General features: G+C 58.4%; 59 protein-coding genes, 1 tRNA gene and 3 pseudogenes (1 of these 63 running past the window's edge). 27 read left to right on the forward strand and 36 right to left on the reverse strand.

Going from position 1 to position 55,385, the window contains the following annotated elements:
- Positions 1–244 precede the first annotated feature (244 nt).
- The 14 genes from fecE to BW43_RS14255 all read right to left on the reverse strand — a co-directional run bounded on the left by fecE (position 245) and on the right by BW43_RS14255 (position 14,689).
- Positions 245–1,036 (reverse strand): Fe(3+) dicitrate ABC transporter ATP-binding protein FecE, encoded by a 792-nt coding sequence (gene fecE, locus BW43_RS14320; RefSeq protein ID WP_032886917.1) that lies wholly within the window; start codon positions 1,034–1,036, stop codon positions 245–247.
- Between the two features lie 4 nt (positions 1,037–1,040).
- On the reverse strand, positions 1,041–2,009 hold the full coding sequence (locus BW43_RS14315) for an iron chelate uptake ABC transporter family permease subunit (RefSeq protein WP_032886918.1): 969 nt from the start codon (positions 2,007–2,009) through the stop codon (positions 1,041–1,043).
- Positions 2,006–2,995: an iron-dicitrate ABC transporter permease FecC gene (gene fecC, locus BW43_RS14310; protein WP_032886919.1), complete on the reverse strand. Its 990-nt coding sequence runs from the start codon at positions 2,993–2,995 to the stop codon at positions 2,006–2,008. Before fecC ends, BW43_RS14315 begins: the two co-directional genes overlap by 4 nt.
- 2 nt (positions 2,996–2,997) lie before the next feature.
- Positions 2,998–3,918, reverse strand: coding sequence for a Fe(3+) dicitrate ABC transporter substrate-binding protein (locus tag BW43_RS14305; protein ID WP_032886920.1), 921 nt, complete (start codon positions 3,916–3,918; stop codon positions 2,998–3,000).
- A gap of 167 nt (positions 3,919–4,085) precedes the next feature.
- Positions 4,086–6,491: a TonB-dependent receptor gene (locus tag BW43_RS14300; protein ID WP_032886922.1), complete on the reverse strand. Its 2,406-nt coding sequence runs from the start codon at positions 6,489–6,491 to the stop codon at positions 4,086–4,088.
- An 81-nt stretch (positions 6,492–6,572) separates the two neighbouring features.
- Positions 6,573–7,055, reverse strand: a complete 483-nt coding sequence (locus BW43_RS14295; protein ID WP_032886925.1) for an Lrp/AsnC family transcriptional regulator — start codon at positions 7,053–7,055, stop codon at positions 6,573–6,575.
- Positions 7,056–7,259: 204 nt separating this feature from the next.
- Positions 7,260–8,870 carry a gamma-glutamyltransferase family protein gene (locus tag BW43_RS14290; protein ID WP_032886928.1) on the reverse strand — a complete coding sequence of 537 codons (1,611 nt, stop codon included), beginning with the start codon at positions 8,868–8,870 and terminating at the stop codon, positions 7,260–7,262.
- Between the two features lie 22 nt (positions 8,871–8,892).
- Entirely contained in the window at positions 8,893–9,672 is a 780-nt protein-coding gene (locus BW43_RS14285; protein ID WP_032886930.1) for an amino acid ABC transporter ATP-binding protein, read from the reverse strand.
- A 2-nt stretch (positions 9,673–9,674) separates the two neighbouring features.
- Positions 9,675–10,451 (reverse strand): amino acid ABC transporter permease, encoded by a 777-nt coding sequence (locus tag BW43_RS14280; protein ID WP_032886933.1) that lies wholly within the window; start codon positions 10,449–10,451, stop codon positions 9,675–9,677.
- Between the two features lie 12 nt (positions 10,452–10,463).
- Entirely contained in the window at positions 10,464–11,270 is an 807-nt protein-coding gene (locus BW43_RS14275) for an ABC transporter substrate-binding protein (RefSeq protein WP_032886935.1), read from the reverse strand.
- A 64-nt stretch (positions 11,271–11,334) separates the two neighbouring features.
- Positions 11,335–12,003 (reverse strand): GntR family transcriptional regulator, encoded by a 669-nt coding sequence (locus BW43_RS14270; protein WP_032886938.1) that lies wholly within the window; start codon positions 12,001–12,003, stop codon positions 11,335–11,337.
- Between the two features lie 227 nt (positions 12,004–12,230).
- A complete protein-coding gene (locus BW43_RS14265; protein WP_032886940.1) occupies positions 12,231–12,671 on the reverse strand; it encodes a hypothetical protein in 441 nt (146 codons plus the stop codon).
- A 57-nt stretch (positions 12,672–12,728) separates the two neighbouring features.
- Complete coding sequence (locus tag BW43_RS14260) at positions 12,729–14,009, reverse strand: ATP-binding protein (protein ID WP_032886942.1); 1,281 nt, start codon at positions 14,007–14,009, stop codon at positions 12,729–12,731.
- Positions 14,006–14,689 (reverse strand): response regulator transcription factor, encoded by a 684-nt coding sequence (locus BW43_RS14255; protein WP_032886945.1) that lies wholly within the window; start codon positions 14,687–14,689, stop codon positions 14,006–14,008. The genes BW43_RS14260 and BW43_RS14255 overlap by 4 nt, the downstream gene beginning before the upstream one ends.
- 166 nt (positions 14,690–14,855) lie before the next feature.
- On the opposite strand from BW43_RS14255, the gene bamA reads away from it, so the two are divergent.
- Both bamA and BW43_RS14245 read left to right on the forward strand, forming a co-directional pair.
- Entirely contained in the window at positions 14,856–17,222 is a 2,367-nt protein-coding gene (bamA, locus tag BW43_RS14250) for an outer membrane protein assembly factor BamA (protein ID WP_032886947.1), read from the forward strand.
- Positions 17,223–17,361: 139 nt separating this feature from the next.
- Positions 17,362–17,688 carry a DUF2388 domain-containing protein gene (locus tag BW43_RS14245; RefSeq protein ID WP_032886948.1) on the forward strand — a complete coding sequence of 109 codons (327 nt, stop codon included), beginning with the start codon at positions 17,362–17,364 and terminating at the stop codon, positions 17,686–17,688.
- A 725-nt stretch (positions 17,689–18,413) separates the two neighbouring features.
- Here BW43_RS14245 and BW43_RS14240 read toward each other — a convergent pair.
- Positions 18,414–19,337, reverse strand: coding sequence for a LysR substrate-binding domain-containing protein (locus tag BW43_RS14240; RefSeq protein WP_032886950.1), 924 nt, complete (start codon positions 19,335–19,337; stop codon positions 18,414–18,416).
- Between the two features lie 506 nt (positions 19,338–19,843).
- On the opposite strand from BW43_RS14240, the gene BW43_RS14235 reads away from it, so the two are divergent.
- The 12 genes and pseudogenes from BW43_RS14235 (at position 19,844) to BW43_RS14185 (ending at position 30,158) form a co-directional block, all read left to right on the forward strand.
- Complete coding sequence (locus BW43_RS14235) at positions 19,844–21,220, forward strand: MFS family transporter (RefSeq protein WP_032886952.1); 1,377 nt, start codon at positions 19,844–19,846, stop codon at positions 21,218–21,220.
- A gap of 199 nt (positions 21,221–21,419) precedes the next feature.
- A pseudogene (locus BW43_RS29275) lies at positions 21,420–21,569 on the forward strand (aspartate transaminase); the annotation flags it as partial.
- A gap of 172 nt (positions 21,570–21,741) precedes the next feature.
- Positions 21,742–22,281: a thiamine pyrophosphate-binding protein gene (locus BW43_RS14230; RefSeq protein WP_003442221.1), complete on the forward strand. Its 540-nt coding sequence runs from the start codon at positions 21,742–21,744 to the stop codon at positions 22,279–22,281.
- Complete coding sequence (locus tag BW43_RS14225) at positions 22,269–22,865, forward strand: thiamine pyrophosphate-dependent enzyme (RefSeq protein WP_032886955.1); 597 nt, start codon at positions 22,269–22,271, stop codon at positions 22,863–22,865. The genes BW43_RS14230 and BW43_RS14225 overlap by 13 nt, the downstream gene beginning before the upstream one ends.
- A 66-nt stretch (positions 22,866–22,931) precedes the next feature.
- Positions 22,932–24,095, forward strand: coding sequence for an acyl-CoA dehydrogenase family protein (locus BW43_RS14220; RefSeq protein WP_032886957.1), 1,164 nt, complete (start codon positions 22,932–22,934; stop codon positions 24,093–24,095).
- 74 nt (positions 24,096–24,169) lie between these two features.
- Complete coding sequence (locus BW43_RS14215) at positions 24,170–25,372, forward strand: CaiB/BaiF CoA-transferase family protein (protein WP_032886960.1); 1,203 nt, start codon at positions 24,170–24,172, stop codon at positions 25,370–25,372.
- 63 nt (positions 25,373–25,435) lie between these two features.
- A complete protein-coding gene (locus BW43_RS14210) occupies positions 25,436–26,185 on the forward strand; it encodes an electron transfer flavoprotein subunit beta/FixA family protein (RefSeq protein ID WP_032886962.1) in 750 nt (249 codons plus the stop codon).
- A 15-nt stretch (positions 26,186–26,200) separates the two neighbouring features.
- A complete protein-coding gene (locus tag BW43_RS14205) occupies positions 26,201–27,130 on the forward strand; it encodes an electron transfer flavoprotein subunit alpha/FixB family protein (RefSeq protein WP_032886964.1) in 930 nt (309 codons plus the stop codon).
- A 25-nt stretch (positions 27,131–27,155) separates the two neighbouring features.
- A complete protein-coding gene (locus BW43_RS14200) occupies positions 27,156–28,001 on the forward strand; it encodes a MaoC family dehydratase N-terminal domain-containing protein (RefSeq protein ID WP_032886965.1) in 846 nt (281 codons plus the stop codon).
- The gene (locus tag BW43_RS14195; RefSeq protein ID WP_032886966.1) at positions 27,998–28,813 is read left to right on the forward strand and encodes a CoA ester lyase; all 816 of its coding nucleotides are present in this window, start codon (positions 27,998–28,000) and stop codon (positions 28,811–28,813) included. The genes BW43_RS14200 and BW43_RS14195 overlap by 4 nt, the downstream gene beginning before the upstream one ends.
- Positions 28,814–28,898: 85 nt before the next feature.
- Positions 28,899–29,183, forward strand: a pseudogene (locus BW43_RS14190) (aldehyde dehydrogenase family protein); the annotation flags it as partial.
- A 60-nt stretch (positions 29,184–29,243) separates the two neighbouring features.
- Positions 29,244–30,158 carry a transporter substrate-binding domain-containing protein gene (locus tag BW43_RS14185; RefSeq protein WP_032886969.1) on the forward strand — a complete coding sequence of 305 codons (915 nt, stop codon included), beginning with the start codon at positions 29,244–29,246 and terminating at the stop codon, positions 30,156–30,158.
- A 110-nt stretch (positions 30,159–30,268) separates the two neighbouring features.
- Here BW43_RS14185 and BW43_RS14180 read toward each other — a convergent pair whose 3' ends face one another.
- Complete coding sequence (locus BW43_RS14180; protein ID WP_032886970.1) at positions 30,269–30,784, reverse strand: hypothetical protein; 516 nt, start codon at positions 30,782–30,784, stop codon at positions 30,269–30,271.
- A gap of 218 nt (positions 30,785–31,002) precedes the next feature.
- On the opposite strand from BW43_RS14180, the gene BW43_RS0127470 reads away from it, so the two are divergent.
- From BW43_RS0127470 to BW43_RS0127475, 3 genes and pseudogenes are all read left to right on the forward strand, one after another.
- A complete protein-coding gene (locus tag BW43_RS0127470) occupies positions 31,003–31,326 on the forward strand; it encodes a hypothetical protein (protein WP_256226361.1) in 324 nt (107 codons plus the stop codon).
- A 110-nt stretch (positions 31,327–31,436) separates the two neighbouring features.
- Positions 31,437–31,613 carry a hypothetical protein gene (locus BW43_RS28950; protein WP_032886971.1) on the forward strand — a complete coding sequence of 59 codons (177 nt, stop codon included), beginning with the start codon at positions 31,437–31,439 and terminating at the stop codon, positions 31,611–31,613.
- Positions 31,588–31,935: pseudogene (locus tag BW43_RS0127475) on the forward strand (integrase); the annotation flags it as partial. The gene BW43_RS28950 and the pseudogene BW43_RS0127475, both read left to right, overlap by 26 nt.
- A 78-nt stretch (positions 31,936–32,013) precedes the next feature.
- Here BW43_RS0127475 and BW43_RS14170 read toward each other — a convergent pair.
- From BW43_RS14170 to thrS, 9 genes are all read right to left on the reverse strand, one after another.
- Positions 32,014–32,090, reverse strand: a tRNA-Pro gene (locus BW43_RS14170).
- 90 nt (positions 32,091–32,180) lie between these two features.
- Positions 32,181–32,537: a MerR family transcriptional regulator gene (locus tag BW43_RS14165; protein ID WP_003219935.1), complete on the reverse strand. Its 357-nt coding sequence runs from the start codon at positions 32,535–32,537 to the stop codon at positions 32,181–32,183.
- The gene (gene ihfA, locus BW43_RS14160) at positions 32,518–32,820 is read right to left on the reverse strand and encodes an integration host factor subunit alpha (protein WP_002553164.1); all 303 of its coding nucleotides are present in this window, start codon (positions 32,818–32,820) and stop codon (positions 32,518–32,520) included. The genes BW43_RS14165 and ihfA overlap by 20 nt, the downstream gene beginning before the upstream one ends.
- A gap of 3 nt (positions 32,821–32,823) precedes the next feature.
- A complete protein-coding gene (gene pheT, locus BW43_RS14155) occupies positions 32,824–35,202 on the reverse strand; it encodes a phenylalanine--tRNA ligase subunit beta (protein WP_032886972.1) in 2,379 nt (792 codons plus the stop codon).
- 26 nt (positions 35,203–35,228) lie between these two features.
- Complete coding sequence (gene pheS, locus BW43_RS14150) at positions 35,229–36,245, reverse strand: phenylalanine--tRNA ligase subunit alpha (protein WP_032886973.1); 1,017 nt, start codon at positions 36,243–36,245, stop codon at positions 35,229–35,231.
- Between the two features lie 109 nt (positions 36,246–36,354).
- A complete protein-coding gene (gene rplT / locus BW43_RS14145) occupies positions 36,355–36,711 on the reverse strand; it encodes a 50S ribosomal protein L20 (RefSeq protein ID WP_003192488.1) in 357 nt (118 codons plus the stop codon).
- Between the two features lie 29 nt (positions 36,712–36,740).
- Positions 36,741–36,935, reverse strand: coding sequence for a 50S ribosomal protein L35 (gene rpmI, locus BW43_RS14140; protein ID WP_002553160.1), 195 nt, complete (start codon positions 36,933–36,935; stop codon positions 36,741–36,743).
- Positions 36,936–36,995: 60 nt separating this feature from the next.
- The gene (gene infC / locus BW43_RS14135; RefSeq protein ID WP_015884933.1) at positions 36,996–37,547 is read right to left on the reverse strand and encodes a translation initiation factor IF-3; all 552 of its coding nucleotides are present in this window, start codon (positions 37,545–37,547) and stop codon (positions 36,996–36,998) included.
- The gene (thrS, locus tag BW43_RS14130) at positions 37,547–39,469 is read right to left on the reverse strand and encodes a threonine--tRNA ligase (protein WP_032886975.1); all 1,923 of its coding nucleotides are present in this window, start codon (positions 39,467–39,469) and stop codon (positions 37,547–37,549) included. Before thrS ends, infC begins: the two co-directional genes overlap by 1 nt.
- Positions 39,470–39,834: 365 nt before the next feature.
- Here thrS and BW43_RS14125 point away from each other — a divergent pair, with 365 nt between their 5' ends.
- Both BW43_RS14125 and BW43_RS14120 read left to right on the forward strand, forming a co-directional pair.
- Positions 39,835–40,149 carry a hypothetical protein gene (locus BW43_RS14125; protein WP_081797709.1) on the forward strand — a complete coding sequence of 105 codons (315 nt, stop codon included), beginning with the start codon at positions 39,835–39,837 and terminating at the stop codon, positions 40,147–40,149.
- Between the two features lie 289 nt (positions 40,150–40,438).
- Positions 40,439–40,651, forward strand: coding sequence for a cold-shock protein (locus tag BW43_RS14120; RefSeq protein ID WP_003234260.1), 213 nt, complete (start codon positions 40,439–40,441; stop codon positions 40,649–40,651).
- A 68-nt stretch (positions 40,652–40,719) separates the two neighbouring features.
- On the opposite strand, the gene BW43_RS14115 is transcribed toward BW43_RS14120, so the two are convergent.
- Entirely contained in the window at positions 40,720–41,040 is a 321-nt protein-coding gene (locus BW43_RS14115; RefSeq protein ID WP_032886976.1) for an I78 family peptidase inhibitor, read from the reverse strand.
- A gap of 143 nt (positions 41,041–41,183) precedes the next feature.
- A complete protein-coding gene (locus BW43_RS14110) occupies positions 41,184–41,489 on the reverse strand; it encodes a hypothetical protein (protein WP_032886977.1) in 306 nt (101 codons plus the stop codon).
- 154 nt (positions 41,490–41,643) lie between these two features.
- On the opposite strand from BW43_RS14110, the gene BW43_RS14105 reads away from it, so the two are divergent.
- Complete coding sequence (locus tag BW43_RS14105) at positions 41,644–41,856, forward strand: hypothetical protein (protein WP_032886978.1); 213 nt, start codon at positions 41,644–41,646, stop codon at positions 41,854–41,856.
- Positions 41,857–41,889: 33 nt separating this feature from the next.
- Here BW43_RS14105 and BW43_RS14100 read toward each other — a convergent pair whose 3' ends face one another.
- From BW43_RS14100 to BW43_RS14070, 7 genes are read right to left on the reverse strand one after another with little or no spacing between them, the layout of a single operon-like run.
- A complete protein-coding gene (locus BW43_RS14100) occupies positions 41,890–42,918 on the reverse strand; it encodes a nucleoside hydrolase (RefSeq protein ID WP_032886980.1) in 1,029 nt (342 codons plus the stop codon).
- A gap of 26 nt (positions 42,919–42,944) precedes the next feature.
- On the reverse strand, positions 42,945–43,349 hold the full coding sequence (gene rbsD / locus BW43_RS14095) for a D-ribose pyranase (protein WP_032886981.1): 405 nt from the start codon (positions 43,347–43,349) through the stop codon (positions 42,945–42,947).
- Complete coding sequence (gene rbsK, locus BW43_RS14090; protein WP_032886982.1) at positions 43,346–44,263, reverse strand: ribokinase; 918 nt, start codon at positions 44,261–44,263, stop codon at positions 43,346–43,348. The genes rbsD and rbsK overlap by 4 nt, the downstream gene beginning before the upstream one ends.
- Before the next feature lie 23 nt (positions 44,264–44,286).
- Positions 44,287–45,309 carry a LacI family DNA-binding transcriptional regulator gene (locus BW43_RS14085; RefSeq protein ID WP_032886984.1) on the reverse strand — a complete coding sequence of 341 codons (1,023 nt, stop codon included), beginning with the start codon at positions 45,307–45,309 and terminating at the stop codon, positions 44,287–44,289.
- 3 nt (positions 45,310–45,312) lie between these two features.
- Positions 45,313–46,290, reverse strand: a complete 978-nt coding sequence (locus BW43_RS14080) for an ABC transporter permease (protein WP_032886985.1) — start codon at positions 46,288–46,290, stop codon at positions 45,313–45,315.
- The gene (locus tag BW43_RS14075) at positions 46,287–47,840 is read right to left on the reverse strand and encodes a sugar ABC transporter ATP-binding protein (protein WP_032886987.1); all 1,554 of its coding nucleotides are present in this window, start codon (positions 47,838–47,840) and stop codon (positions 46,287–46,289) included. Before BW43_RS14075 ends, BW43_RS14080 begins: the two co-directional genes overlap by 4 nt.
- Before the next feature lie 57 nt (positions 47,841–47,897).
- On the reverse strand, positions 47,898–48,857 hold the full coding sequence (locus tag BW43_RS14070) for a sugar ABC transporter substrate-binding protein (protein ID WP_032886989.1): 960 nt from the start codon (positions 48,855–48,857) through the stop codon (positions 47,898–47,900).
- A gap of 553 nt (positions 48,858–49,410) precedes the next feature.
- Between BW43_RS14070 and BW43_RS14065 the strand changes: the two genes are divergently transcribed.
- The 3 genes from BW43_RS14065 to BW43_RS14055 all read left to right on the forward strand — a co-directional run bounded on the left by BW43_RS14065 (position 49,411) and on the right by BW43_RS14055 (position 51,700).
- Entirely contained in the window at positions 49,411–50,499 is a 1,089-nt protein-coding gene (locus BW43_RS14065; RefSeq protein WP_032886990.1) for an asparaginase, read from the forward strand.
- 255 nt (positions 50,500–50,754) lie between these two features.
- A complete protein-coding gene (locus tag BW43_RS14060) occupies positions 50,755–51,006 on the forward strand; it encodes a DUF1654 domain-containing protein (protein ID WP_032886991.1) in 252 nt (83 codons plus the stop codon).
- A 4-nt stretch (positions 51,007–51,010) separates the two neighbouring features.
- A complete protein-coding gene (locus BW43_RS14055; RefSeq protein ID WP_032886992.1) occupies positions 51,011–51,700 on the forward strand; it encodes an endonuclease in 690 nt (229 codons plus the stop codon).
- Between the two features lie 31 nt (positions 51,701–51,731).
- On the opposite strand, the gene BW43_RS14050 is transcribed toward BW43_RS14055, so the two are convergent.
- Entirely contained in the window at positions 51,732–52,097 is a 366-nt protein-coding gene (locus tag BW43_RS14050; RefSeq protein ID WP_081797711.1) for a penicillin-binding protein activator LpoB, read from the reverse strand.
- A gap of 261 nt (positions 52,098–52,358) precedes the next feature.
- On the opposite strand from BW43_RS14050, the gene csrA reads away from it, so the two are divergent.
- Entirely contained in the window at positions 52,359–52,553 is a 195-nt protein-coding gene (csrA, locus tag BW43_RS14045) for a carbon storage regulator CsrA (protein ID WP_003192511.1), read from the forward strand.
- A 207-nt stretch (positions 52,554–52,760) separates the two neighbouring features.
- On the forward strand, positions 52,761–53,012 hold the full coding sequence (locus BW43_RS14040; protein ID WP_032886995.1) for a hypothetical protein: 252 nt from the start codon (positions 52,761–52,763) through the stop codon (positions 53,010–53,012).
- A 46-nt stretch (positions 53,013–53,058) separates the two neighbouring features.
- Here BW43_RS14040 and BW43_RS14035 read toward each other — a convergent pair whose 3' ends face one another.
- Positions 53,059–53,736, reverse strand: a complete 678-nt coding sequence (locus BW43_RS14035) for an HAD family hydrolase (protein WP_032886996.1) — start codon at positions 53,734–53,736, stop codon at positions 53,059–53,061.
- Between the two features lie 257 nt (positions 53,737–53,993).
- On the opposite strand from BW43_RS14035, the gene BW43_RS14030 reads away from it, so the two are divergent.
- Together BW43_RS14030 and BW43_RS14025 are read left to right on the forward strand one after the other, a co-directional pair.
- Positions 53,994–54,665: a heavy metal response regulator transcription factor gene (locus tag BW43_RS14030; protein ID WP_032886997.1), complete on the forward strand. Its 672-nt coding sequence runs from the start codon at positions 53,994–53,996 to the stop codon at positions 54,663–54,665.
- Positions 54,662–55,385: the 5' portion of a heavy metal sensor histidine kinase gene (locus BW43_RS14025; protein WP_032886998.1), read on the forward strand. It continues 677 nt past the right edge of the window; the window shows 724 of its 1,401 coding nt (coding positions 1–724); it begins with the start codon at positions 54,662–54,664; its stop codon lies off the right edge, out of view. Before BW43_RS14030 ends, BW43_RS14025 begins: the two co-directional genes overlap by 4 nt.

Here is a 55,385-nt window from a genome sequence, read left to right on the forward strand (position 1 = left end):
GTGTCAGTCACTTGATGTTTTGACTGTTGCACCGCCATCGGGAGCAAGCCCCCTCCCACAGTTGAGTGGATTCCAGTCCGGCAATGTGTTGATCGTGAATGCGTAAAGATAAAGCTCAGTAACTGCCCCCCTGAAGATCAACATGTGGGAGGGGACTTGCTCCCGATGGCGGTGTGTCAGTCACTTGATATTCCAACTGAAGCACCGCCATCGGGAGCAAGCCCCCTCCCACATTTTTAACGCGTCAGGCTTGAGTGCGGGTGCTTTTTTCCACGACGCACATCGGCGTACCAGAAACCGGCTCATTGATGATCTGCACCTGCACCTCAAACACCTCCCGCATCAACTGCGCACTGATCACCTGGCCCGGCGCGCCATCGGCGACCAGATGACCGCCGTGCATCACCGCCAAATGATCGGCATAGCGGCACGCCTGGTTGATGTCGTGGAGCACGGTGATCACGGTCTTGCCTTCGGCGGCCAGTTCGCACATCAAGTCCATGAGTTCGACCTGATGACTGATGTCGAGATAGGTCGTCGGTTCATCCAGCAATACCACCGGCGCGTTCTGCGCCAGCACCATTGCCAGCCACGCGCGTTGGCGTTGGCCACCGGACAGATCCGCCAGGGCGCGGTCGGCCAGGTTGTCCAGTTCCAGGCGCTGCAGGGCCTGGTTTACCTGGCATTGATCGCTGCCGCTGAGGCGTCCCCACAATGAGTTGTGAGGACTGCGGCCGTAGGCAACCAACTGGCGCACGCTGACGCCTTCCGGCACCGGCAATACCTGGGGCAGAAACGCGATCTGCCGTGCCAGCTGGCGGGCGGACAAGGCGCTGTAAGGCTGGCCGTCGAGCGTCAGTTCACCCTGCGTAGGTTTGAGAATGCGCGCAAAGGCCTTGAGCAACGTGGACTTGCCGCAGCCGTTGGGCCCGATCAGCGCGGTGACTTTTCCCACCGGTGGCGCAAACGAAAGCCCCTGCACGATGCGTGTGCCGCCGTAGCCGATATCAAGCTCGCGGGCCTGGAGAATACTCATGTCATCAACCCTTGAACCGTGCCAGCAACCAAAGAAAATACGGTGCGCCAATCACCGCCGTCAGCACCCCGGCGGGGATTTCGCTGGGCGCGATCAACGTGCGCCCGAGGGTGTCGGCCAGCACCAGCAACAGCGCGCCGACCAGCATCGCCGCCGGCAGCAGGTACTGGTGATGCCCGCCCACCAACCGCCGCGCCATGTGCGGTGCGACCAGACCGATAAACCCAATCGGCCCGATCACGCCTACGCCCAGGCTGGTGAGCAGCACCGCGCACGCCATCGCCAGCCAGCGCGTGCGACTCAATGCGGTCCCCAGGCTGTGGGCCGCTTCATCACCGAGGGCGATCAGGTTCAGCGGTTTGGCCAGGCATAGCCCCAACGGGATCAGCAGCAGGAACGGCAACACCAGCGCCACATGGTGCCAGTTGCGGCTCCACAGGCTGCCGGTGAGCGCGAGCAGCGCGGTGTTGATATCCAGCGGATGGGACAGGATCAGAAACTCGGTGACGCTGGACAAGGTCACCGCAATCGCCACCCCGGACAGCGCGAAGCGCACACCGGAAAAACTCACGCCGGTGTTGTACAACGCCAGCAGCAAAGCGCCGCCGGCACCGCCCAGGCAGGCCACCAACGGCAGCCAGGCAATCGGCAGGTGCGGCCAACTGATGATCGCCACGGTCAGCGCCAACCCCGCGCCTTGGGTCACGCCGAGGATTTCCGGCGAGGCCAGCGGGTTGCGGATCACGCCTTGCACGATCGCACCAGCCAGGCCGAAGGCTGCGCCTGCGAGGATGGCGATCAGGCTGCGCGGCAGGCGGTGGTTCCACACTTCGAAGTCGAGGGCGTCATGGGCCAGCAGGCGATCGAAGACGGTCGCGGGCTTGAGCCACAACGTGCCGGCGCTGAGGCTGACGAAGGTCGCCAGCAGCAACAGGCCGAGCAGCAACCACAGGCGAAAACGTGGGCGGATCATAGGGCGCGCCTGGCAAGAAACAGAAAGAACGGTGCGCCGATCAGCGCAGTGACTACACCGGCCGGGGTTTCCACCGGAAAGGCCACGGCGCGGCTGAGCAGGTCGGCGCCGAGCACGATCACCGCGCCCAACGCCGCACTCAGCGGGATCAGCCAGCGGTAATCATTGCCGAGAAACTGGCGCAGTATATTCGGCGCAATCAAGCCGACAAAACCAATCGGCCCCACCGCGCAGACACTGGCGCCCACCAGCAACAGGCTGGCAATGAACACCTGCAAGCGCAGGCTGGCGATGCCCACGCCCAACGAGCGGGCGGCGTCTTCGCCAAGGTTGATCAGGTTCAGGCGTGGCGCACACCACAGCGCCCACAGGCCACCGATCAAGGTGCACGGCCACAGCAGTTGCACTTGGGCAGCGCCCACATTGGCGAGGGAGCCGGCCAGCCAGTTCAATACGCTTTGCGCCTGAGCCTCCACCAGAATCACCGTGAGCCGGGTCAAGGCAGCGCACAACGCCGCCACCGCCACGCCGGCCAATACCAAGCGACCTTGGGCCGTGGTCGGCGACCAGGCGCCACCGAGGCTGAACACCGTGACCCAGGCCAACGCGCCACCGATGCAGGTCATCAGCAAGGCGCCACCGGCAAACGGCGGTGCAACCAATCCTGTCGAAAACAACGCCAGCCCCAACGCCGCCCCCGCCGTCACGCCAAATAACGACGGCGAGGCCAGGCGGTTACGGGTGATGCCTTGCATCAGTGCCCCGGCAAGGCCCAGGCAAGCACCCACCAGCGCCGCACACACCGCGCGCGGCACCCGCAATTGGGCAACGATATAAGCCATATTGCCGCCGACAGCACCTTGATGAACCAAGCCATTCCAGGCATCTGTCGCAGTCAGGGTGAACGGTGACCAACTGTACAACGACAACCAGAACAGCACGGCGCCGAGCAGCACAATGCCCGCCGCCGCGAGACTACGCGCCATGTTTATTGGCTCAGTACGGCGTTGCCGCCCTTGAGAATCGCCAAGGCGTCTTCGGCGATCTGCTCCGAAGCGAGCACGCCACGGTTGCGCGCCCAGCTGTCGCCATCCACTTCGGCCACGTGCTTGTTACGCACGGCACCGAGCACTTGCCAGAGTGGCTGCTTGCTCCACGTGTCGACGATGCTCGGGCGACGGTAATGGCCGACCAGCAACCAACCGGGGTCCAGGGCCAACAGTTGTTCCAGGCTGACGAATTCGGTGGGGGCGGCATTGGCGCGCACCGAAGGCACTTTCAGGCCGATGGCTTGGAGCACGCTGCCAGCGTACGAATCCGGGCCGTGCACCGAAAAGCTGTCTTCGCGGGCGACACCGAAGAGCACGCTGGCACCGGCGGGAATCTGTTGGGCAATTTTTGTCAGGTTCGCGCGGTTCTGGGCGATGCGCGCTTCCATCTGCGGGCTTTTGCCCAAGGCCTTACCGATCAGCTCGGCGGACTTGAGGCTGCCCTCATAGTCCTCACCGCGCGAAGGCAGCAACAAGGTTGGCGCGATGCTGGCCAAGTCGCTGTACAGCGCTTGATGGCGATTGAGGTCGGCGACGATCAAGTCCGGCTTGAGCCGGGCGATTTCCTCGATACTCGGCTGCGAACGCAGGCCCACTGACGTCCACTGGCCGATGGCCTGGCGCACACGGGGCAAGACGCGGTTGGCGTCGCCATCATCCGCTGCACCGACGGGGGTCACGTCAACGGCAGCAAGGCTATCGAGAAAGGAGAACTCCAGCACCACCACACGCTTGGGCGCATCGGGCAGATGCACAGCGTGCTGGCCGTCGTTGAGATCGATGGGGGCAGCACTTAACAGGCTTGAAGAGAACGCCAGCAGGCAGGCAGCAAGGATGGGGATGGAGCGCAACAGTTGCATGAAGGGACCTCGGCGTTAAAACACCCCGGCTGGACCGGCTGGGGAAAACGGCGGGTACTATTCCATATCAGCGCGGCGTGATCAAAAAACATTCTCATTTGTGGGAGAGGACTTGCCCCTCCCTCATTTGTGGGAGGGGACTTGCCCCTCCCCCATTTGATCGGCGTCTAGAAGTCGACGGTGGCAGAGAGCAGATAGGTGCGCGGTGTCGACAGGGTCAGCCCCGGCTCGCTGTCATCCGACGCACCCGCCGAGCTCCAATAGCGTTTATCGGCGACGTTCTCCACATTTGCCCGCAGGGTGATGTGCTTGTCGTCGACCTTGAACCCATACCGGGCACCCACGTCGATACGGTTCCAGGCGTCGATTTCCTTGACGTTGGACTGGTCCAGGTACTGCGAGCTGGAGTGGATGCCACGGCTGGTCAGGGTCAGGCCTTCGAGCATCGGCACGTCCCACTCGGCGCCAACGTTGACGTTGTACTTGGGCGTGGCCGGCGCGCGGTTGCCGTCGTAGGTGCCGTTGGTGGTGTCCTTGAGTTTGCTGTCGATGTACATCACGCCGCCGAGCAGGCGCACACCCTTGAGCGGCTCGCCGAACACACTCAGTTCCGCACCGGAGTTTTCGCGCTTGCCGTTAGGCCCGAACAGCCTCGACGTGGCGTTGGTCTCGTAGGCCGGTTGCTTGATGCGGAACACGGCGGCCGTCACGCCGAAGGCACCGGCGTCGTACTTGGCGCCCACTTCCACCTGGCGACTGACAAACGGCGGGAAGATCTCGTTTTCGTTGCGCGACGTGGACGGCGCGATCTTGCCTTGGCTCAAGCCTTCCATGTAGTTGGCGTACAGCGACAGTTTGTCGGTGGCCTTGAACAGCAAGCCACCGGATGGCGAGAGTTTTTCTTCGTCGTAGTTGGTTTTGCCTTTGACCCCATCGCTCCAGTCGTCGACTTTCACCCGCTGCCAGCGCGCGCCAAGGGTCAGCAACAAGCGGTCTTCGAAGAAGCCCAGGGTGTCAGACAGGGCCACGCCGCTGAAACGGTTTTCGGTGTAGACCTTCGCATCCTGGCGCGTGGCCGTAGACGGCGTCGGGGTTTGCACAGGGTTGTAGAGATTGCTCGTGCCTTCTGGATAACGCGCGCCACCGTTAGTGAAGTCCATATAGAAGTCGCTGAGTGCCAGGTTGACCTCATGACTCACCGGCCCGGTATGGAACCAGTTGCGTACACCCGCCGTGGCCGTTCGCACGTTTTCATCACGGGTGAAATCCCGGGGCTGCACGCGGAAGTCACCGGCCGCATTGCTCACCGACACCGCATGGCGCAGGAACTCGTGATTACTTTTACGCGCGCCTACACCGCCGTAGAGCATCACCGAATCGCTCAGGTCATATTCGGCATTCACCGTACCGAAGGTGTCCTTGGTGCGGGCCTTGCTCCAGGATTGCGCGTAATTGCGGCGCACATCGTTGGCGCTCGGTACCGGCGCGGCGGCCGCTACCTGCACACGTTCCTGGGGCGCATCGGTATCCCGTTCGGTGCGGCCAATATCGGTGGACAACCGCAGGCGCTCGCCCCGGAAATCCAGGCCCAGCACGGCCATCTCGCGGTCGACACTCTGGTGATCCCATTCGGTGTCGCCGGACTGCTTCACGCCGTTGAAACGCAGGCCGAACTTGTTGTCCTCGCCAAAGCGCCGGCCCACGTCCACCGCCCCACCGGCTTGGCTATCCGAGGCCCAGGTGCCGGTAAACGAGGTGATGTCCTTGTCGGTGGCGCGCTTAGGCACCACGTTGATGCCGCCGCCCACACTGCCGCGCGGCGAGATGCCGTTGATCAGTTGGGTCGGGCCTTTGAAGATGTCGACGCGGTCGGCCATTTCCATGTCGATGGTGTAGGTCGGCAATACGCCATAGAGGCCGTTGTACGACACATCACTGTTGAACAGGCTGAAGCCACGAATGGTGAACTGCTCATAACGCCCACCGGCCGGGTTGGTGGCGCGTACCGAGGGGTCGCTGTTGATCAGGTCGCCGAGGGTGCGCGCCTGCTGATTCTTCACCGCATCGGCTGTGTAGGTGGTCATGCTGAACGGTGTTTCCATGAAGTCCCGCGTGCCCAGCAAACCTTGGGAACCACGGCGCGCCACTTGGCCACCGGCGTAAGTATCGCCGTCGTACAGGCCGGTGGTGCCGAGGATAGAGGTCGGCGCCAGTTCCAGGGTGCTGCCGTCCGGCACCGGCACCAACATGTAGGCCTGCTCGCCCATGGGTTGCAGTTGCAGGCCGGAGCCTTGCAGCAAGCGCGCGAAGCCCTCCTCCACGCCGTATTCGCCGGATAAACCACTGCTGCTGCGCCCGCTGACCAGCGCGGGGTCCACTGACAGGTTGACGCCCGACAACCCGGCAAAACGGGTCAACGCTGCGCTCAGGCTGCCGGCCGGCACCTGATAGCTGCGACGCGCCGCGGCGTCTTCGGCAAAGCTTGTAGGCACAAACAATGGGCTGGCGCTGAGGCTCAGCATCAGGCTCAGTTTGAGCAACGGGCGCAAACGCAAGGGTAGGACTGCGGACATTGGAGGAAGCTCTCGATTTTGTTCACTTGCCTGGAATGACAGGCGAGGTGAAAAAAGGGGACAGGCTTCGAGAGTTATTTTTTAGCCAATGGGCACTTCCAGCCCTACCTTGACGCGATCCAGCGCCACCAATGTCTTGAACCACTTCACGTTGGGGTTCTCGGCGAACAGCCGGGCGGCGAGATCCTGGTATTCCTGCATGCTGGCAACGTTCAGCACCAGCACGAAATCCGCTTCGCCGGTGACGTAATAACACTGCTGCACCTGGGGCACGGAGAAGCTGGCCTTGGTCGTCGACAGCGCGTCGATGCTGGTACGTTCGACGGAAACCTCGGCAATGATGGTGATCGGCTTGCCGGCCTTCACCGGGTCCACCAGGGCCACATTCGCGATGATCACTCCACCCTCTTCCAAGCGCTTGATGCGGCGTTGCACGGCGGCGGTGGAGAGGTTGACCTTCTCGGCGAGAGTACGCAGGGGCAAGGCGTTGTCGCGCTGCACCAAGGCCAGGATGGACCAGTCGAAGCCGTCCAGGTCCAGCGTGTAAGAAGCGGGTTTGGCCATTCGGTGCGTGCTCGACGGGGTGAGAAATTTTATCGAAAACAGCCTCGATTCAGAGACCAATGACGACCAGGGCCTCAATACTATCCCAACTCCTTCAGCATGCAGAAATGGAGCGTCTCATGGGGTTTTTGATTCACCTGTCGCCGGTGTTTCCGGTGATGTCGAAGGGTTCCGTCGCCACGCAGCGGCCGGGCATGCTGCGCCTTACCACACCGCGATATGGGAATCCGCACGTGGTTCGGTGCCGCCACACAACACGCCGCTGACCGGGTCACGCAGGATAATCTGCCCGCGCCCATAATCGGTCAGGTCGCTGTCGGTCTGCACGGTATGACCACGCCGCGCCAGTGCATTGACCAGGCCCCGCGAGGCGCCGTGTTCGATGCCAACCTTCATGTCACCCAGCCATTGCCAGCGCGGCGCATCCAGCGCGGCCTGGGGGTTGAGGCCGAAGTCCACTAGGTTCATCACCATCTGCACATGACCCTGGGGCTGCATATACCCCCCCATCACGCCGAACGGGCCGAGTGCCTCGCCGTCCTGGGTGAGGAAGCCGGGGATGATGGTGTGAAAGGTCTTCTTGCCCGGTGCCAGGTGGTTGGCATGGGCCGGGTCGAGGCTGAATTCCTGCCCACGGTTCTGCAGCGCAATGCCGCTGTCGGGCAACACAACGCCGGAGCCGAAGCCGTGATAGTTGCTCTGGATAAACGAGACCATATTGCCTTCGGCGTCCGCCGTGGCCAGGTACACCGTGCCGCTGGCGTGGGGGTCGCCGGGTTTGGGCGGCTGCGCCTGCTCGCTGATCTGGTCACGGCGGCGGCGGCTGTAGTCGTCGCTGAGCAGGTCGGCCACCGCCACGCGCATGTGCGCGGGATCGGTGATGTAGTGCAGCCCATCGCTGTAGGCAAGTTTCATCGCCTCCAGTTGGCGATGCCAGGTCTGCTGGCTGTCGCGGTGATCGAAGGTGAAGCCTTCAAGAATTTTCAGCGCCATCAACGCCACCAGGCCCTGGCCGCTGGGCGGAATTTCCCAGACATCCACGCCGCGGTAGTTGATATGGATCGGCTCCACCCACTGCGCGCGGTAATCCTTGAGGTCGCTGGCGCGCAGGTAGCCTCCACTGGCGCGCGAGTGGGCGTCAAGGCGCTCGGCCAGCGCGCCGCGATAGAGGCTTTCGCAGCAGGTAGCGGCCAGTTCTTCCAGGGTGCAGGCCTGGGCCGTGTTACGGAAGATCTCACCGGCGCGTGGCGCGCGACCGTCGATCAGGAAGGTATCGAACCACGCGTCCAGCACTTCGTCACGGTGCGGGCTGAATTCGTTCATGGATATCTGCCATTGATGGGCGACCACCGGCGACAGCGCAAAGCCTTCCCGCGCCAAGGAAATCGCCGGTTGCAGCAACTCGGCGAACGGCAACTTGCCGAAGCGTTGCGACAACTCAGCCCACGCCGACGGGCAACCCGGTACCGTGACTGGGGTCCAGCCATACAGGGGCATCTGTTCATGCCCGGCGGCCTTGACCGCCTCAATACTCAAGGCCGCCGGCGCGTGGCCGTTGCCGTTCAGGCCGTGCAACTGGCCCTTGCACCAGACCAGGGCAAACGCATCGCCGCCCAGGCCGCAACCGGTGGGTTCTACCACCGTCAGGGCGGCGGCCGTAGCGATGGCGGCATCGATGGCGTTGCCGCCTTTTTGCATGATTTCGATACCGGCCTGAGCGGCCAGGGGTTGCGACGCGGCGACCATGCCGCGACGGGCAAACACGCTCTGGCGTTGCGACGGATAAGGGTACTCGTGAGCAGAAAATTTCAACATGGCAAACGCTCTTCAAAAAGGGTCATAACACGCGACTGAGAAAGGCCCGGGTACGCGGATGGCTGGGGTGGCTGAAGATCTGTTCCGGCGGCCCCTGCTCGATGAGCTCGCCCTGATCGAGCACCACCACGCGGTCGGCCACTTCACGGGCAAACCCCATTTCATGGGTGACCACCACCATGGTCATGCCCTCCTCCGCCAGCTCCTTCATCACCTGCAAGACTTCGCCGACGGTTTCCGGGTCGAGGGCACTGGTGGGTTCGTCGAACAACATGGCCTGGGGCTTCATCGCCAGCGCGCGGGCAATCGCTACCCTTTGCTGCTGGCCGCCGGAGAGCATTGACGGGTAATGGTCGGCTTTGTCGGCCAGGCCGACCCGCGCCAGCAAGCCGCGCGCCTGTTCCAGCGCCAGGGCACGCGGGGTGCCGAGCACCTGGATCGGCGCCTCGATGATATTTTCCAGCGCAGTCATATGGGGGAACAGGTTGAAGCGTTGGAACACCATGCCGATGTCCCGGCGCTGACGGGCGATGTTGCGCTCCGAATCGCGTACCAGGCTGCCGTCGCTGCGTTCGCGATAGCCCATGGCGCGGCCGTTGACACGAATGCGTCCGCCCTGGATATCTTCGAGCAGGTTGATGCAGCGGATAAAGGTGGTCTTGCCAGAGCCGGAGGCGCCGATCAGCACCACCACTTCGCCCCGCCGCACTTGCAGAGAGATACCCTTGAGAATCTGCAACTCGCCGAACGACTTCTGAACATCCAAAGCCTCAATGATCAGCTCTTCACTTTGGTGCGCCATGGTTAACGTCCCCTCAGCAATTTCAGGGTGCTGCGACCGAACATACGGCTGGCGGCCGGCGGTGGCGAGGAAGGTCGATCGGACTGACCGAAGCGATTTTCGAGCCAGCGCTGGAAGAAGCCCCACAGGGTGGTCAGCGTCAGGAAATACAGGGCGACCACCAGGTACAGCTCGAACACGCGGAAGGTCGCCGAGGTGATCATCTGCGTGCTAAGCAATAGTTCCTGCACGCCGATCACGCTGACCAGGGTGGTGTTCTTGAGCATGACGTTGAACTCATTGCCTAACGGCGGCACGATCACGCGGAACGCCTGGGGCAGCACGATGCGCCGCATCAGTTTGGCAAAGCCCATACCCAGGGAACGCCCCGCTTCGTATTGGCCCTTATCCACCGCGCCGATACCGGCGCGGATGATCTCGGCCATGTACGCACCTTCGTTGAGGCCCAGGGCGATGATGGCTGCCTGGATATTGCCGGGGACGATCAGGCCGAACAGCTCGATGTCTTCGAAGCGGAAAATCCCGCCGGCCGCCAGTGCGGTGTACAAAAACACGATCTGCACCAGCAACGGTGTGCCGCGCATCAACCACACGTAAAAGCGCACCGGCAGGTGCAGCAGCGGATTCTTCGACAGGCGCAACAGCGCCGCCGCCAACCCCAACGCACAGCCCAGCAGCATCGCCAATATGCTGATCAGGCAGGTCAGCCACAGCCCGGTGAGGTACACCCCACTGGGCTGGAGCAGGTACTGCCAGAACACATCCCAATTGAAATTCATCGTCGGTGCGCCTCAGTCGAGTGTGTCGCTGCTGACATGCCATTTGTTAAGCAATTGCACGTAGCTGCCGTCGCTGCGCATGTCGCTGATCACCTGCTGTACGGCGGCGGTGAGCTGCGGGTCGTCCTTGCGCATGCCCAGGCCGGTGAGGATGCGGCTGAACGCGGGCACACCTTCCTGGAACAGATCCGGGGCCATTGCGGCGTAGTAGCCGGCGGTTTCCACGGTGGTGCCGTATGCGTCGACCTGGCTGATGCGCAGGGCCTGAAAGGCATCGGTGTCGGTGTTGTAGACCACCAGTTTCATCGGCGGCTTGCCGGCCTTGGTCAGGCTTTCATTCTGGGTATCGAGCAGGGTCTTGATGGTCGAACCGTTGAGCACCGCGACCTTGTGCCCGGACAAGTCATCCAGGGTCTTGATGCCTTTGGGGTTGCCCTTGGGCACCACCACCGACTGGCTGGAATACATATAGTTGACGATGTCGATCACCTGGCGCCGCTCGGGTTTGTCGAACAGTTGGTCAACGATCATGTCGCACTGCTGGGCGAGCAACGCCGGCACCAGCCCGGAGAACGGAATCACCCGCCATTGCACGTGCTTATCGCCCAGGCGTTTGGCTATTTCCAGCCCCAGATCGACAGTGAGCCCGCGCGGTTGCTGGGTTTCGTCGAAGGACACCAGGGGCGGTGAATCCATCCCCGAGCAGTAGGTGAGTTTGTCGACTTTCTGCAGGCGCTCCGGCACCTGGGGCGCAGCAAAAGCCCATTGGGTACAGAGGCCGAGGGAGACAGCCATCAGCAAGGCACGGCGTTTATGCATGACCAGACACTCCAGTTCGTTAAGTAACGGGGGCAGGACTCAACGTCAACACACGACAGCTTTCTTATTGTTCGGATTGCAGGAATTGGATCAGGGCGGGCACGGTGCCTTCGATGTGTTCGCGCACCACCGCTTCAGCGCGTGCCCCATCACCGGCGCGGATCGCCTCAAGGATCACCGCGTGTTCCTGACGTGCGCTGAGGGGTTTTTCGCCGTGTTGCAACCACAAGCGCATGGGCGCCTCCACCAGCGAGTACAGCGCCGAGATTTGCTTCATCAGGCGCGGGCGACCGCTGAGGCTGCACAGGTATTCGTGGAAGGCACGATGACGGCTGACCCACACGGCGCTTTCATCGCGGTAGTCGTCCATCTCGTCGAGCAGGCGCTCCAGCGCGGCGAGTTGCCGCTCACCGATACGGCCCACCGCGACGCGCACCGCCAGACCTTCCAGGGCGCTGCGCATCTCGAACACTTCGTGCAGTTCATCGATATCCAGGCCGCTGACGATGGCGCCACGGTTGGGACGCAAGGTCACCAGGCCCTGGGCGTCCAGGCGACGGAACGCCTCGCGCACCGGCATGCGGCTCATGCCGATCTCGCTGGCGATATCCTCAGCAATCAGCCGGTCGCCCTTGTGGTAGCGGCCACCGCAGATGGCGTCGAGGAGGAACTTGTAGGCCTCCTCCTCGGCGGTGAGAGGCTGGCGGTCAACGTAAGCGGGGGCGAACTGCATCGGCTGCACCTTTTGAATTTTTGTATCCAATTATCCACGGATGCAAAAATGCAGAATGCGTGCCAATCGTTCATGGGGTAAGCCAAGTGATTGATTTGGATGAAATAGGTCGCAAGTGCCTGACGGCACGCGCAAAGACGATGTAGGAATGTGCTACCAAATGGCTCAGAAAATGCCCCGTGCCGGGGCAGTGCGGTCGTCGGTAACAGCCACCTGCCCGTGCAGAATCAGACGGATTCGGCCGAATAGATGATGGTTTGTGCGGTGTCTTGCGCAACGGTCTGACGGGTGAAGTAGGTGTCGCCTTCGTCAGTCAGGATCTCGTAGTCGACGTTGCGGGTGGCGCTGGCGTGCTTGATGATCTTCAGCACGCGCTGGAATTTCACGCTCTGCGTTCCGTTCTGGCTGGGTCCGGTGAGGACGCTGACACTTTGAAACCATCCGGCGTGCTGCTTGTTGCTCAACAGGGCGCCGGTCATTGCTTCAAAACGTTCGAGCCGGGTGAAACCCCATAAAGTCTGCTCCTGCACGGTCGCATCCGGCGTGGCCGCGCCGGTAAACACAAACAGATTGATCGCCGGGCTGTCTTCACAAAAGAAGTCATAAGGGACCAGGCCATCGACCATTTTCCTGCCGGGCACAAAGCCTTTTTTATGCACCTGAAACATCGCCACCTCCACTCAATCAATGGTGACCAGTCTAAAGAGGTGCGACGTACAGGGCGGTCAAGCCAGTGTAATGTCGTGTAAAGATCGCGCGCTGTGCAGGTTGACCTCCACCGTCAGTCCCCCGGCCGGCTCGTTGCGCGCCACAATGTTGCCGCCATGCATTTGCACTGCCCTGGCCGCAATGGCCAAGCCCAGGCCAAAGCCCACGCTGGCGTCCCCTGCACCGCGCTCGAACGGGTTAAAAATGCTACGCAGCCGGCGGTTTTCGACACCCGGCCCCTGGTCGGTGATGTGCACGCAGAGGCGGTTCCCATCGCTGCTGATCCGGGCCGACACCTGCACCGTGGTGCCAGGCCGTGTGTAGCGCACAGCGTTGCGGATCACGTTTTCGAAGCAGCGGTACAGCAATTCGCCGCTGACACAGGCAATAAATGGCGGACATGCCCCAAGTTGCACGCGGCAGCCTTTGATGCCGGCTTCGAATTGCGCATTCTCGACAATCATCCCCAGCAACTCGACGATGTCCACGGCGTCACGCTCAATGCTTTCGGGGCGCCCCTGCAGACGAGCCAGGGTGAGCAGCGCCTCGATCAGCGTGTCCATGCGCTCGGATTCGCGCTCGATGCGTTCGAGCATTTCCACGCGCGCCACATCCTGGCGCAACAACCCGATAGCGGCCTGTATGCGCGTGAGGGGTGAACGCAGCTCATGGGAGATATCGTGCAATAAGTGCTGCTGAGCCTCCACCAGCACCTTCAGCTGGTTGGCCATGCGGTCGCAGTCTTCGGCCAGGTCGACGATTTCATCTCGGCGCTTGCCCATGGCGGGCTTGACCCGGGTTTCAAAACGCCCTTGGGCCGCGTCGCTCATGGCCCGCTTAAGATGAGCCAGGGGCCAGGCCAGGTAATACGCCATATAACCGCTGAACAACGCACTCATCAGCGTACCGATAATCAGCGGAATCTGGCGCCAGGGCCTGCCGTGATCGTCGGGGGCATGGGTGGACTTGACCGACAGCGACAGCCCTTCCTTACTGATGATTGATCGCTCATAGACCGGGTTCAGCACCGTTGAACCGGCCACCAGGTGGCCCGCGCTGTCATACACCCCAATGGCCTCGTCCGAGGGATGCTCCCACACGTTAAGCAGTTGGGTGGCCGCTTCGACACCAAATTGCTCCAGCAGTCTTTCTTCGCTGGTAAGAATGGCTTCCACGTGCGGATCACCCGCGCGAAAACTGCCCAGTTCAATCACGCCGACCCCCGCCAGGAACGTCAGGCTGGTGGCCAACCAGAAGGCCAGGAACAGCTTCCAGAACAGCAGGCTGGGCTTGGTCATTCGGCAATCAACAGGTAGCCGAGGCCGCGCACGCTTTGAATCCACGCCTTGGCATCCGCGCGTGGCCCGAGTTTTTGCCGAATGCTGCTGATGTGCACGTCGATACGCCGGTCGTAGCGGGTCAACGGGCAACCCAAGGCGTTCAACGACAGGTCCTTTTTACTCACCACCTGCCCGGCACTGCGGGCGAGCTCTTCGAGCAGGCTGAACTCGGTGCTGGTCACGCCCAGCTCAACTCCTTTCCATATTGCCTGGCGCTTGCCCGGCCACAACACCAGCGAGCCGGTCTTGATCATCTCCGAGGTCGGCTGGCCGGCTGGCTGCACCCTGCGCATGATGGCGCGCAGGCGAGCGACCAGCTCACCGGGGGAGCTGGGCTTGGGTACATAATCATCGGCACCTAGTTCCAGGCCGGTGATGCGGTCGATGTTGTCGCCACGGGCGGTGAGCAAGACCACCGGCACCTGGCTGACGGCGCGAATGCGCCGGAGCACCTCGATCCCCGAGCGCTGGGGCAGCATGACGTCCAGCACCACAATGCTGTAGCGCCCCGACAACGCCTCTGCTTCACCCTCCTCGCCCGTGTGCACGGCGGTCGCAGCAAATCCTTCGCGCTCCAGGTATTGGCTCAGCATTCCAGTGAGTTCCTGGTCATCGTCGACTAACAGTACGGAGATCATCGCGAGCTCGTCAGTGGGTGGTCGCGCATTATTGGCCCTGGCGCGTTTTTGCAGGCCAACCTTTACCTAACTTGACATTCGGTTAACCGCACCAAACGCCGCACGCTCTTAAGCTGCCTGTTCACCCGTCCGGCTGCGCCGGCGCTGTATTCTGGAAAAGATCTTGATGAATTTTTCGCGCCTGCTCTGCTCGGTTGCGCTGCTGCTCAATGCTTCACTGGCACTCGCCCAGGGTTTCAAAATCTCGGATATCCGAATCAACGGCCTGCAACGGGTCTCTGCTGGCAGTGTGTTCGGGGCATTGCCGCTGAACGTAGGCGATGAAGCGGATGACCGGCGCCTGGTGGACTCGACCCGCGCGCTGTTCAAGACCGGGTTCTTCCAGGACATTCAACTTAGCCGCGAAGGCGACGTGCTGATTATTAATGTAGTTGAACGGCCTTCGGTCGCCAGTATCGAGTTCGAGGGTAACAAGGCAATCTCCACCGAAGACCTGATGAAAGGCATGAAGCAGTCCGGCCTGGCTGAGGGCGAGATTTTCCAGCGAGCCACGCTGGAAGGCGTGCGCAACGAATTGCAGCGCCAATATGTTGCCCAGGGCCGCTACTCGGCCTCGGTCGACACTGAGGTCGTGCCCCAACCGCGCAATCGCGTGGGCGTGAAGATCAAGATAAATGAAGGCGAAGTGGCGTCGATCCAGCACATCAATGTGGTGGGCAATACAGCATTCCCGGATGAAGCACTGATCGACCAGTTCACGCTCAAGACCAGCAACTGGCTGTCATTTTTCAAGAACGACGATAAATACGCTCGGGAAAAACTCTCCGGCGACCTCGAACGGCTGCGCTCCTACTACCTGGACCGTGGGTATATCAACATGGATATCGCCTCGACCCAAGTCTCCATGACCCCGGACAAAAAACACGTGTATATCACCGTGAACATCCAGGAAGGCCAGAAATACAGGGTCCGTTCGGTGAAGCTGAGTGGTGAGCTGAAGGTGCCTGAGGATCAGGTCAATTCGCTGCTGCTCGTACAAAAGGGCCAGGTGTTTTCGCGCAAGTTGATGACCACCACTTCGGAGCTGATCACCCGTCGCCTGGGAAACGAGGGCTATACGTTCGCCAACGTCAACGGCGTTCCGCAGGTGCATGAGGAAGATCATACGGTTGACGTTACCTTCAGCGTCGACCCCGGCAAGCGGGCTTACGTCAATCGGATCAACTTCCGTGGCAACACCAAGACAGACGATAAGGTGCTGCGCCGTGAGATGCGCCAGATGGAAGGTGGCTGGGCCTCGACCTACTTGATCGACCAATCCAAAGTGCGCCTTGACCGTCTGGGCTTCTTCAAGGAAGTGAACGTAGAAACGCCGGCGGTGGCCGGTGTGGATGACCAACTGGACGTGAACTACGCCGTGGAAGAACAGGCGTCTGGATCGATTACCGCCAGTGTCGGCTTTGCCCAAAGTTCGGGCCTGATCCTCGGCGGCTCGATCAGCCAGAGCAACTTCCTGGGCACCGGTAATTACGCCAGCCTGGGGCTGACCCGCTCGTCGTACCAGAGCAAATACAACATCGGTTTTACCGACCCCTATTTCACTCCCGACGGCGTGAGCCTGGGCTACAACGCGTTCTACAGCAAGACTGACTACAACGACTACTACGATGATGGCGTTTCCTATTACGCAATCAATAGCTTTGGCCTTGGTACAACCCTGGGCTACCCGATCAACGAAACCTCTCGCCTGAGTTTTGGCCTCACGGCGCAACACGACAGCATTGAACCGGGCACCTACAGCGCAGACGAGATCTACGACTTCGTCGACCGCGAAGGCAAGGAGTTCACCAACTTCAAGGCCAACCTGGGCTGGTCGGAGTCGACGCTGAATAAGGGTGTACTGGCCACCCGCGGACACTCACAGAACCTCAACGTGATGGTGACAGTGCCCGGCAGCGACCTGAGCTTCTACAAGATCGACTACTCGGGGCAGACCTTCCTGCCTATCACCAACAGCACGTCGCTGCGCTTCCATACCAAGCTTGGCTACGGCGGCGGCTATGGCTCGACCGATAGCCTGCCCTTCTACGAAACCTACACGGCAGGCGGCGAAGGTAGTGTGCGTGGTTTTGAAAGTGGCACCCTCGGCCCACGCAACACCCCGGCCACCGGCGCCTACTCCAGCGCCGGCCAGGCGTACTACACCGACCGCGACACCGAGGCTTTGGGCGGCAATATCCTGATAACCGGCGGGGCGGAATACCTGTTCCCGGTGCCGTTTATCAAAGACAACAAATCCGTACGGACCTCAGTGTTCTGGGATGTAGGCACGGTGTATTCGGACAAGTGCTACCTCAGCACCACCCAGGGCTGTGGCAGCGTGGATTTGAGCCAGATGGCCAGCTCGGTAGGCGTGGGCGTGACGTGGTACAGCCCTTTGGGGCCGCTGAGTGTGAACTTGGCGTATCCGATTCGAACGCCGGATAATGCAGATAAGCAGGTGTTCCAGTTCTCCATGGGGCAAACGTTTTGATACGTGCGCGTTAGGCCTGATTGAGCTTCTCCTTCGCCGAGATGGATGCGCCGGATATGGGAAATTTTTCCAGCCCAGCAAAATCACCGCGCCTGCGCTGCTACCCTGGGCTGATTAAACAAAAGGGGCGCGACGACGAATGGAATCATGGAAGGCAGCAATCATCGCAGGGCTGGCGTTATTTTCCACTCAATCGATGGCAGGAGAGATCAAGAAACCCGGCGACCGCGCCATGTTCTGGACGACATCGGGGCCCACCTTCTTCAGCTCCTTCGCCAGTGATGCGACAAGTCATCCCAGCAAATATTTCGGCGCCGCCAAGGCCGATGCACTGGCGTTTATCGGTTCAGAGGGCGAGATCCGCGGCGCCCAGTTTGAGCAGGCGTCCAGGTACTATCACTCGACCTACAGCCCACCGTTCATGCCTGATATGCAATTAGCACAGGTCATCGCCACAACGTACTGAGCGAACCTCTCGGTATAGCGCTGTGAGTTAGCAGCGGATTTGGCACCGACCAGGACCTTGCAAGAGATTCCGAGCTGACCGCTAGAAGCCGCGGCCGACGGATCTTTCGAGGGTTCAGCGGCACTCAATCGGTGCCAACTACCTGCAAAATGGTTTGTCACCAAAACAGCAAGAAGTCGGGTGAATTTGCGGTCTGTTTGGCACTGCGGTTTGGGCCCAAAAACGTCGAATTTGGAGGTATGAGGCAGGCTCTCGAACGCGATTGTTTGATTCCAAATCGGCCCCTGGGCCTTGTGATCAAAGGGTCTTCAGGAGGCCCACAGCCCGTCAGCAATCAATTCGAATAGATGCGCCCTCCCCGCGCTCTGTTCCGTTTCCCTAGCGCACAATCGGAAGTCCGGCTTTCGCTGCTTCCGTTTGTCTTCAAAGGCACGGCCCGCGTGACGTACAGCCGGTTTCGCGGATGTTGGATGGTGACCTTTAAGAACGAAGAATCGGAACTGAGCTTCCAGGGTTTAGCGCCGCGGAGCCGGTGAGGAAAAACGCCCTAATCGCCCGGAAACAGGGCTTTTGGCAAGGCTATCTGACATGCGAAAAAGCTGAGAAAGGAAGAGAAATATCAGACAGGATTGGTGCCAAAGGCAGCGCGAAAAAGGGCCAAAAGCGGCGTGAACTCACACAACAGGGGTTTCCTTCATAGGTTCATGGTCGAGGATTGATGTTGTTCAAAGCATGTGCCCTGCCCAGATTTCGCGACCTACTAGATCGGCAGCAATCTCGATGAACGCATCCCCAACAAATTTTGCAGCCGGGCTGACTCGCCTGTCCGCGGGAAATACCTGGACCAATTTACGCATGGGAATAGGGTCGACCAAAGGTGCAGCACTGAGCACTCCCGATTCAATCTGCGTATAAATCGATGCCAGTGGCAAAGCTGTCAAACCGAAGCCATTACGAACCAGGTCAATCATCGCGCCGAAGGAGTCAGCTTCAACGCTGGTTTTGAGCTTGATGCCGACTTCTCGCGCACAATTATCCAGAATCACGCGAAGACTGTGGCGGGCGCTTGGCAACACCAACTGCTGCTCGGCCAAAGACTCGAATGACACCGGCACATCCAGGCGCAGCTTGGCACTGGCAGGTCCGACCAGCAGCAAGTTTTCCATCATTACCGGCACGATACGCAGCGTATGCAGGGGTTGGGGATCGTAAGAAATCGCCAGTTCCAATTCGCCACGCTGAACCCAATCCAGCAGATAACCGCTGAAGGCCGAGGAAAATCTGACGGCAAGATTCGGATGCGCCTCTTTGATTTTGCGCACTAAAGGAACGGTGACAATTTCCGCTACCGTCGGCGTCGTACCGATGACGACCGTTCCCCGAAAAGAGGTCTTTCCGCCCACCACCGAACTTCGAATGGATTCCATTTCCTCCATGATTCGAGTGGCATGCGCCAGCACCTCGCGACCAGCATCGGTAATCTCCATGCCTCGTCCATGTCGATCAAACAGGTAGGTGCCGAGTTCTTTTTCCAGCATTCGAATTTGTCGGCTGAGTGCCGGTTGTGCGATGTGAAGCCGGTCTGAGGCCTTGCTGAGACTGCCTAGCTCGGCCACATGAATCAAGGTTTTGAGTTGAACGACATCCATTACCAGGCCAGTCAAAGTCGGGCTCGGCGCGAAATGCGTCGAAAGTAGTCTGAGTGTAAACGCATTAGCGTTTCCTGGAATGCCACAGGGCCCGCGTCGCATGGGGCCTAATGGCTTTCTAGCCGGCTGTATCCCCCAGCCCGTAGGGGCTGCAAGACAAGCTATAGAATTTCGGTATATCAGTTAGACCTGGCTGACGGCTTATTACCCTCGTCACTCTGCGGTAGCGTGCAATCAACGTCGACGCCAAGAGCGATCGACTGACTACAAGAATAAGATTCGAGGGCTTGCCGCCATGATTTACTACCTTTCTCGTTACCTGACCGACCCGCCTTATACAGTCAGCGAACAGCTGACCTCTCATATACACCCCCCCGCTTCATGTGCCTTGGTCGTCGAAGGGTCACAGCACTTGCGTTAAGCACATCAACCCATCGAGCTAGCAACGTCGGACACGCATCAGCGTGGGCCTCGTATCGTCTCGCCTTGAAACAAGGGTGAACAGAATGTCTGCATCAACCAGCGACTCAACACGCCACACTGAAAAGTCCGATCAGATGAAAAGTCCGAATCGTGTCAGAGCCATCATGGGTGCCTGCTCGGGCAATCTGGTGGAGTGGTACGACTTTTTCATTTACGCCTATACCGCCATCTATTTTGCGAGCTCGTTTTTCCCCAAAGGCGACACCACCAGTCAGTTGCTCGCAACCGCCGGTGTCTTCGCCGTCGGCTTTTTCATGCGGCCGCTCGGCGGTTGGATTTTTGGCTGGATTGCTGATACCCGCGGCCGCAAGGTATCGATGATTATCTCGGTGTTCATGATGTGCGCCGGTTCCTTGTTGATTGCCGTCATGCCGACCTATGAAACCATCGGTGTGGCGGCGCCAGTTTTGCTTGTCGTTGCCAGGCTGATTCAGGGGCTGTCAGTGGGCGCGGAGTACGGCACCGGCGCCACCTACATCAGTGAAATCGCGACACCTGGGCGTCGTTGTTTCTATGGATCATTCCAGTACTTCACCATCATCGCAGGCCAACTCCTCGCCCTGATGACCGTGGTCATACTTCAACAAACCCTTACCGGCGAGGAATTGCGGGAATGGGGCTGGAGAATTCCTTTTTTCATCGGCGCCTTTAGTTCTATCGTAGTCGTGTATTTGCGTCGCGCGATGCATGAAACCGCCACAAAAAAAGAAATGAACCGCAAAGATGCCGGCTCGCTAAGTGGCATGTTCAAACACAAACGCGCAGTGGCACTGGTGGTCGCGTTTACCATTGGCGGTTCACTTTACTTCTACACCTTCACCACCTACATGCAGAAATTTCTGGTGATCTCTGCGGGGTTTAGTCCGGAAACGGTGAGTTTCATCATGACGGCCGCCCTGGTCGGTTTCATGTTTTGTCAGCCACTCTTTGGTCTGCTCGCTGACCGAATCGGAATCAAGGTCCATATGTTGTTGTTTTCCGGGTTGGCCATGCTACTGGTGATCCCCCTGCTCTATTCACTGCAATCAGTCAGTAGTCCATTTACAGCGTTCCTGCTGGTATTTGGCGGCCTGGCAATCGCGTCGCTCTACACCCCGATTGCCGGTATCGTCAAAGCTGAACTGTTCCCGCCAGCGGTACGTGCATTGGGTGTGGGCTTTCCTTATGCCGTCGGCAACGCGGCGTTCGGTGGCACCGCCGAATACGTCGCCTTGTCGCTTCGGTCGCAGGGTATTGAGGAGTATTTCTTCTTCTACGTCGCGGCCGTAGTAACCATCACGTTCATCGCAGCGATGCTAATGCCCAACCTGTCCCGCTATGGTTACATCAGCGGCTCGGGTGAGATCGAAGAACGCACCGGACTTAGGGGCTGCATCAAATCGCAGGCTGCAAGGATCTGAGGCACTGACGATTACCGTGGTTTTTTGAAAGGGCCCATGATGATCCATGGGCCCTTTTAAAATCATTGGATAGCGGATACCGATGCTACTTGTGATGAATGCTCTTGATGAACCGTGGTTACCTTTCCCGGTTTGGCCATGCCTGCAAATCCAGATCAAGATCCTTGAACTGACTTGAGTCGAAGACGGGCGTCTTGATGCCGGCCGAGTACTGCACACCGACGAAGATGTCGCGCATGGCAGCGCCTTTGGCCTTGTTCCTTACATTCGTATTGCCTACGCCCTGGATGACGCTTCATTGCGCCGGGCTTGCGAGGCGATCCGTACGTTCTGCACCTCTCTGCATTAATCATTTCCCTTCCCATAATGCGTGGTTATCGCCGTTGCCCAACAGGCCACGCATTCATCCCCCAGCTATACAAAATGGGCATATCTCAAAGACAAAAACGGTAGTCGTCCTTCTCCTCCATCCCTCCCAGAATGGGTGAAAACACAAAAGCAGCACTGCTTGGGAGATTGGCATGTCAACAGAAGCTGAACACACCGTGGGACAGGATTGGCAAGAGGACGTGTTCCGCGTGCTCAAGGCCCACGACGTCAAACACGTGGTCTTCGTACCGGATGCAGGCCACTCGGCGGCGATCCGTATGTCGTATGCAGACCCGGACATCAAGGCTGTTGTCCTCACCACCGAGGAAGAAGGCATCGGCTATCTCGCCGGCGCATGGCTTGGCGGCGAACGCGGCGCCCTCCTGATGCAGTCCAGCGGAGTCGGTAACTGCATCAACACTCTGGCACTTCAAGTCTGTGCCGGCTTCCCGCTGTTGATGGTGGTCACCATGCGCGGCGACTGGGCCGAATTCAACGCGTGGCAGAACCCGATGGGCCAGGCCACAGAAGCCTCCCTGAACCTGATGAAAGTGATGACCTGGCGCGCGGACGTCCCGGAAGACGTCGCCCCGCTGCTGCACGGTGCCGCGACCATGGCCTTCAACGGTGATTCGTCCACTGCCCTGCTGCTCGGCCAGCGCCTGATTGGAGAAAAGAAATGGGTCAAGTAAGCGCAAACCACACTCTGTGCCGCCGCGAAGTGGTCAAGGCCTTACTGGCCGACCGCAAAGACGTGCTGGTCGTGACGGGGCTGGGCTCTGCGTCCTATGACGTGATGGCCGCCGGTGACAACGATCTGAATTATTACCTCTGGGCCGCCATGGGCAGCGCAATCACTGTGGGCCTGGGCCTGGCGAATGCGCAGCCAAACAAATCGGTGGTGGTGGTCACCGGTGACGGCGAGTTGCTCATGGGGTTCGGCGCACTGGCCACGGTGGCACTGCAGAAGCCTGCCAACCTGACCATCGCGGTGCTGGATAACGGTCACTTTGGTGAAACCGGCATGCAAGTCAGCCACGCCGGTTTTGGTATTTCCCTGAATCAGGTCGCAAAGACTTGCGGCTTCAGCTGGACCGATGAAATCCGTGACATGGAAGGCGTACATAACTTGCGCGAGCGCTTTGCAACTCGCGATGGCGTCAAGCTTGCGACGATCAAAATCAAGGCGGAAAACCCGCCACGGGTGCTGCCACCACGTGATGGTCACTACATCAAGAATCGCTTTCGTGCCGCCCTGGGTTTCAACCCGATCTGATTGCCTTTTGCCCGGTCCCGGTCACGCAGGGCAGGTGCTGTGCGTGACGCGTGGAGGAGAATAATAATGACTGATCACAACTCTGAAGAACTCAATGCCATCCGCGAGGGCGTACGCGCTCTGTGCGCTGAATTCGATGCAGCTTACTGGCGTAAAGTCGATGAGGAAAAAGGTTTTCCGGAAACCTTCGTCAAGGCACTGACCGACGCAGGTTGGCTGGCAGCGATGATCCCTGTCGAATATGGTGGCTCCGGCCTCGGGCTGGCTGAGGCCTCGGTAATCCTGGAAGAAGTGAACCGCTGCGGCGGTAATTCCGGCACCGTGCACGGCCAGATGTACAACATGTTCACCCTGCTACGACACGGCAGCGAGGCGCAGAAAAGCTACTACCTGCCGAAACTGGCCAGCGGCGAATTGCGCCTGCAATCGATGGGCGTCACTGAACCCACCACTGGCACCGACACCACCAAGATCAAGACCACAGCGATCAAACGCGGTGACAAGTACGTGATCAACGGACAGAAGGTGTGGATCTCGCGGGTCCAGCACTCCGACCTGATGATCTTGCTGGCGCGTACCACGCCGTTGGCCGACGTGAAGAAAAAATCCGAGGGCATGTCGATCTTCCTCGTCGATCTACGGGAGGCCATCGGCAACGGCATGACCGTGCAGCCGATCGCCAACATGGTCAATCACGAAACCAACGAACTGTTCTTCGACAACCTGGAAATTCCTGCCGATAGCCTCATCGGCGAGGAAGGCAAAGGTTTCCGCTACATCCTGGACGGACTGAACGCCGAGCGCACACTGATCGCAGCCGAATGCATTGGTGACGGCCGCTGGTTTATCGAAAAAGCCAGCGCCTATGCGCGTGATCGCGTCGTGTTCGGACGCCCTATCGGGCAGAACCAGGGCGTTCAGTTCCCCATCGCTGAAGCACACATTGAAATCGAAGCGGCTGACCTGATGCGCTGGCGTGCTTGCGAGGAATACGACAGCGGTATCAACGCCGGGGCCAGTGCCAATATGGCCAAGTACCTGGCGGCGAAAGCCTCTTGGGAAGCCGCCAATGCGTGCTTGCAGACTCACGGCGGTTTTGGCTTTGCCTGCGAGTACGACGTCGAGCGCAAATTCCGTGAAACCCGTCTGTATCAGGTGGCGCCCATCTCCACCAACCTGATCCTGTCGTACGTTGCCGAACACCTGCTTGAACTGCCGCGCTCCTTTTAAAGGATCAGCGTAAAACCCAGCGCGTCGGCTCGAACAGGCGCGACTGGGGAGCCATGACAAAAGAGATAATAATCATGAGCCAATCCAAAGGCGTCCGTCCGCTCGATGGCATTACCGTCGTCAGCCTTGAACATGCCATTGCAGCTCCCTTCTGCACCCGACAATTGGCCGATCTTGGCGCGCGCGTGATCAAGGTCGAACGCCCAGGCACGGGTGACTTCGCCAGAGGGTACGACCAACGCGTCAACGGTCTCGCCTCGCACTTTGTCTGGACCAATCGTTCGAAAGAAAGCCTGACCCTCGATCTGAAACAAGATTCGGCCACCGAGGTGCTGGACAGCTTGCTGGCCACTGCCGATGTCCTGGTGCAGAACCTGGCGCCGGGTGCCGCAGCACGAATGGGACTTTCATTTGAGGCTTTGCATCAGCGGTTTCCGCGCCTGATCGTTTGTGACATTTCAGGCTACGGCGCAGGCGGCCCGTATGAAAAGAAAAAAGCCTATGACCTGTTGATCCAAAGCGAAGGCGGTTTCCTGTCGGTTACCGGCGGACCAGGTGAGGAAGAAATGGCCAAGGCAGGTTGCTCGATTGCTGACATCGCGGCCGGCATGTACGCCTACACCGGAATTCTGTCTGCCTTGCTGTTGCGTGGACGCACTGGCGAAGGTAGCCACCTTGATGTGTCGATGCTGGAAAGCCTGGTCGAGTGGATGAACTACCCGATGTACTACGCCTACGACGGCTCTCCCCCTCCCCCTCGCGCCGGCGCCGCGCACGCCACGATTTACCCCTATGGCCCCTTCCCTATCGGTGACGGCACCACAGTCATGCTGGGGTTGCAGAACGAACGAGAGTGGCGGCTGTTTTGCGACAAGGTACTGCTTACCCCTGAACTGGCGAAAGATGAACGCTTCTCTGCCAACTTCAAGCGCGTCGAAAACCGCCAGGCGCTGCGGGCACTCATCGTTGAATCGTTCTCCACACTCAATTTCGATGCCGTGTTTGATCGATTGGAGCATGCGCAAATTGCTAATGCTCGGGTCAATGACATGCAAGGTGTTTGGGACCATCCGCAACTTCAGGCGCGTGATCGCTGGCGGGAAGTCGAAACCTCCGCCGGTACCGTCCCGAGCTTGATACCTCCCGGCAGCAACAGCGCGTTCGAGCCACGTATGGATGCCGTACCGGGTCTCGGTCAGCACACCGAACAGGTGCTCAGGGAACTGGGGCTGGATACAGACCGTATTGAACTAATGCGCGCAGCCGGGGCGATTTAGCCTTCATCTGAAAACAAAAAACCTGCCTGCAACGATCAAAGTTTTTCGAGAGAACACTGCCCAATGAAAATGCTGGTAGCTGTGAAACGAGTGGTCGACTACAACGTCAAGGTTCGCGTCAAGGCGGACAATTCCGGCGTAGACCTCGCCAACGTCAAGATGTCGATAAACCCGTTCTGCGAAATCGCAGTGGAAGAAGCCGTACGCCTGAAAGAGAAAGGTGTTGCGACTGAAATCATCGTCGTCTCCATCGGCCCGACCACCGCTCAAGAGCAACTGCGCACCGCGCTGGCTCTGGGTGCCGATCGCGCCATCCTCGTCGAATCCGCCGAAGATCTGACGTCCCTGGCTGTTGCCAAACTGTTGAAAGCTGTTGTCGACAAGGAACAGCCTCAGCTGGTGATCCTCGGCAAACAAGCCATCGACAGCGACAACAACCAGACTGGCCAGATGCTCGCTGCATTGAGCGGCTACGGTCAGGGCACGTTCGCTTCGAAAGTCGAAATCAGCGGCGACAGCGTTGCTGTCACCCGCGAAATCGACGGCGGCGCACAGACGGTTTCCCTGAAACTGCCGGCCATCGTCACCACCGACCTGCGTTTGAACGAGCCGCGCTACGCGTCCCTGCCAAACATCATGAAAGCCAAGAAGAAGCCTCTCGAAGTGCTGACTCCGGACGCTTTGGGCGTTTCCACCGCCTCCACCAACAAGACCGTAAAAGTCGAAGCGCCTGCTGCACGCAGCACGGGTATCAAGGTCAAGTCGGTGGCGGAACTGGTCGAGAAACTGAAAAACGAAGCGAAGGTACTTTGAGTTAAGGAGCCTGAAATGACTATCTTGGTTATTGCTGAACACGACAATAAAGTGCTGGCTCCGGCCACGCTGAACACCGTGGCTGCTGCTGCAAAAATCGGCGGTGACGTCCACGTTCTGGTTGCAGGCCAGGGCGCTAGCGCAGTGGCTGAAGCCGCTGCGAAAATCGCTGGCGTGAGCAAAGTCCTGAACGCTGACAATGCCGCTTACGCGCATCAGCTGCCGGAAAACGTTGCTTCGCTGGTAGCCGAGCTGGGCGCTGGTTACAGCCACATCCTGGCTGCCGCCACTTCCAACGGCAAAAACATCCTGCCGCGCGTTGCCGCCCAGCTGGACGTTGACCAGATTTCCGAGATCATCTCGGTCGAAAGCACAGACACTTTCAAGCGTCCGATCTACGCCGGTAACGCCATCGCTACCGTGCAATCGACCGCTGCGATCAAGGTGATAACTGTGCGTGCCACCGGTTTCGACCCGGTTGCTGCTGAAGGTGGTTCGGCTGCCGTTGAAGCCGTCTCCGCTGCCCACGACGCTGGCATCTCCAGCTTTGTTGGCGAAGAACTGGCCAAGTCCGATCGTCCGGAACTGACCGCTGCCAAGATCGTCGTTTCCGGCGGCCGCGGCATGCAGAACGGCGACAATTTCAAACACCTGTACGCCCTGGCCGACAAGCTGGGCGCTGCCGTGGGTGCTTCGCGCGCCGCGGTCGACGCCGGTTTTGTTCCGAACGACATGCAGGTCGGTCAGACCGGCAAGATCGTTGCTCCACAGCTGTACATCGCCGTCGGTATCTCCGGCGCGATCCAGCACCTGGCCGGCATGAAAGACTCCAAAGTGATCGTTGCGATCAACAAGGACGAGGAAGCGCCGATCTTCCAGGTGGCCGATTACGGCTTGGTGGCGGATCTTTTTGAAGCGATTCCAGAAATGGCCACCCTGGCCTGATCACTGACCAATTGGAGCAAAGAATATGAGCATCAGTTCCGATTTTTCCGCCTGGATTGGACGACGTCAGGAAAGCCAGGACCGGATCAGTTTCACTCTGGTCAGACGCATCGCCGCGACATTGGGCGAGTCGGCACCACAACCTGGTGAGCCGCTGCCGCCCCTGTGGCACTGGGCATTTTTTCAGGAGCCGGTGGGTGCCAGCGAACTGGGGCCGGACGGCCATCCAGCGCTTGGGGGATTTTTGCCGCCGGCCCATAACCGCAATCGCATGTGGGCGGGAAGCCGAATTGAGTTTTTCCAGCCATTAAAAGTGGATGCTGAAGTGACCTGTGTATCGACCATCCTCAACGTCGAGGAGAAGCACGGTCGCACGGGTTCCTTATTGTTCGTCACAGTACGCCATGAGTTTTTCCAGGACGGCAAACGCGCGCTTCAAGACGATCAGGACATTGTGTACCGTGAACCTTCCCCGCCCAAACTTAACGGTACCGAAAAGCTACCTGAAGGCCAATGGCAGGAACGGATAGAGCCCACTCCAACCCTGCTGTTTCGCTATTCCGCAGTGACCTTCAATGGTCATCGTATTCACTATGACTGGCCGTATGTGACAGAGAACGAAGGTTATCCGGGGCTGGTGGTACATGGTCCATTGATCGCCACGTTGAGTTTGCGTGCCTTTACCAAAGCGCATCCAACTGCGCGCCTGGAGCGTTTCGCATTCCGCGGAGTACGACCTCTGATTTCGCCTAAGCCTTTCGAGGTGGGCGGACGTCTAATCGAAAACGGCAAGGCACAGGTCTGGGCCGGCAATCAGGACGGCACAGCACAGATTGGAGAGATCGAGTTCAGCAATGGAGCAACGCCATGAGCGAATCAATTGTTCGCTCCGCCCTGTTTGTGCCGGCCACTCGACCAGAGCGCATCTCAAAAGCTATTGCCACCGGAGCCGATCGAGTCATCGTTGACTTGGAAGATGCCGTGCAAGAAAACCTCAAGGAGCAGGCGAGGGATAATCTCGACGCGTTCCTGAGCGAAGCCCCGGATGCACGGATTCTGGTCCGAGTGAATGCCCCGGATCACTGGGCGCATGTTGCGGATCTGGATCTTTGCCGACGCCACGCCGGCGTTATCGGAATTCTGCTGCCCAAAGCAGAAAGCGCGAAACAGGTCACCACAGCTGCCGGTACCGAAAAACCGATTTGGCCAATCATCGAGAGCGCGAAGGGCTTGTCAGCACTCAACGAAATTGCCGGCACTCAAGGCGTTGAGCGGTTGTCGTTCGGTAGTCTGGATCTGGGTCTGGACCTGAACCTGTCTACTGGCAGCCCTGCCGCTGAAGAAATCCTTAGCCATGCGCGCTACGCCGTTTTGCTTGCAACCCGGGTTGCCGCGCTCGCTCCAGCGTTGGATGGGGTATTTCCGTCGATCCAGGACACCGCAGGGCTGCTACGTGCTGTTCGTTTTGCACGCGACATGGGCTTTGGTGGCGCGTTGTGTATCCATCCAACCCAAGTCGCGATCATTCATCAGGCGCTGAAACCAAGCCAGGAAGAATTGCACTGGGCGCAACGCATTATCGAAGCCGCTCGTTCAGGTGAAGGCGTTTTCGTGCTGGATGGGCAAATGGTCGATGCGCCGGTCATTGGTCGCGCACAATCCATTTTGGCTCGCGCGATCTGATTCAAAACCGGCGCTGTTGCTTAAAAGCTATGCATCCATTCCCATCCTACAGGACGGTGTCATGACTAACGTTTCCGGCCTTAGACCCGTGGCATCGATCATCACTGCGCGGGACGCCGCACATGCTCTGGAACTGGCCAATGACAGTGAATTCGGGCTCGCCTCGACCATCTACACGAGCAATGTCGAACTTGCCCAGAAGCTGGCCGGCGAACTGAAAACCGGAGGCGTATTCATCAATGGCTATTGCGCAACCGATCCACGCGTCACTTTCGGCGGCGTAAAGAAAAGCGGTTTTGGCCGTGAACTGTCGCATTTCGGTGTGCGCGAGCTCTGTAATGCACAGACCGTCTGGCTGGACCGTCACTAACAACAAGCGAGTCGCCAAGCCCCGCGAGACCTCTCGCTTCACCCTAATGAGGAGCTTTTGATGCGTGCCTTCCCTGCAATCCTGGGCGTTACCCTGACTGTGACCTTAAGTAGTACTGCCCTCATGGCTGCCGAACCCACCGGCACGCTTAAGAAAATCAAGACCTCGGGGACCATCACCCTGGGTCACCGAGACTCGTCCATTCCGTTCTCTTATATTGCCGACGGATCCGGTCAGCCGGTGGGCTACTCCCATGACATTCAATTAAAGATTGTCGAGGCTATCAAGCAAGAACTCGGTATGCCCAAGCTGAACGTACGGTACAACCTGGTGACATCACAGACGCGTATCCCACTGGTGCAAAACGGCACTGTGGACCTGGAGTGCGGCTCCACAACCAATACCGCCGAGAGAGCTCGGCAGGTCGATTTCTCGGTCGGCATTTTTGAAGCCAGCACCCGCCTGTTGGTCAGGAAGGATTCGGTTTACAAGGACTTTCAAGATCTCAACGGCAAGAACGTAGTGACTACTGCTGGCAGCACTGCCGAGCGGATGCTCAAGGTCATGAATGCCGAGAAAAAGATGAACATGAACGTAATCTCTGCCAAAGACATTGGCGAGTCTTACCAAATGCTCGAGTCCGGCCGCGCCATTGCGTTTATGCAGGACGACGCATTGCTGGCGGGCGAGATGGCCAAGGCGAAGAAACCGGAAGATTGGGTGGTGACTGGCACCCCGCAATCCAACGAAATCTATGGTTGCACAATGCGTCGGGGTGATCCGGATCTCAAAAAAGTCGTGGATGACTCGATCAAGTCACTTTTTGTCTCGGGTGAAATCAACGCCATCTACGATAAATGGTTTACTCAGCCCATCCCTCCCAAAGGCTTGAATCTCAAATTCCCCATGAGCGCAGAGCTCAAAACAATCATCGCCCAACCCAACGACCAACCGGCGCCGGAAAAGGCTCTTTAACGGCCGTCGCGTCGTTGAGTGCGAAGACGGTCATCGAATGACGGCAGCCGACTGCAAGGCTGCTGCCCGATCGTCTCTATGAGAGCGCATCGAGCTATCAACGACCGAGCTCAGATAGTGCGTTTGCTTTCATGGACATCTCGAAGTGCATGCCACGCCAAGTAGAAGACACCCGTGCGTCCGCAGAACAAGCCGACCGTAAACCCTGATGCGGCACCAGCAAGGGCGAGCATTCCCAAAGTGGCCGAGAATTCTGGATGTACGGCAGCTTGATAACCGATGAAGTATTTCACGGCAAAAAAGAGAAGCGAGATACCAAGAACTTTCCATGTCCCAGGAACGATCAGGTGCTTGCCCTCCTCGTCCAAAGTCAGTCCGCGTCGAGGAAATAGTGCAAATGCGACTAAGCCACCTAAAAGCATTCCCGTGACCCAACTGCCCACGGTCAACTCAACGCGGTCCGCGTAGCTGAGAGAAAGGAGTGACCAGACCACCAAAACAACCGGTGTGATGATCAGCGACCGCTGACTTTCACGACTGGTTTTCCTGGCACTCAAACCGTAGTAGCAGACCAAGAGAAATGCGCCGTAAACCCACAGTGGCGTGCCTTCCAGAGCATCGAGCATTGTTCAGCTTCCTTGCCAACGTTTATTGCCGGATGCTGGCACAGCCTCAGATACGTTGCCACTTATTTGAAATAAGACGAGCCCCCTCAAGAAGCGATATTCCGGCCCCTTCCCCACCTCTATTACGTCAGCACTCCTCCCCCGCGCCCATCGGCAACCAGCGGGAGGCATGAGTGTTGACGAATACAGGTGAACAACCCGCCACCTTGGAGGCGACCATGAACGCAGCATTGAAGATTTGCCAGGAGCATTTCGACGCTAAGTTGCCTCCAGAGGTCAGCGACGCGAATCCGGAACAGGAGTGGCTTGAACATTCTGCGGAACAGTTGGTGTGCGGCATGGACATCAAGTGGAAGCGTCGCCACGGCCAACCGCAGGTGGTGACGTTTGATCGGTATTGCACTTACCTGCAGGGCATCCTGAATCAGCGCCAGATCGACGGCCTGGACGAGCGTGATTCGTTCACTCGACTGTTCCTTTCCTCGATCCTTGGCAGTCAGGCGGATTCACGCGGGCACGCTGCGGAACTGATGGGCGAATAGCGTCCCATCGAAGCCGCGGAACGAATCGCCATGGATTTGCTCAGGCCCTACGCCTTTGACGCGGTTGCAGCAGAACGGGAAGAGCTCGAAGACGACGTGGATGGCAACCTATGAGCGCTCACATCCTTATCGACGACGCGCTCGAAATCCTCAAGCACGCTGCAAGCACTCCGGAAGAGGCGGTAATTGTTCAGCGGATGATCACTCAATTCCTCGTTGATCAGTCGCTAACCCTCAAAGAATTCGACCACTACTGCGCACGCCTCGCCCTACTTGGTGCACCGTAAACCAGATCGGCTGAAACAGAAGCAAGCACAGACAAAGGACCACTGGACGAAGGTTGAGGAGCGGTATTTGACCCGAGCATTCAAGGAGGCCAGACAGGCTGCGAACTGCTATGCGGGATGGAAGGAAGAGGAAATGCCGGGCTTTCACGAAGTGCGAGCGCTGTCGCTGCACCTGTACAAGAAAGCCGGAAAGGATGGGCAAAAGATCGCTGGCCATGCGAGCGAGGGCATGATCAAAAACTACCAGCGGGACCGGGACCATGAGGAAATCATCTGGTCAGAGGCGATTCCGGACCTGAATATCAGCGAAATCACTGGGTAGTTTTGCGCCAGTTTTGCGCAGGCACAAAAAAGCCGATCTATCTGATCGGCTCAAGTGTCTGATATTACTCAGGAATAATGGTCGGGACGGAGTGATTCGAACACTCGACCCCTAGCACCCCATGCTAGTGCGCTACCGGACTGCGCTACGCCCCGACTAGGCGTTTTACTGGGTTCGCTTCTGAACGAAGCGATCAGGAATATACCGCAAGCTTTTGAAATGTGGAAGTATTTTAAAAGCCTGTATTACTTCTTCAAAACCACCAGAACATCTTCTAGTTCGGAGATCATCTGGCGAATCATTTGCTTGTATTGGGTGGTATCGTCTTTGGCCTCATCACCGGACATGCGCTGGCGAGCGCCGCTGATGGTGAACCCCTGGTCGTACAGCAACGCGCGGATCTGTCGGATCATCAGCACATCCTGGCGCTGATAATACCGACGGTTCCCAGTGCGTTTGACGGGGTTAAGTTGAGGAAACTCCTGCTCCCAGTAGCGCAACACATGCGGTTTTACCGCACAGAGCTCGCTGACTTCACCAATGGTGAAGTAGCGTTTGCCTGGGATGACGGGTAGCTCGTCGTTATGACTTGGTTCCAGCATAAGCCTCAACTCGGGCCTTCAACTTCTGCCCTGGACGAAAGGTGACCACACGGCGAGCCGTGATCGGGATTTCTTCTCCCGTTTTTGGATTGCGGCCAGGCCGCTGGCGTTTGTCACGCAGGTCAAAGTTGCCGAAACCGGACAATTTGACCTGTTCGTTGTCTTCCAGAGCGTGTCTGATTTCTTCAAAAAACAGCTCGACCAATTCCTTGGCCTCGCGCTTGTTCAGACCCAACTCTTCGTACAGACGTTCCGCCATCTCAGCTTTCGTCAAAGCCCCCATACGTCACTTCCTTAACGTGGCGTTCAACCTTTGTTCGAGCGAGGTGAGGATATTTTGTGTCGTGGTATTCACCTCATCGTCATTAAGAGTGCGCGATGGATGCTGCCAGGTCAAGCCAACTGCAAGGCTTTTTCTATGCGGATCAATGCCTTTACCTTGATAGACGTCAAATAGCCTGAGGTCTGTCAGCCATTCCCCTGCATTTTCACGGATAACATCCAAAACGGCAGTGGCGGCAACTTCACGGTCAGCGATCAGTGCCAGGTCGCGGCGCACTTCTGGGAAGCGCGACAGCTCGCTGAATTTAGGCATCTTGCCCGAGGCGACTTCAGCCAGGACCAACTCGAAAACGAATACTGGACGGTCGAGACCGAGGGTTTTCGACAATTCTGGGTGGATAGCACCGACGAAGCCTACCAAGCGACCTTCACGTTCAATACGTGCAGTCTGCCCTGGATGCAGCGCCGGGTGGCTGCCAGGAACGAAGGTGAACGCATCCAATGCACCAGCAAAGCCAAGGACGGCTTCCACGTCAGCCTTGACGTCGAAGAAGTCCACAGCATCGCGGCCCTGCGCCCAGCCCTCCGGCAAGCGACTGCCGCAGACAACACCGGCCAGCATCGGCTCTTGCTTCAAACCGTCCAACTGACCAACGAAACGCAGACCACTTTCAAACATGCGCACGCGGTCTTGCTGGCGGTTCAAGTTGTGGGAAAGGGCCTTCACCAGACCAGGCCATAGAGACGAGCGCATCGCGGCCATGTCGTTGGAGATCGGGTTGGCCAGCAACAGGGGCTGGACACCAGGGTTGAACAGTTCGAACTGTCTCGGATCGATGAAGCTGTAGGTCACCGCTTCCTGGTAACCACGGGCAACCAGCAGACGACGCAACTCTGGCAAGTGCGCACGTGCCTCGGCCTTGGGTTGCGGTGCCAGGCGCGCTTGCGGATAACGAACCGGCAGGCGGTTGTAACCGTACAGACGAGCCAACTCTTCGATTAGATCGACTTCCAGGCTGATATCGAAGCGATGGCTTGGCACTTCAACATGCCACTGCCCTTCCCCACCTGCAGAAATATTCAACCCGAGGGCCGACAACAGTTGCTCGATTTCAGCCGGTGCGATGACCAGGCCGAGCATTTGCTCAACGCTTTTAGCGCGCAGGGTGATCGGTGCCACAGATGGCAGGTACTGTTGGCTGACAGTCTCGGTGATCGGACCGGCTTCGCCACCGGTAATATCCAGCAGCAGGCCAGTGGCGCGCTCCATGGCTTCACGGGCCAGCTTCCAGTCTACGCCACGCTCGTAACGGTGCGACGCATCGGTGTGCAAGCCATAGGAACGGGCCTTGCCAGCGATGGCGATTTGGTCAAAGAATGCGCTTTCAAGGAAGATGTCGCGAGTGGTCGCGGAAACACCGCTGTGCTCGCCACCCATTACGCCGGCGATCGCAAGAGCGCGGGAATGGTCAGCGATCACCAGGGTGTCGGCGCGCAGGCTGACTTCCTGGCCGTCGAGCAGAACCAGCTTCTCGCCTTCTTCAGCCATGCGTACGCGGATGCCACCGTTGATTTCGGAGAGATCGAATGCGTGCAGCGGTTGGCCCAGTTCCAGCATCACGTAGTTGGTGATGTCGACGGCAGCGTCGATGCTGCGCACGTCGGCGCGGCGCAGGCGCTCAACCATCCACAGTGGAGTTGGCTTGGACAGGTCGACGTTGCGAATTACGCGGCCCAGGTAACGTGGGCAGGCAGCTGGCGCTAGCACCTCAATCGGACGCACTTCATCGTGTACCGCAGGCACGGCGGCAACTACTGGACGGGTAACCGGGGCGTTGTACAGCGCGCCCACTTCACGGGCCAGCCCAGCCAGGGACAGGCAGTCGCCACGGTTTGGGGTCAGGTCGACCTCGATGCTGGCGTCTTCCAGTTCCAGGTAGACACGAATGTCCTGGCCAACAGGCGCATCCGCCGGCAGCTCCATCAAGCCGTCGTTACCTTCGCCTACCTGCAGCTCCGCCTGGGAGCACAGCATACCGTTGGACTCAACGCCGCGCAGCTTAGCCTTCTTGATCTTGAAATCGCCTGGCAGTTCGGCACCGATCATGGCAAATGGAATCTTCAGACCCGGGCGCACGTTGGGCGCTCCGCACACCACCTGGAAAGTTTCCGCGCCGTTGCTGACCTGGCACACACGCAGTTTGTCGGCATCCGGGTGCTGCTCGGTGCTAAGCACCTCGCCCACAACCACGCCACTGAAAACACCGGCGGCCGGCGTTACGCTATCGACCTCAAGACCGGCCATCGACAGACGAGCAACCAGCGCGTCGCGATCTACCTGCGGGCTTACCCAGCCGCGCAGCCATTGTTCACTGAATTTCATCCTGCTCTCCTAAAGATTCGTTACGACTAGCGAAATTGCGCGAGGAACCGCAAGTCGTTGTCGAAGAACAGACGCAAGTCGTTCACGCCGTAACGCAGCATGGCCAGACGCTCAACGCCCATGCCGAAGGCAAAGCCCGAGAACTCTTCCGGATCGATCCCGGACATGCGCAGCACGTTGGGGTGAACCATGCCGCAGCCCATCACTTCCAGCCAACCAGTCTGTTTGCAGACTCGGCAGCCTTTACCGCTGCACATCACGCATTCCATGTCGACTTCAGCGGAAGGCTCGGTGAACGGGAAGAACGATGGACGGAAACGTACCGCCAGCTCTTTCTCGAAGAACACTCGCAGGAACTCTTCGATGGTGCCTTTGAGGTCGGCGAAGTTGATATCGCGATCAACCAGCAGGCCTTCGACCTGATGGAACATCGGCGAGTGGGTGATATCGGAGTCGCTACGATAAACGCGACCTGGGCAGACGATGCGGATCGGCGGTTTGTTCGCTTCCATGGTGCGGACCTGTACCGGTGAGGTATGGGTGCGCAACAGCATGTTCGCGTTGAAATAGAAGGTGTCGTGCATCGACCTGGCCGGGTGATGGCCTGGGATGTTGAGCGCCTCAAAGTTGTGATAGTCGTCTTCGACCTCAGGGCCTTCGGCAATGCCATAGCCTATATGGGTGAAGAACTGCTCGATACGTTCCAGAGTCCGGGTGATCGGATGTAGACCGCCCGAGGCTTGGCCACGGCCAGGCAAAGTTACATCAATAGACTCGGCGGCGAGTTTGGCCGCGAGATCGGCCTCCTCCATCGACGCCTTGCGCGCATTGAGAACCTCTGTGACGCGCTCCTTGGCAACGTTAATCAGCGCGCCGACTTGCGGGCGCTCTTCGGCTGGCAAATTCCCCAGGGTCTTCATCACCTGAGTCAATTCACCCTTTTTGCCAAGGTAGTGAACCCGGATTTGCTCCAGGGCATTGATATCTTCAGCGCTTTGCACAGCCTCAAGAGCTTGAGCGACGAGCGCGTCCAGGTTTTCCATGTACAGACTCCAGATACAAAATAGGGGAAGAGCTTGAAGGCTCTTCCCCTATTTATGACGTTTACCACCTTGGGCTACAGGAGCAGCCCAAGGTGACTGTCGGGGGTACTTAAGCCAAGGAGGCTTTAGCTTTCTCGACAATCGCAGCAAACACCGCTTTTTCGTTCACGGCCAGTTCAGCCAGAACCTTACGGTCGATTTCGATGGACGCTTTTTTCAGGCCAGCGATGAAACGGCTGTAGGACAGACCGTTAACACGCGCACCGGCGTTGATACGAGCGATCCACAGAGCGCGGAACTGACGTTTTTTCTGACGACGGTCACGGTAGGCGTATTGGCCTGCCTTGATTACCGCTTGTTTGGCAACACGGAATACGCGTGAACGCGCGCCGTAGTAGCCTTTAGCAAGTTTCAGAATTTTTTTGTGACGCTTACGGGCCATGACGCCACGCTTTACACGAGCCATGAGTTACTTCCTCTATTCTTGATCCAAAATTAACGAAGGCGCAGCATGCGCTCGACTTTTGCCACGTCAGACGGATGCAGCAAGCTGCTACCGCGCAGTTGACGCTTACGCTTGGTCGACATTTTGGTCAGGATGTGGCTCTTGAAAGCGTGCTTATGCTTGATACCGTTAGCAGTTTTCAGAAACCGCTTAGCAGCACCACTTTTAGTCTTCATCTTTGGCATGTTCGGATACTCCGCATTCAGTTGATAAACATAATCAGAAGGCCTGCCGTGCCCTGTTGATTACTTCTTCTTTTTCGGGGCGATGACCATGATCAGTTGGCGTCCTTCCATCTTAGGATGCTGTTCGACCGAACCGTACTCAAGCAAGTCAGCTTCAACCCGCTTGAGGAGTTCCATCCCCAGCTCCTGGTGGGCCATCTCACGGCCGCGGAATCGCAAGGATACCTTGGCCCTGTCCCCATCACTCAGGAAACGTACCAGGTTGCGCAGTTTTACCTGGTAATCCCCTTCCTCCGTCCCTGGACGAAACTTGATTTCTTTTACTTGAATCTGCTTTTGGTTCTTCTTCGCCGCGGCAACCTGCTTCTTCTTTTCGAAGATCGACTTGCCGTAGTCCATCACCCGACAAACAGGTGGGATTGCATCGGCGGAGATTTCCACCAAGTCCAGCTTGGACTCTTCTGCAATACGAAGCGCTTCATCAATCGAGACGATGCCAATCTGCTCGCCGTCAGCGCCAATTAACCGAACCTCGCGTGCCGAGATATTCTCGTTGATCGGGGCTTTCGGTGCAGCTCGTTTATCTTGTCTCATTTCACGCTTAATAATAATTACTCCGAATCTGGGCGACCACGCCGGGAAACCGCTTGCGCGAGGAACTCAGCGAACTGGGCGACGGGCATAGAGCCCAGGTCAGCACCTTCACGAGTACGCACAGCGACAGTCTGCATCTCGACTTCCCGATCTCCAATAACCAAAAGATAGGGGACCTTGAGCAAAGTATGCTCGCGGATTTTAAAGCCGATCTTTTCATTTCTCAAGTCGGACTTGGCACGAAATCCGCTTTCGTTGAGAGTTTTTTCAACTTCAGCGGCAAATTCTGCCTGTTTATCAGTGATATTCATGATCACTGCCTGGGTCGGAGCCAGCCACGCGGGGAATGCACCCTCGTAGTGCTCGATCAGGATCCCGACGAACCGTTCGAACGAGCCGAGGATCGCCCTGTGCAGCATAACCGGGTGCTTACGACTGTTGTCTTCGGAGACGTATTCGGCTCCCAGACGGATCGGCAGGTTAAAATCGAGCTGCAGAGTACCACACTGCCAGACGCGGCCAAGGCAATCTTTCAGCGAGAACTCGATCTTCGGACCGTAAAACGCGCCCTCGCCCGGCTGCAGGTCGTACGCAAGCCCCGCACTATCAAGCGCTGCGGCCAGTGCCGCTTCGGCGCGATCCCACAGTTCGTCGGAACCGACACGCTTTTCCGGACGAGTGGACAGCTTCATCTCGACGTCGGTGAAACCGAAATCGCGATAAACGTCCATGGTCAGCTTGATAAACGCAGCGGATTCAGCCTGCATCTGCTCTTCTGTGCAGAAGATGTGGGCGTCGTCTTGAGTGAAACCGCGCACGCGCATGATGCCGTGCAGCGCACCCGACGGCTCGTTACGGTGGCAAGCACCGAACTCGGCCAGGCGCATCGGCAACTCGCGGTAGCTCTTCAAGCCCTGGTTGAACACCTGCACATGGCATGGGCAGTTCATTGGCTTAATGGCGTAGTCGCGGTTTTCCGACTGGGTGGTGAACATATTGTCGGCGTAGTTGGCCCAGTGCCCGGATTTCTCCCACAGGCTGCGATCAACGACCTGCGGGGTCTTGATCTCCAGGTAACCGTTATCACGCTGCACCTTACGCATGTACTGCTCAAGCACCTGATACAGGGTCCAGCCGTTCGGATGCCAGAACACCATACCCGGCGCTTCTTCCTGGAGGTGGAACAGATTCAGGCGCTTGCCGATCTTACGGTGATCGCGCTTTTCAGCTTCTTCGATGCGCTGGACATAGGCGGCCAGCTGCTTCTTGTCAGCCCAGGCAGTGCCGTAGATACGTTGCAACTGCTCATTCTTAGCGTCGCCGCGCCAGTAGGCGCCGGACAGCTTGGTCAGCTTGAATGACTTGAGGAAGCGTGTGTTCGGCACGTGCGGACCACGGCACATGTCGACGTATTCTTCGTGGTAGTACAGGCCCATGGCCTGCTCGTCCGGCATGTCTTCCACCAAACGCAGCTTGTAGTCCTCACCACGGGCAGTGAACACTTCGATCACTTCGGCGCGCGGGGTGACTTTCTTGATGACGTCGTAATCTTTCTCGATCAGCGCGTGCATGCGCTGCTCAATGGCAGCCATGTCGTCCGGAGTGAAAGGACGCTCGTAGGCGATGTCGTAATAGAAGCCTTCTTCGATAACCGGACCGATTACCATCTTCGCGGTTGGGTACAACTGCTTGACCGCATGACCAATCAAGTGCGCGCAAGAGTGGCGAATGATCTCCAGCCCCTCTTGATCCTTGGGCGTGATGATTTGCAGACTGGCGTCAGAGGTGATCAGGTCACTGGCATCAACCAGTTTGCCGTCGACCTTGCCGGCCACAGTCGCCTTTGCCAGACCGGCACCAATGGATGCGGCGACCTCGGATACGGATACAGCATGATCGAATGAACGTTGACTGCCATCGGGAAGAGTAATAGTTGGCATGGCGCCTCCTCTCCTAGTGGTGACCCCTACCAAAGGTCACGTGGGTTGGGATGAGCCAGTACAAGATCCAATACCAGGCCGTTCAGTGATGAACGCCTGCCTTACAGCGGCAGGAGCCTTTCGGCCAACCGATAATCGAACCAGAGTGACTGGAGTGAACAAAAAGAACATGGCGAGGCGGCAAATGGCGCGCCCGGGAATAGCCAGGGGAGCGATGCTAGCACAGATGAACGGTCATCGCGCCGGCGCCAGGCCAGGTAACTACTAATTCCAGCCTTTATAGCTGCAAAACGGAACTTGAGCTGTACGCACTACCTCAAACCCACTGAGAATCGCTGTTTGTCCTCGACCCAAAGGAGCATCCCATGATGCGTTTTACTTCTACCCTCGCTCTCGCCGCTACCCTGAGCCTCCTTTCCATCGGCGCGCAGGCTGCTGCGCCCTCCAACTGGCCAGCCGGTGCCCGTGACAGTTTCATCAACGACTGCAGCGCGGCCGCCAGCCAGAACGTTGACGTCAAAACGGCCAAAGCCCACTGCGAATGTGGCGCCGACAAGATCAACGCCGAATTGAGCAGTTCCGAAATCAAGGAATTGATGACCAATCCGAACGCCAGCGCACCACTTAAAAACAAAGCGGTGGCTGCAATTTCATCCTGCAAAGTCGTGAAGAAAAAGTAAGATCGGCGCCAGATCAGACGGCCGCTCTGCTGGAAAAATCGCCCGAAAACTGCCATTTCTCACAAATTACGCAGCTTTTACGGCTTTTTTTAACAGCTGATATTTCGCGCCAAAGCCCCGTAGACCGGGGCTTTCAGCCGACCTAAGCACTAAATGCAACGCTATTGATTGGCAAACAATGCCTTGGGGGGGCTCCCAAGCCGAACATTTCGACTATGATAGCCCGGTGTGCCCAGTTGGCCTGAGCAGCACAGCACTACTGAAAATATATGTTTCTTGGAGATACACCATGTCTAATCGCCAAACCGGCACCGTTAAATGGTTCAACGATGAAAAAGGCTTCGGCTTCATCACTCCTCAAGGTGGCGGTGACGACCTGTTCGTACACTTCAAAGCTATCGAAAGCGACGGTTTCAAAAGCCTGAAAGAAGGCCAAACCGTTTCCTTCGTGGCTGAGAAAGGCCAAAAGGGTATGCAAGCTGCACAGGTTCGCGGCGAGTAATTCTCCGCTGAGCTAAAAAAACCCCGTCCATGTGGCGGGGTTTTTTATGGGCGCTGCAAAAGCAGTGATCAGCCGCAATTGACGCGAGTGATCACCAAGTTGTCGTCAGCGTTTAGGTTCAAGCGGTCGGAGCGGTATTCCAAAGTGATCATATCGTTGGGCTTGAGGATGCGAGCATTCTGCGCACCGGCACGGGCCCGGGCTTGCTCCAGCAACTGAGGCGAAGCTTTCTGGCCGATTGTGAACTCGGCAGCCTTTGACTCACAGCGGCTATGACCTGCATCGGTCACTGCGGCGTCTTTGGCTGGCTCAGAGGTACCCGGGGTGCTGCAACCCGCCAACGCGAGTGCTGCCAACAAAGTACCGAATGATGCGAGCTTCCAAGGCATGAAGCCTCCTATTGAAAAAATGAACAGAGATCGTGCGACAACCGTCTTGCAGATTGGTTTCAAGACGTAAATCGCAGTCGGGCAAGTCTGCCTGACTATCAGCAGGCATTCGCCCGATCAATCGTGACCAGATATGAACATAATCAGTAGATGTCGATGTAGTCAAAAGGTGGCTTGGGCCAGTTTTGCTTCAGCGCGTTGAAAACCTGTGTGACCCAGACCTCGTCGCTGGCAGCGACATTTCCGACGTAACCGGAGCCCTTTGCCCAGGTCTCAAGACGAAACAACAGGCCATCTATGTCAGTGCCCCCGACTACCCCAGATGATAGGTAGGCGATACCGGCCTTGGTCACACGCAGTTGAGTATGTTCGTCATCACTGGCACTGGCGATCAATTGGCGCACGGCGGCCAGGGTGAGATTCTCGGGGTCATTCAAATCGATCTGCACGCGGTATTCCCCGGCAATTAAACAGGAGCACAGTGTCGCACAGCACTTGCTTCATGCCTAAGTAGCAGTGCCAAACGCCGCGCAAAATGCTTAACTGCGCCCGGTAAAGCCGCGCCCCAGCGCATTACCCAGTATTTCAGCTCGTGAGACCTCCATGACCACCGTAACGCTCCAAGCCGACATCAAAGCCAAGTGGCCCCAAGGACAAAGCTCCTACAGCCCCGGAAGCCCAGAGGAACTGGCAATCATCGGTATAGACCTGCTGGTCAAGGAACTCGGCACTCAGGCGGCACAAGCCTTCATTGGCCAGGTATTCGAGAAATACCCGGCCGATCACATGGGAGCACACAACCCCGAGCGCGAATAAGAACCGGCCGACGAACGTCGACCGGCAATCGGTTTACTTCAGCCGCGCAAGGCGCTCAGTCAGCAGATCGAAGAAGCCCTGAGCGTCGCCGTTCTCAACCCAGAACGCATTCTTTGGTTGTTTCAGACCGTCGTACCAATCGACGATGGTCTGCCCGAATGTCGGGCCTTCACGGCTGTCCACCACCACATTGACCTCGCGACCACTGAACAGCGAAGGCTTGAGCAGGTACGCAACAACGGTGGCGTCATGTACCGGGCCGCCCGGGATGCCATAGTGCTCCATATCGCCTTTGACGTATTCGTTGAGAATATCGCCGACGACCTTGCTGGCGTTGTTCTTGAGGTCGGCAATCTTTTTCAGACGCGCCTCACTGGTCAGTACCTTGTGGGTCACATCCAGCGGCAGGTAAGTCAGCTTGACGCCACTCTTGAGCACGATCTCTGCAGCAATCGGATCGGCGAACAGGTTGAACTCGGCAACCGGCGTGATATTGCCTCCATTGAAGTGCGCGCCGCCCATCACTACCACTTCTTTGATGCCCTGGGTGATTTCCGGATCCTGAGTCAGTGCCAGCGCCAGGTTGGTCTGCGGACCCAGCATGGCGATAGTGATGCTGTGAGGCTTGGCAGCACGAAGGGTCTTGATCAGGTAATCAACGGCATTGCCTTCGGCCAGGCCCTTTTTAGGCTCATGCACGGTGACGCCGGAAATGCCCTCCTTGCCATGGATGTTTTCGGCATAGATCGGTTTGCGCAGCATCGGCGCTGGTGCACCGGCGTAGACCGGAATGTCCTCACGCCCCGCCCACTCGCGGGCCAGGCGCGCGTTACGCGAGGTCTTGTCCAAGCGCACGTTACCGGCGACGGTGGTCAGCGCACGGATGTTCAATTCGTCCGGGGAAGCCATGGCGAAGAGCAAGGCCACTACATCGTCGGCACCTGGGTCAGTGTCGATGATGAGGTCGATTTTTTCCGCCGCGTGGGCGCTTGCAGCAGTGAGCGCGGACAAAAGCAGGACACTCCGAAACAGATTTCTCAGGATTGGAAGACCACGTTGCATAAAACACTCCTTGTCGTTGGGGAACTCTAGAACGTTACGCCGGACACCAGCGCGATATTGCAGTAAGGCTGGCATTCGCCGGTGCGCACAACCGCGCGCGCCTGGCGACTCAGTTGCTTGAACGCTTCATGACTGAGCAGACGTCGCTCGCCGAGGGCGGCCTGTTCACTCAGCACGTTCAACTGCGCCAGCGCAGGTGGCTGCTTGAGCAGGATTTCTTCCGCCAGCACGTGGCTTTCCACCTGCATCTCACTGAGCACGATACGCAAAGTGCTGATGAAATCAGGAATACCTTTTGTAAGCGCCAGGTCGATCAACTCGACGCCGGGCGGCACCGGCAAACCAGCATCGCCGATCACCAGAATGTCGCCATGGCCCAGGGAAGCTATCAGCCGCGACAGAGCGATATTGAGCAGAGGGGTCTTTTTCATAAAGGTACAAAACCTTGAACGTCATGCAGCGTAGGAATGGAAGGTTGCGCACCCGCACGTGTGACTGACAATGCTGCAGCGACCTGACCAAAACGTATGGCCTCGGCTTCGCTTTTACCGCTGGCAAGGGCCGCCGCAAAACCACCGACAAAGGTATCGCCGGCAGCCGTGGTATCCAACGCCTTGACCTTGGGCGCCACCAAGTGCTCAAAGCCACTGCCATCCGCAAACAATGCACCTTGGGCGCCCAGAGTGATGATGACTTTGCCGGCACCGGCTTTAATCAGTTGCGTGGCAGCCACTTTGGCACTGTCCAGAGAGTCGACTGTCACACCGCTCAATGCGGTGGCCTCGCTTTCGTTGGGAATCAGATAATCGACCGAGGCATACCACTCGGCGGGCAACGGTGCACTGGCCGGCGCAGGGTTGAGGATCACGGTCTTGCCCAGTTCACGACCGCGCTTGAGCGCATAGGCCACGGTAGCCATCGGCACTTCCAGCTGGCAGATGATCACATCGGCGGCTTGCAGCACCGCATCAGACGCCTGCAGTGACGTGGACGTCAGCTCGCCGTTGCTGCCGGCAACAATCACAATCGCATTCTGGCTGCTGTCATCCACCACGATCAACGCCACGCCACTGGAACCGTCCACGGTACTGACGGCCTGGCAATCGATACCTTCCACCAGCAATGCGTCACGCAACACAGTGCCGTAGGCATCGGTGCCGACACAGCCAATCATCGCCACACTCGCACCCAGTCGCGCCGATGCAACGGCCTGGTTGGCACCCTTGCCGCCCGGCACCGTGGAAAAAGTTTGGCCAATCAGGGTCTCACCGGCACGGGGCAGCCGGCTGGCGCGGGTGACCAGGTCCATGTTCAAGCTGCCTACTACCACTACTTTTGCTGGCATACATCAGTACTCATCAATTCGGTTCAGCGGTATTGCGCGAACACACCGGCGACGGGCGCCGTCGACTCGCGCAATACGATGCTCGGCGTCACGATGCGTTGATCGATCGGCAGTTGGGGTGTTGCAATTCGTCGCAGTAAAAGCTCGGCGGCCGTCTCGCCCAGTTGCAGGATCGACTGGCCGACCGTGGTCAGGGCCGGGTACACATAGCGGCCCATTTGAATATCATCAAATCCGATCACCGACAGCTCGCCGGGCACGCGGATATTACGCTCAGCTGCAGCACGCAATACGCCGAAGCCGATCATGTCGTTACTGGCAAAAATCGCGCTGGGCGGGTTCTGCGCCAGCAATTGCACGGCAGCAGCATAACCGCCGGTGCTGGTGAAGTCGCTTTCCCGGGTGCGATTGGGCGCAACGTCCACACCGGCCTCGCGGAGCGCGCGCTGGTATCCCGCCAGGCGCATTTGCGCGACACGGGTGTGGGCCGGGCCGCCGATACAGGCGATGTCCCGATGCCCCAGCTCAAGCAAATGCCGGGTCGCCAGGTAGGCGCCCTCTTCATGATCGATGCGCACCAGATCGACATCAATGCCGTCCAGCGCCCGGTCGACAATCACCATGGGCGTGCGCACCGCGCTCAACCCAGCGGCGAGGCCGCTGTCATCACCACCCACCGAGGTCACGATCAAGCCGTCGATGCGCTTTTCCAACAACACCCGCAAATAGCTGCGCTGTTTTTCAGCATTGTCGTCGGAGTTGCAGAGGATCACGCAGTAGCCGTTACGCTCGCAGTAATCCTCGATGCCTCGTGCCAGCTCCGCGAAATACGGGTTGAGGCTGTTGGGTACCAGCAAACCGATGGTGGCCGTGGTCTTGGCCTTGAGCGAGCGCGCGACGGCGCTGGGCACATAGTCGAGCTGCTTGATGGCCGCTTCGACCTTGACCCGTACCGGCTCACTCACTGGGCGCGTCTTGTTCACCACATGGGACACGGTGGTGTAGGAAATTCCTGCAAGCGCCGCCACATCCTTGATCGTTGCCATGGTTCAGCCCCGCCGACTAGCACGTTGGCTGCGGTACGTATCGAGAACCACTGCAATCACGATCACAGCACCGGTGATGATGCGCTTCGTGGGCTCCGTGGCGCCGATCTGTGCCAGGCCAGCGGCCAATACCGAGATAATCAACACACCAAAGAAGGTACTGATTACCGAACCGCGCCCGCCCATCAGGCTGGTGCCGCCGATCACCACCGCGGCGATCACTTGCAGCTCCAGACCGGAGCCAGCGTTCGGGTCCGCTGCTTCCAAACGCGAGATCTGGAATAACGCCGCGACACCGGCCAGCAGGCCCATGAGACTGAACACCAGAATCTTGTAAGGCTTGGGATTGATACCGGCCAGGCGCACGGCCTCTTCGTTGGTGCCGATACCGATCAGGTAACGACCGAACACGGTGCGGGTCAATACTAGCTGCGCAGCGATGATCACCAGCAAGGCAATGATGAACGACGGCGAGATACCAAACGCAATCGGGTTGGACAGCCAGGCAAACGAATCACCGATGTAGGCGGTGCGCGAACCGGTCATTTGGTACGCAACGCCCCGCGCCATTTCCAACACACCGAGGGACACGATAAACGACGGGATCCGCCAGGCCACGGTGATCGAGCCGGTGATGGTGCCGGCCAACGCGGCGCAGCCCATGCCGAGCAGAGCGGCCGGCAACACGCTCCAGCCCCACCCAAGAATCGCCACGCTGACTGCCGACGCCGCCAGGGCCAGCACCGAGCCCACCGACAAGTCGATACCGCCGATGATCAGGATGAACGTCATGCCCACCGCCAGCACCATCAGGTCCGGGATCTGGTTGGCCAGGGTGCTGAAGGTGTCATAGGACAGGAAGTGGTCACTGAGCACCGAAAACAGCGCAATCATCGCGAGCAAGGCGCCCGCTAGCCCCAGGTAGGTGCCCAGTCCGTAGAAGTTGCCGCCCGCTTTACCGGAGGTAGTTGTGGTTTTCATGGGGTATCCCTAAGCACTGCGTCATTGAGCAGCGCATCACGTTTCTGATAGCCGGCAAAGGCGGCGGCGAGCAATTCGTCCTGGGTCCAGCTGTCACGCTCAAAGGTCTCGATCAGACGCCCGGCAGACAGTACGCCGATGCGGTCGCAGATCAGCATGAGCTCACGCAGGTCGCTCGATACCACCACCAGCGCTTTGCCCTGGCGGGTCAATTCGCCGAGCAAGGCATAAATGTCGAACTTGGCACCCACATCAATTCCGCGGGTGGGTTCGTCGAACAACATCACCGAGCAGTCGCGCTCCAGCCAGCGGCCAATCACCACTTTCTGCTGATTGCCGCCAGACAGTTCCGACACCAGTTGCGCCGGGCTGGAACTGCGGATGCGCATGGCGTCGATCTGGCGCTTGGCCAACGCGGTTTCATCGCGGCTATTTACCACGCCGCCGCCAGAGATTTCCGGCATGTTGCCCAGGGCAATATTGGCACTGATGGACTGAGTCAGCAGCAGGCCTTCACCCTTGCGATCTTCAGTGATCAGGGCGATACCATGCCCCACCGCATCCACGGGAGAGCGAATGCTCACCACCTTGGCCGGTGAGCCCAGGGCCACGGTGCCGCTGTCGGCCAGATCGGCACCAAAGATCAGACGCAGCAATTCGGTACGGCCAGCGCCGATCAGGCCGGAAATGCCATAGATCTCGCCGGCACGCACTTCAAAGGACACGTCACGGACTTTGTCCGAGCGGCTCAGGCCTTTCACAGTCAGGGCCGGGCCGCCGATGCTGCGCGGCCCCAGGTCGATGTGTTCACCCAGCTCGCGCCCCACCATCAAGGTGACCAATTGCTCACTGTTGTAATTGGCCATCGGTTCGACGCAGACCAGCTTGCCGTCGCGCAATACCGCAATGCGCTGGGCAACACGGGCCAACTCTTCCAGCCGGTGCGAAATGTAAATAATCGCCACGCCCCGAGCCTGCAGGCGGGTGATTTGCTCAAACAGCATCTCGACTTCACGCGCGGTGAGCATGGCCGTGGGTTCGTCGAGGATCAGTACATGACAGTCGCCAATCAGGTTGCGAGCGATTTCAACCATTTGCTGGTGACCGATGCCCAGGCTGCCGACCAGCGTGTCAGGGTCGATGGCGTCCAGGCCGACTTGGGCCATGGCCTCGATCGCGGCTTTGCGCAGTTGCTTGCGGCTGATCCAGCCACAGTTGCTGGGCAGGTTATCCAGGAACAGGTTTTCGGCCACGGTCAGCGTCGGCAGCAGGTTGAGTTCCTGCATGACCATGCGCACACCCAACGCTTCAGCCTGGGTACGGCTGGCAGGACAGTAATCCTGACCATTGAATTGCATGTGCCCGGTGGTCGGCGTGACCAGCCCGCCGATGATCTTGGACAGGGTGCTTTTGCCTGCGCCATTCTCGCCGGTCAGCGCCAGCACTTCCCCACGGTTGAGCGTGAGGGTGATGTCGGACAGAACCGGTTGGGCATAGGTCTTACCGATACCGCTGACCGAGAGGACAGCGTTCGGGGCGGAAGATGACATAGGAAAATCTCCAGGCGCCCGCTCAGGACGAGCGGGCGCTGTTGGGTGCCGCCAGAATTACTTCTTGAGGACGAGTTCGACCGGGGTTTCGATCACGCCGTCTTTGGCATCGACTTTCTCACCCTTGACCAGCTTAAGGGCGTTCTGGATACCGAATACCGCTTGCTGGGCAGCTGCCTGGTCGGCGGTAGCCAGTACGCGGCCGTCCTGCAACATCGGCTTGATCGCTTCGATATTGTCGTAACCCACGACCATTACCTTGCCCGCCTTGCCTGCCGCACGCACCGCGGAGACAGCGCCCAGGGCCATATTATCGTTACCGGCCAACAAGGCCTTGAGGTCCGGGTATTCGCTCAGCATGGCCGAGGCGACTTTCTGGCCCTGGTCGATTTCCCAGTTGCCGGATTGAGTGGAAACGATCTTCATACCGGCAGCGTCCATCGCATCTTTGTAGCCGGCGGTGCGCTGCTGGGCGTTGGTGGTAGTCGGTACGCCTTCGATGATGCCGACCTTGTCACCTGCTGCCAGTTGCTTGGCCAGGTAGTCGCCCACGAGCTTGGAGCCCTTGCGGTTGTCGGGGCCAACGAAGGGAATATCGAGATTTTTGCTTTTCAGTACACCGGGGTCCAGGCGGTTGTCGATGTTGACGACCTTGATACCGGCGTCGGAGGCTTTCTTCAGTACGGTGACCAGTGCCTTGGAGTCAGCAGGCGCGATGACGATGGCGTTAACCTTGGCGAGGATCATTTGGTTGACGATATCGATCTGCGCGCTGGTATCAGTTTCGTTCTTGATGCCGTTGGTGATCATGTCGAAATCGGCGGCATGGTCTTTCTGGTAAGCCTTGGCACCGTCCTGCATGGTGACGAAGAATTCATTGGCGAGAGATTTCATCACCAGGCCGACCTTGGGTTTGGCGGCGGCGTCGTCAGCAAAGGCAGAGGACAGAGGTAAAGCGGCGGATGCGGCAGCAAGCACAGCGACAGCAAGAAGACGTCCAGCGAATGGCAGCTTCATGGGTTCACTCCGATCTTATGATTATTGTGAGCAACGCTTGCACCGAAGAGTCCTTCGGCAGCCATCCCACACGGGTGGCTGATTCGATCTTTCAGAGCACTCAGGGAGCACCGCGTGAAACATCTCGCAAACGTTTGCGTTAATCAAACTATGAGAACCTTGTCGAGATTTGTCAACGGTAGAACACAGCCTTTCATCTAAGGCCTCTAGCCTCTGTCCTCCCGTCCGGCGAAAGGACGTTATTAAACATTCCCCCCAACGCTTCGTTCTCTGAAACGACAGACCTCTTCATGCGACTCAGTATTTCCCGATGATCATCTTCGGACAACCGAACGCAATCATGCAGCGTGTTCGGAAAGCCGGACAGACGCATTGCGGGACCTGCCATAAGAACGACAATTATTGTTATAAATCAGCAAGTTAATTTATATCCAAGAACTTAATCAGCCTGGTACAAATCCTGCTCCTACCCAGCACCTCGTGGCATTCAGAACCGCCCGGGCGCTCTAGATGAACCTGCTACAGCACTCATCAAAAACCAGAGAGAAAAACAATGAAATCTGCACTGAAGAACTTTGTTCCGGGCGCGTTAGCCCTTCTGCTGCTGTTCCCTGTTGCCGCTCAGGCAAAGGAAGTTGAATCCAAGACCAAACTGGCCAACGTGGTAATTCTCGCCACCGGTGGCACCATTGCCGGCGCTGGCGCCAGTGCGGCCAACAGCGCTACCTACCAGGCGGCCAAAGTCGGTATCGAGCAATTGATCGCCGGTGTTCCTGAACTTAGCCAGATTGCCAATGTGCGTGGCGAGCAAGTGATGCAAATTGCATCCGAAAGCATCAACAACGAGAACCTGCTGCAACTGGGTCGCCGCGTCGCGGAGCTGGCTGACAACAAAGACGTGGATGGCATCGTGATCACCCACGGTACCGACACCCTGGAAGAGACCGCCTACTTCCTGAACCTGGTGGAAAAAACTGACAAGCCAATCGTGGTAGTTGGTTCCATGCGCCCAGGCACCGCCATGTCGGCCGACGGCATGCTCAACCTCTACAACGCCGTGGCTGTAGCCGGCAGCAAGGACGCGCGCGGTAAAGGGGTGCTGGTGACCATGAACGACGAGATCCAATCGGGTCGCGACGTAAGCAAGATGATCAATATCAAGACCGAAGCCTTCAAGAGCCCATGGGGCCCAATGGGCATGGTGGTTGAAGGCAAATCCTACTGGTTCCGCCTGCCTGCCAAGCGCCACACCATGGATTCGGAATTCGACATCAAGAACATCAAAAGCCTGCCGGACGTCGAAATCGCCTACGGCTACGGCAACGTAAGCGACACAGCCTACAAAGCCCTGGCCCAGGCTGGTGCCAAAGCAATCATCCACGCGGGTACTGGCAATGGCTCGGTATCTTCCAAAGTGGTGCCTGCCCTGGTGGAACTGCGCAAGCAAGGCGTGCAGATCATTCGCTCCTCCCACGTGAATGCCGGCGGCATGGTGTTGCGTAACGCTGAACAGCCTGACGACAAATACGACTGGGTTGCTGCCCTCGACCTGAACCCGCAGAAAGCGCGGATTCTGGCAATGGTTGCCCTGACCAAGACCCAAGACAGCAAAGAGCTTCAACGGATTTTCTGGGAATATTGATTCCTGACTGAACCCTGTATGTGGCGAGGGAGCTTGCTCCCGCTCATGTACGCAGCGCCCGAAAGCTTCTTTTGGGGCCGCTTCGCGGACCAGCGGGAACAACTTCCCTCGCCACAACAACCTACCTATCCCTCTCCCCCCGCCCTACACCCAACCCCCAACTCGCCGCCAGACGAATCTCTTGAATTTTAAGCAGTTGCGAAATTGCCCACACTTAAATACTGTATGCACGTACAGCCTATTAAGGAATGCTCCGTGGCAAAGTCGTCTTCCGCAGCACCTACCCCGCCCGATGCCTACACACGCCTGGCCATTCGCGTGCAAAAAATCATCAACTCCACCAATGCCCAAAAAGCCAAGGCAGCCCTGATCTTCCGCTTGCCGGAGGAACCAGAGGACGATTGGCAGCGCTTGTTGGAGGAGATTGCGGAGAACGACAACGTCACCCTAGCCTACCGGGATGACGGTGGCGTGCAGATTTTCTGGGTTGTGCCGAAGGAAGATTGATTGAATGAGTGCCCGTTTTATTGCTGTGTGTTGCCTGTTTCTTGCCGTTACCGCTCACGCTCAGGCGCCCCGAACCTTCAGTGAAGCCAAAAAAGTTGCCTGGACACTCTACGCCCCGCAATCCACCGAGTTCTATTGCGGCTGCAAGTACAGCGGCAACCGCGTTGACTTGAAAGCCTGCGGATATATCCCACGCAAAAACGCCAACCGCGCCGCACGCATCGAGTGGGAACACATTGTTCCGGCCTGGCAGATCGGACATCAGCGCCAGTGCTGGCAGAATGGCGGGCGCAAGAACTGCACGCGCCATGATGACGTGTTCAAGCGTGCCGAAGCAGACCTGCACAATTTGGTGCCGAGTATCGGCGAGGTCAATGGAGACCGAAGCAACTTCAGCTTTGGCTGGCTGCCAGTGCAACGCGGGCAGTACGGTTCATGCCTGACCCAAGTGGATTTCAAGGCCAAGAAGGTGATGCCGCGACCTTCCGTACGCGGGATGATCGCGCGAACCTACTTCTACATGAGCAAACAATACGGCTTGCGCCTGTCGAAACAGGATCGTCAGTTGTACGAAGCCTGGAACAAAACCTACCCGGTCCAAGCCTGGGAGCGCCAGCGTAACCAGACGGTGGCGTGTGTGATGGGGCGTGGCAATGAGTTTGTCGGCCCGGTCAACCTGAAAGCCTGCGGTTGAAGATGGGCGGCACTGCCGCCCAATCGGCCCGTTACTGCGCAGGCTGGTGTTCGATGATCTCAGACACCGTGTCAGTTTTCTTGGCACGAGCCATCTTTTCGTTAAGCAGGGTCTGCTTTGCCTCGGCTTCGGCCTTAGTTGCGAACGGCCCCAACAGCACTTCGTCCTTGCCGTCGACCTTAACGATATAAAAATTGAAACCATGTTCGAGCAACCAGGCGGTCAGGTCGGTGATCGCCTGCAGTTTGTGGTCCGGCGGACCTACTCGCAGGTCCCACTCTTGGGCGGCAATCGCGCCGGTTTGTGGCTGGCTTTCGGTCACGGCAGGCTTGGCCTTGGGGGCGTCGACGCGTTTGCCTTCACCGCAACCGGCCAGTGCCAACACCGCAATTGCCATCGCTACTTTACGCACTGCCCTGCTCCTCTAAGGATAAAGAGGCAACTTTATCATTCACTGTCTATTCTGGCCGTCATAAACGTTGGCTTAAACAATGCGAATGATGTATCCCAGACCTGTATGATGCCGCCATGGGAATTAATGTCGCCTCTATGCGTCCTAAAAGAGGCAGTCACAGGGAAGCGCTTAGCAGTAAGCTACACACATCCGACACCTGCCCTGTCTGAAACATGTGTCCTAAAAGCAATCAAGGAGAAGTCCATGCTTATACTCACCCGCAAAGTCGGTGAAAGCATAAACATCGGTGATGACATCACGATCACCATCCTGGGCGTCAGCGGCCAGCAAGTAAGAATCGGCATCAACGCCCCCAAGGATGTTGCCGTGCATCGCGAGGAGATCTACCAGCGCATCCAGGCCGGCCTGACCGCTCCGGATAAAAACCAGACGCCTTGAGGCGCACTCAGTAGCCAGCCCTTTCGTTCATGTAACGGCTGGCGAAAGCCTATTGGACTGTTCTTGGGCTGAATGAGTGATTAGCGTCGTCCAAAGTCCATGCGCCCCAAAGATGAAATTATCCTCGCGTCTGGAACTTGTTCCACTATCCAAAGCCGAATCTCCTGACTGACATACTTCCATCCGTGTGGACTCAGGAGCACGTCGATGAGGCCTATTACCGCGCAGCCATTTTTTTCCAGATCCTGGATGATTGCCCTGCTGATTGGGCTGGCCTTTGTGGGCGTAGAATATGGCCTGCGGCTGGAAGTCGAAGGTTCGGACCCCGCCTATCCTAAGTCCTGGTTTGATTTGGCACTGCTGCTGTGTGCGTACCTGTTCATGTTCTGCCTCAAGCCTATCCAGAAAGCATTGCAGCGTCAGCTGTGCCGGCGGGCCGAAAATAAAACAGGCGGCTGACCAAGCGAACCAAGCCGAGACCGGATACGGACTCGGCTTTTTTGTGTCAGTCCACTGCGCTCTGCAGGTACAACAAGCCATCAGCGCTGCGATGCACCTGCAACTGTTCATACCCTTCAATCGATGGATGCTCCGTGGGCATGGGCTTGAGGTGCGTCGATGTTACGACCAGCACATCCGCACCCGCCGCCTTCCCCGCACGGATACCCACCGTCGCATCCTCAAACACCAGACAATCCTGCACCGGCACGCCCAGGCGTTGCGCACCCAGCTCATAACAGGCGGGGTTCGGTTTGCCGATGGCCACATCCTCGGCCGTTACCAACACCGCCGGTGGCGCGATACCCGCTGCCTGCAACCGACGCAATGCCAACGCCTTCGGCGCAGAGGTGACCAATGCCCACTGATCACCAGGCACGCTATTGAGAAACTCGACGGCACCGGGAATCGCCACGACGCCTTCCACATCGTTGATTTCAGCCTCGGTAATCCACTGCGCTTCAACTTGCGGGTCGACGCCGGGCAATGCCTGGCGCGTGATAGTGTCAATCGCCCGCGCACCATGAATGGTGGTCAGGAAGGCCGCCACGTCCAGCCCATGGCGTTCAGCCCAGATGCCCCACACTCGTTCGGCAGCGGCAATGGAGTTGAGCAGGGTTCCATCCATATCGAACAGGAAGGCGCGGTAAGGGCGGGCTGATACAGCTGAACCTCGGATAGACACTGCGGGGTTTCCTCGTAAGCTGAAACGAATAATCGGCCCGGTGCAATCTACGGATCACCTACTGGGTTGTAAACGCTGACGCCCAACAGCCAGCCAATCATTACGAATTTGTCATCATCCTGTTGGCTGGCTGTTTGAAGTACGGGGTTACCGTGAGCGCACTGACACGACTCAACTACCCAGTGCAGGCCATGGCCTGCGCCAGTGACAATTGATCGAGCTACACTGGCGCCACGTATTGAATCAAGGCATTTCACATGAACATCCTCGTTGTCGAAGACGAACCCAAGGCCGGTAATTACCTCCTCAACGGTCTGCAGGAACTGGGCTACTCCGTAAGCCTGGCACGGGACGGCGTGGACGGCCTGCACCAAGCACTGGAAACGCCGTTCGACGTGATCGTGCTGGATGTGATGATGCCGAAAATGGACGGCTGGGAAGTACTGCGCCGCCTGCGTAAAGACTCCGACACCCCAGTGCTTTTTCTGACAGCTCGCGACGATATTGCCGATCGCATCAAGGGCCTGGAGCTGGGTGCCGATGATTACCTGATCAAGCCCTTCTCTTTCGCCGAGCTGGTAGCACGCTTACGTACCCTGACCCGTCGCGGCCCGATCAGGGAAGAAGAACACCTGCAAATCGCAGATTTGCACATCGACGTACTGAAACGCCGCGTCACTCGCGCCGGTACACGCATCACCCTGACCAATAAGGAGTTCGCACTGTTGCACCTGTTCGCCACCCATCAGGACCAAGTGCTGTCGCGCTCGCTGATCGCCTCGCGGGTATGGGACATGAACTTCGACAGCGACACCAACGTGGTGGACGTGGCCGTACGGCGCCTGCGCCTGAAAATCGACGACCCGTTCACGCTCAAGTTGATCCACAGCGTGCGGGGCATTGGCTACCGTTTCGATACCCAACCATGACCCACCGTCGCCATTATTCCCTGACACTACGCCTGGCCCTGATCTTCGCCCTGCTCGCCTTTGCACTGCTCGCTACCGTCGGCGTGGCGCTGTACCGCGAGTTGGAGCGCGAGCTGATCCGCCGCGACGATGTGCAATTGATTTCCCGCGTGGATCAACTACGCAACCTGCTTAACGACAGCAATACACTGGACTTGATCAAGACCAAGCCGGAACTGTTCCAGAATATGTTGGGCAACCGCGAATCGGTGCTGAGCATCGCCGCACCCGGCCAAAAACCGCTGCTGCTGGTAAACCCCGCCAACATCGATCTGCCAGCAGTCGAGCCGGTCCCCAAAGGCCACATCCTCACGCTGAGCGATGTGCAGCATTTGCCGGGCGTAAATGGCGTGCCCTTTTCCACCTTGGCCGCATCCATAGACTCCGGCGACCTGGGGAGCCTGCAAGTCACCAGCGGGCGCCTGATGACCGAGCGTACCGCCATGCTCGCCAGCTATCGGTTGAGCGTGTACGTACTGGCGAGCATCGCCGCGATCTTCCTCGCACTGGTGGGCTACCTGCTGGTGCATCGCGGCCTGCTACCGTTACGTCGACTGGCCCGACACGCTCAAGGGATCGGCGTCGGCAACCTGGCCGAACGCATCGACAGCCAGGGAGTACCAAAAGAACTGCTGCCGATGATCGAGTCGTTCAACACCATGCTTGAGCGCCTGGCCAAGG

Origin of the sequence: Pseudomonas sp. RIT357 (assembly GCF_000632245.1) — a bacterium.
In the GTDB taxonomy this organism is placed as follows: domain Bacteria; phylum Pseudomonadota; class Gammaproteobacteria; order Pseudomonadales; family Pseudomonadaceae; genus Aquipseudomonas; species Aquipseudomonas sivasensis.

What these genes read in the sequence shown, in the direction of transcription:
- fecE (WP_032886917.1), bottom strand. Translation starts at nt 1,036, where the DNA reads ATGAGTATTCTCCAGGCCCGCGAGCTTGATATCGGCTACGGCGGCACA.
- BW43_RS14315 (WP_032886918.1), bottom strand. Translation starts at nt 2,009, where the DNA reads ATGATCCGCCCACGTTTTCGCCTGTGGTTGCTGCTCGGCCTGTTGCTG.
- fecC (WP_032886919.1), bottom strand. Translation starts at nt 2,995, where the DNA reads ATGGCGCGTAGTCTCGCGGCGGCGGGCATTGTGCTGCTCGGCGCCGTG.
- BW43_RS14305 (WP_032886920.1), bottom strand. Translation starts at nt 3,918, where the DNA reads ATGCAACTGTTGCGCTCCATCCCCATCCTTGCTGCCTGCCTGCTGGCG.
- BW43_RS14300 (WP_032886922.1), bottom strand. Translation starts at nt 6,491, where the DNA reads ATGTCCGCAGTCCTACCCTTGCGTTTGCGCCCGTTGCTCAAACTGAGC.
- BW43_RS14295 (WP_032886925.1), bottom strand. Translation starts at nt 7,055, where the DNA reads ATGGCCAAACCCGCTTCTTACACGCTGGACCTGGACGGCTTCGACTGG.
- BW43_RS14290 (WP_032886928.1), bottom strand. Translation starts at nt 8,870, where the DNA reads ATGTTGAAATTTTCTGCTCACGAGTACCCTTATCCGTCGCAACGCCAG.
- BW43_RS14285 (WP_032886930.1), bottom strand. Translation starts at nt 9,672, where the DNA reads ATGGCGCACCAAAGTGAAGAGCTGATCATTGAGGCTTTGGATGTTCAG.
- BW43_RS14280 (WP_032886933.1), bottom strand. Translation starts at nt 10,451, where the DNA reads ATGAATTTCAATTGGGATGTGTTCTGGCAGTACCTGCTCCAGCCCAGT.
- BW43_RS14275 (WP_032886935.1), bottom strand. Translation starts at nt 11,270, where the DNA reads ATGCATAAACGCCGTGCCTTGCTGATGGCTGTCTCCCTCGGCCTCTGT.
- BW43_RS14270 (WP_032886938.1), bottom strand. Translation starts at nt 12,003, where the DNA reads ATGCAGTTCGCCCCCGCTTACGTTGACCGCCAGCCTCTCACCGCCGAG.
- BW43_RS14265 (WP_032886940.1), bottom strand. Translation starts at nt 12,671, where the DNA reads ATGTTTCAGGTGCATAAAAAAGGCTTTGTGCCCGGCAGGAAAATGGTC.
- BW43_RS14260 (WP_032886942.1), bottom strand. Translation starts at nt 14,009, where the DNA reads ATGACCAAGCCCAGCCTGCTGTTCTGGAAGCTGTTCCTGGCCTTCTGG.
- BW43_RS14255 (WP_032886945.1), bottom strand. Translation starts at nt 14,689, where the DNA reads ATGATCTCCGTACTGTTAGTCGACGATGACCAGGAACTCACTGGAATG.
- bamA (WP_032886947.1), top strand. Translation starts at nt 14,856, where the DNA reads ATGAATTTTTCGCGCCTGCTCTGCTCGGTTGCGCTGCTGCTCAATGCT.
- BW43_RS14245 (WP_032886948.1), top strand. Translation starts at nt 17,362, where the DNA reads ATGGAATCATGGAAGGCAGCAATCATCGCAGGGCTGGCGTTATTTTCC.
- BW43_RS14240 (WP_032886950.1), bottom strand. Translation starts at nt 19,337, where the DNA reads ATGGATGTCGTTCAACTCAAAACCTTGATTCATGTGGCCGAGCTAGGC.
- BW43_RS14235 (WP_032886952.1), top strand. Translation starts at nt 19,844, where the DNA reads ATGTCTGCATCAACCAGCGACTCAACACGCCACACTGAAAAGTCCGAT.
- BW43_RS14230 (WP_003442221.1), top strand. Translation starts at nt 21,742, where the DNA reads ATGTCAACAGAAGCTGAACACACCGTGGGACAGGATTGGCAAGAGGAC.
- BW43_RS14225 (WP_032886955.1), top strand. Translation starts at nt 22,269, where the DNA reads ATGGGTCAAGTAAGCGCAAACCACACTCTGTGCCGCCGCGAAGTGGTC.
- BW43_RS14220 (WP_032886957.1), top strand. Translation starts at nt 22,932, where the DNA reads ATGACTGATCACAACTCTGAAGAACTCAATGCCATCCGCGAGGGCGTA.
- BW43_RS14215 (WP_032886960.1), top strand. Translation starts at nt 24,170, where the DNA reads ATGAGCCAATCCAAAGGCGTCCGTCCGCTCGATGGCATTACCGTCGTC.
- BW43_RS14210 (WP_032886962.1), top strand. Translation starts at nt 25,436, where the DNA reads ATGAAAATGCTGGTAGCTGTGAAACGAGTGGTCGACTACAACGTCAAG.
- BW43_RS14205 (WP_032886964.1), top strand. Translation starts at nt 26,201, where the DNA reads ATGACTATCTTGGTTATTGCTGAACACGACAATAAAGTGCTGGCTCCG.
- BW43_RS14200 (WP_032886965.1), top strand. Translation starts at nt 27,156, where the DNA reads ATGAGCATCAGTTCCGATTTTTCCGCCTGGATTGGACGACGTCAGGAA.
- BW43_RS14195 (WP_032886966.1), top strand. Translation starts at nt 27,998, where the DNA reads ATGAGCGAATCAATTGTTCGCTCCGCCCTGTTTGTGCCGGCCACTCGA.
- BW43_RS14185 (WP_032886969.1), top strand. Translation starts at nt 29,244, where the DNA reads ATGCGTGCCTTCCCTGCAATCCTGGGCGTTACCCTGACTGTGACCTTA.
- BW43_RS14180 (WP_032886970.1), bottom strand. Translation starts at nt 30,784, where the DNA reads ATGCTCGATGCTCTGGAAGGCACGCCACTGTGGGTTTACGGCGCATTT.
- BW43_RS0127470 (WP_256226361.1), top strand. Translation starts at nt 31,003, where the DNA reads ATGAACGCAGCATTGAAGATTTGCCAGGAGCATTTCGACGCTAAGTTG.
- BW43_RS28950 (WP_032886971.1), top strand. Translation starts at nt 31,437, where the DNA reads ATGAGCGCTCACATCCTTATCGACGACGCGCTCGAAATCCTCAAGCAC.
- BW43_RS14165 (WP_003219935.1), bottom strand. Translation starts at nt 32,537, where the DNA reads ATGCTGGAACCAAGTCATAACGACGAGCTACCCGTCATCCCAGGCAAA.
- ihfA (WP_002553164.1), bottom strand. Translation starts at nt 32,820, where the DNA reads ATGGGGGCTTTGACGAAAGCTGAGATGGCGGAACGTCTGTACGAAGAG.
- pheT (WP_032886972.1), bottom strand. Translation starts at nt 35,202, where the DNA reads ATGAAATTCAGTGAACAATGGCTGCGCGGCTGGGTAAGCCCGCAGGTA.
- pheS (WP_032886973.1), bottom strand. Translation starts at nt 36,245, where the DNA reads ATGGAAAACCTGGACGCGCTCGTCGCTCAAGCTCTTGAGGCTGTGCAA.
- rplT (WP_003192488.1), bottom strand. Translation starts at nt 36,711, where the DNA reads ATGGCTCGTGTAAAGCGTGGCGTCATGGCCCGTAAGCGTCACAAAAAA.
- rpmI (WP_002553160.1), bottom strand. Translation starts at nt 36,935, where the DNA reads ATGCCAAAGATGAAGACTAAAAGTGGTGCTGCTAAGCGGTTTCTGAAA.
- thrS (WP_032886975.1), bottom strand. Translation starts at nt 39,469, where the DNA reads ATGCCAACTATTACTCTTCCCGATGGCAGTCAACGTTCATTCGATCAT.
- BW43_RS14125 (WP_081797709.1), top strand. Translation starts at nt 39,835, where the DNA reads ATGATGCGTTTTACTTCTACCCTCGCTCTCGCCGCTACCCTGAGCCTC.
- BW43_RS14120 (WP_003234260.1), top strand. Translation starts at nt 40,439, where the DNA reads ATGTCTAATCGCCAAACCGGCACCGTTAAATGGTTCAACGATGAAAAA.
- BW43_RS14115 (WP_032886976.1), bottom strand. Translation starts at nt 41,040, where the DNA reads ATGCCTTGGAAGCTCGCATCATTCGGTACTTTGTTGGCAGCACTCGCG.
- BW43_RS14105 (WP_032886978.1), top strand. Translation starts at nt 41,644, where the DNA reads ATGACCACCGTAACGCTCCAAGCCGACATCAAAGCCAAGTGGCCCCAA.
- BW43_RS14100 (WP_032886980.1), bottom strand. Translation starts at nt 42,918, where the DNA reads ATGCAACGTGGTCTTCCAATCCTGAGAAATCTGTTTCGGAGTGTCCTG.
- rbsD (WP_032886981.1), bottom strand. Translation starts at nt 43,349, where the DNA reads ATGAAAAAGACCCCTCTGCTCAATATCGCTCTGTCGCGGCTGATAGCT.
- rbsK (WP_032886982.1), bottom strand. Translation starts at nt 44,263, where the DNA reads ATGCCAGCAAAAGTAGTGGTAGTAGGCAGCTTGAACATGGACCTGGTC.
- BW43_RS14085 (WP_032886984.1), bottom strand. Translation starts at nt 45,309, where the DNA reads ATGGCAACGATCAAGGATGTGGCGGCGCTTGCAGGAATTTCCTACACC.
- BW43_RS14080 (WP_032886985.1), bottom strand. Translation starts at nt 46,290, where the DNA reads ATGAAAACCACAACTACCTCCGGTAAAGCGGGCGGCAACTTCTACGGA.
- BW43_RS14075 (WP_032886987.1), bottom strand. Translation starts at nt 47,840, where the DNA reads ATGTCATCTTCCGCCCCGAACGCTGTCCTCTCGGTCAGCGGTATCGGT.
- BW43_RS14070 (WP_032886989.1), bottom strand. Translation starts at nt 48,857, where the DNA reads ATGAAGCTGCCATTCGCTGGACGTCTTCTTGCTGTCGCTGTGCTTGCT.
- BW43_RS14065 (WP_032886990.1), top strand. Translation starts at nt 49,411, where the DNA reads ATGAAATCTGCACTGAAGAACTTTGTTCCGGGCGCGTTAGCCCTTCTG.
- BW43_RS14055 (WP_032886992.1), top strand. Translation starts at nt 51,011, where the DNA reads ATGAGTGCCCGTTTTATTGCTGTGTGTTGCCTGTTTCTTGCCGTTACC.
- BW43_RS14050 (WP_081797711.1), bottom strand. Translation starts at nt 52,097, where the DNA reads ATGGCAATTGCGGTGTTGGCACTGGCCGGTTGCGGTGAAGGCAAACGC.
- csrA (WP_003192511.1), top strand. Translation starts at nt 52,359, where the DNA reads ATGCTTATACTCACCCGCAAAGTCGGTGAAAGCATAAACATCGGTGAT.
- BW43_RS14040 (WP_032886995.1), top strand. Translation starts at nt 52,761, where the DNA reads ATGAGGCCTATTACCGCGCAGCCATTTTTTTCCAGATCCTGGATGATT.
- BW43_RS14030 (WP_032886997.1), top strand. Translation starts at nt 53,994, where the DNA reads ATGAACATCCTCGTTGTCGAAGACGAACCCAAGGCCGGTAATTACCTC.